This is a genomic window from Gelidibacter japonicus (assembly GCF_010725055.1).
GTDB lineage: Bacteria > Bacteroidota > Bacteroidia > Flavobacteriales > Flavobacteriaceae > Gelidibacter > Gelidibacter japonicus.
This window is the reverse complement of record NZ_BJKB01000011.1, coordinates 35,340-93,010: the sequence shown is the minus strand read 5'-3', so window position 1 is coordinate 93,010 and position 57,671 is coordinate 35,340. Positions and strand designations below refer to the sequence as shown.

The following is a 57,671-nucleotide window of genomic DNA, read 5'->3' as shown; positions in this document are numbered from 1 at the left end:
CTGCAGATAATTGTGCCGCCCTTACCGTGACCCAATCTCCTGCCTCTGGAACCGTGATCAATGGTGCAGGGACAGTCCAAACGATAACACTTTCCACAACGGACGCTACCAATCCCGTAAGCACTACTTTTGATGTGACCCTCGTGGACAATAGCCCACCAACCCTTTCTGCGGTTGGCAATAGAAATGAAAATGTGGACGTAGACTGTAACTTTACGATCCCTGATTACACGGGGCTTACCACCGCTGCAGATAATTGTGCCACCCTTACCGTGACCCAATCTCCTGCCTCTGGAACCGTGATCAATGGTGCAGGGACAGTCCAAACGATAACACTTTCCACAACGGACGCTACCAATCCCGTAAGCACTACTTTTGATGTGACCCTCGTGGATGATCAAGCACCAATTGCCATTTGCCAACCGAGAACCATAATCCTTAATACCAGCGGAAACGCCAGTGTTACTGCTGCTCAAATTGACGGCGGTTCTACTGACAATTGTGGAATAGCTTCCATATCATTAGATAAATATAACTTTACCTGTAGCGATTTAGGAGACAATACAGTCACCTTAACCGTAATTGATACTGCTGGTAATGTGTCCACATGTACATCTATAGTAACGGTGGAAAGTCCTACTGAAGATGCAAGTGTAACTATCGCTTCCAATGATCCTAACGATGAAATTTGTTCGGGTTCAAGTATAACATTTACTGCAACACCAATCAATGGAGGAACAACGCAGTACTACGAGTGGTTTATAAACGGGATTAGCGAAGGCACAACGGTTGCCCCTACATTTACACCAAATACAACGCCGACGTCAAATTTTGAAATCTATGTAAGAAGAACAACTGATATTACAGGGTGCGGTCCTATACAAAGTCCCACCTTAAATATCACCGTAATCCCTCCGCCAGTTATAAGTTTTCCTTCCGAAGTTTGTATTGGTCGTAATACTTACCAGTTAACTCCAAGTTCAGGTGGAACATGGACCAGCAATAATACCAATATCGCGACCATTACGCCTAATAGTGGTGTAATAACTGGACTTGCCCCGGGTAGTGTTACGTTTACATATGTAAGTCCTTCAACTGGTTGTAGCATTACCACGGATCCCATTATTCTTAATCCATTACGAACAATCAATGCACCAGCAACTATGTGCGTCGGTGAAACTTATGGTCTATCCCCTTCAACTGGTGGACGTTGGTTAAGTAGTGATACTCGTATTGCCACTATTATAGAGGAAACAGGTGTTATAACTGCTGTTGGTCCTGGCTCGGTCGTTTTCAGATTTATAGACCGCACCACAGGTTGCACATCGTATTCATCGCAAACCGAAGTACAGGAAATCTCTATTATTAGATCAATAACAGCTTCAAACGACCCTATTTGTGCCGGCGATCCAACAATTTTGACTAGCATTGTGCAAGGCACCGGAAATTACGCTGAAACTCTTGTAAATTATACTTTTGATTCTGGAAACGACTATAGTGAATTGATTGATCATAGTACGACGCCAGGCATAAATTCAAGTTTTTCTTCTCCTAGTGATGAGAACAATATTCCATTTAACACAGCTGTTGGTACGCCTGGAGGGTTTTTCACAAATAATCCAGCAGAAGGAAGATCCCTCAGACAAATAGATGATTGGAGAGACGGTGGCATCTATGGGGGTACTGATGACAGCGGGGATTGGCTCTTAAATGTAGATGGACCTGCTCTGGTAAATTATCAAAACTTAAGAGTTTCATTTCAATATCGTCGAGGCTCTAGGTTTGGGGAACATAAATACATCATAGTCGATTATCGTGTAGGAAATTCAGGTCCGTGGACCAGCAACACCGTATACGTCCAAAAGGGGAACGCCTATTTTACCAATAATTGGATTTATGCAACTTTCTCACTGCCACCTTCTTTTGATAATGTTTCATCAATTCAGTTCAGACTGAGCGTGGACGATGGTTCGACTTTTAATCCCTGTACAATAGGTTCAGATGGTTGTCCGGACGGAGCTACCGCTATTGCAGAACCACATATTTATATCGATAATCTACAAGTTCAAGGCTCTGCCTTTGACGACTCTGTTGTGCATTCATGGTCGGCAAACACTGGTACAGCGGCCGGCTTGCCTACAAGTGCCACAATACCTTCAATAAATAATGATATCATAACGGTAAATCCGGAGGTTACCACTGAATATACCCTAACCGTCACCAATAGCAATGGCTGCGAAACCACTGAAACAGTGACTGTGAATGTCCATCCTTCCCCAGAAATTATAATCAATGCAGATTATTGCCCAGAAGACGACCCTTCCACTCCAGATCGAGATGAAAGTAATATGGTGCAATTGATAGCTTCTGCCAACCAGTCTATCACAAGTTGGGAATGGAACACAGGCGAGACAGGAAACACCATCTATGTGGATACCGCAGGACAATATCAGGTTATAGGTACAACTGAAAACGGATGTAGCCAAGCAGTAACTATTCAAGTAGCTCAAGAGCTCGTAGTTAACGGTGACTTTTCTTTGGGCAATTCGGATTTCGATTCGGACTACACCTATTATGCCAACTTGCAAAATGTGAACGGATACGCAATAACCACAGATGGAAATACCGTTAGTCCTGATTTTTATGGTCCAGACCATACCGACGGAACGGGGAATTTTATGGCTGTTAATAGTAATGGAAGTTCGAATGTGGTTTGGCGTCAAACAGTCAATGTTGAAGCAGGGGTTGAGTATTTTTTCAGTGCCTGGGCAAGAAGCTTAAATGCTTCAGGTCCATTTGGAAAATTGGCTTTTAGAGTTAACGGTATCCAGATGGGTGCGCAACTAGACCTAGACGCTTACCCAACCAATGATTGGAGTCGTTTTAATGGTACGTGGACTTCCACAGTTGACGGCGCTATTCTGATCGAAATTATTAATAATGAACCTTCGCCTGTTGAAAATAATTTTGGGATCGATGACATTTCTTTTGCAACCTTATCTACGTTTATAAATTTAACCTCTCATATTGGAAGTATAGATCAAACAGTTTGTGAAAACATGCCTATAGAAACAATTACCTATGAAGTTGGAGGTGGTTTAACAGGTCCTACCATTACAGGTTTACCAGCAGGATTGGATACAACATTTGATGGTTTAGTGTTTACAATCAGTGGAATACCAACTGAAAGCGGAACTTTTAATTATACCATTGATATCAATGCAAGTTGTGGCAATAAAACAGCTTCAGGAGTCATTGTTGTTAATCCGGCACCTGTTGTAACCATCACTACGCCGTCCCAAACAATTTGCCAGTCAGAAGGCACCATCACATTAAGTGCAACCTTAAGTGGTAGTGCAACTGGAGGTACTTGGACAACGAACGGTACAGGAAATTTTACACCAAGTGCGACTGATCCGAATGCCACCTATAACTTTGGTTCAGCGGAAACAGGAGATATCACTTTAACATTTACCTCAAACAATCCTGATGGTCCGTGTGAAGCAACTGTTGAGACATTGGACATTGAAATCACTCCTTATATTATAGCAACTGTTGGAGAAAATCAAACGACGGCAAATTGTGATATCAATACAGTTACTTTAACAGGCAACAATGTCATTGGTCAATGGACGGCTTCGCCTAATACGGGATATTTTTCTGACCCTTCTGTCTATAATTCAACATTTACAGGAGAAAGTGGAGAAACTTACACGCTTACATGGACCGCTACTAATACTGGTGTATGTACAGATAACACAACGGCTACAATGACAGTAACAATTCCTGATTGTGGTACAAACCTCGTATTTAACGGTGTCAATGAATATATCAATTTTGGAGATCATTATAATTTAAGTGGTCCGTTCAGTATTGAAGCTTGGATAAAACCTGCCAACGTTACAGGAACGAAGACTATCATTTCCAAACGAAATGGAACTGCGCTGACCGATGGCTATGACTTGAGTTTGATAGGCAATCGTCTTTATTTCCGTTACAACAATGCCAATCCAGCAATCGATGCTACTCAAGCTATGAATCCTAACCAATGGTACCATGTTGCAGTTACTTATGATGGCGCAAATTATATCTTATATATTGATGGTTTCCAATTGCGCAACCGTGCAGGTTCAGCCCCTTCAATAAATAATAACAAAGCGCTTATTGGCGCTATGGACAGAACTAATAATTTACCAATCAATTATTTTAATGGAGGTATTGATGAAGTCCGTATTTGGAATACTGCTTTAACCGAAACGCAAATCCGTGAGATGATGAACCAAGAAATTGAAGCTCATGGCACTAATGTTAGGGGAATCGTTATTCCTATGGATATTGCTGGTTTACAATGGAGTGATTTGAGAGGTTATTATCAGATGAATACAGGTCCACAAACAAGTGTAGCTTCAGGTATTATTCAGAATATTACAAGTATTCCTGTTCCGGGCACATTAAATGGAATGACCTCTGATCAGGAAGAAACAGCACCAATCCCATATCGATCAATCGCAGATAGTAACTGGGACAGTCCGACAACGTGGTCAGCTGAATCAGTACAACAAATACCAAATTCGATAATAAATAATATTCGTCCTGGTCTATACCAAACGTGGAATATTGTAAGAACTGCTAATAATATTACCGCAGAAAACAAGAACTTCACAGTATTAGGACTTTTTATTGACGCCAACAAGTTGGCTATTCAAAATTCAGATCCATTTAATGGACATAGCTTGGAAGTGACAAAATATCTAAACATTGCTGACGACGCCATTTTAGATCTTGTTGGCGAATCGCAATTACTACAAGGAGAAGGGAGTATTCTTGGACCTGGAACAGGCGTTTTAGAGCGCGACCAACAAGGTACGGGCAATATGTTTAACTACAACTATTGGGGAAGTCCGGTAACAAACGCCGAAACCGCAGGAGAAAGAACTTATTCTTTGTCTGGAATTTTATTTGACGGCAACGATCCTGTTCAATGGACCGGTGGATTAAATGGTAGCCAAACCTCACCCTTAACCTTGAGCACCCGTTGGTTGTACACTTTTGAAAACCGTGATTTTGATGACTATAATGGTTGGAACCGTATTACCCAAAACACTGCTATTAAGGTGGGTCTTGGGTTTTTGATGAAAGGGACAGGTCCTCAAGGTTCCTTTGATCAGAACTATACGTTTAGAGGGCGACCAAATAATGGAGACATTACAATAACGATTAATCCATCAGAGTTAACAACTCTGTTGGGTAATCCATATCCGTCGGCCATTGATGCTTCTGAATTTATTAAAGAAAATGAGACTTCACTTAAGGAAGGAACACTGATTTTCTGGGAACAGGCTCCATCAAATAATTCTCATTATTTGGCAGCATATCAAGGCCGCTATTCCTATTTGAACATGCTTGGCGGCCTATCGGCGGCAACTCCACCTGGTATAGCGAACAGTGGTGATGCCACGAAGGAACCCAAAAATGCAGTTCCTGTTGGTCAAGGTTTTTTTGTAACTGGGAGCAATGATGGCGGAGATGTCATCTTTAAAAATTCACATCGGATATTTGTTACTGAAACAAGTGGTGGGTCAGTGTTCCTCAGAAATTCTGAAGACTCAACGAAAATTTTAAAGACTCAGGGAGAAGCCCCTTTATATGAAGATAATATCCAACGTGTACGTTTCGCGTTCACCACTCCAGAAAATGCAACAAGACATTTACTCTTGGGCTTCACACCCGATAATGACGCCACTGATGGTATTGATTATGGTTATGATGCTTCCAATAGTGATGATTTCCCAAGTGATCTTTCTTTTGCCATTGAAGGTAGAAAGTTTGTAATCCAAGGGGTGGGTTCATTTGACATCAACAAAAAATATCCATTGGACATGACTCTGGGGATCACCGGTAATGTGGAGCTTGCTTTGACAGGTTTAGAGAATTTTGAGGAGACAATTGATGTCTATGTGCATGATGCATTACTGGATACCTATACCAGAATCAACACGGTTGGTTTCCAAGCCAATTTGGAGGCGGGCAACTATAGCGGACGTTTCTCCATCGTGTTCCAACCTGATTCTACCTTGTCCACCATTGATCAGGATTTTAAGGATATTAGCGTGAAGTATCTGCAAAAGACGGATGAAATCTATGTGAAAACTCCGGCAAGTATTGAAGTCCACCAAGTGTACTTAGTTAATATGGCTGGACAGGCCGTCAGATCATGGAACATGACCAATATGAATTTTGCACAAGAGTTTAAGATTCCGGTGAAGAACATTTCTGAAGGCAATTATGTCCTCAAAGTAGAAACCAATACCAACAGTTATAACAAAAAAGTAATTATTAAATTTTAATCCAAAGGTTTAACCAATCAATGCAAATCGTCTATTCTTTAATAAAGGGTAGACGATTTTTTTTATGGAACGCAGATGACGCGGATATTTGCGGATTTGCACTGATTTTTTTTAGACACGTCCCGATATCGGGATCACGGATTATTCGGAACCAAACCTCTCAGTCCCGATAGCCATCGGGAGCAAAACCCGAGAGGTTTAAAAAAAAAACAAACAACTTTGCGCCTCGGTGTAACTCCGTGAAACAACTCTACTTATCCTTCAATAATCTCACCAAAGTCCCCAAGTCCACCGATTGCTGATCCCCAGTATCCATGTTTTTTAGCGTATAGGTGTCCGACTCCAATTCTGATGCCCCTACCAAAACCACATTCGGAATGTTACGCTTATTGGCATAATTAAACTGCCTTACGGTTTTTTTGCTATCAGGAAATAATTCGGCATTGATGCCATTTTTTCTAAGCTCTTTTATGGCTTTCATACTGGCCATAGCTTCTGCCTCGCCAAAATTGATGAATAGGGCCTTTACCGTATTGGTAATTGTTTCTGGAAACAAGTTCAAGGTTTCCAATACTAAATAAATACGGTCCAAACCAAAACTGATACCTACGCCACTTACATCTTTCAATCCAAAAATACCGGTAAGATCGTCATAGCGTCCGCCACCGCCAATGGAACCCATATCAACACCTTTTGGAGCCGATACTTCCAAAATGGCACCAGTGTAGTAGTTGAGTCCCCGAGCCAAAGTGACGTCCAACTGTAAGTTTGCCGATTGCAATTTCAATTCAGAAATAGCTTTGTCTATAAACTCCAGTTCTTCAATCCCTTTTTTGCCTTCTTCAGATGTTGATAAGATGGATTTTAATTGAGCAATCTGCGATTCAAAACTTCCCGACAAGGTGAACAAAGGTTGCAACTTGTCAATTCCAGACTCAGGAATCCCTTTGCCCAACATTTCTTCCTTGACTTTCTCCTCGCCAATTTTATCTAATTTATCGAGGGCCACAGTAAAGTCGATCAGCTTATCTTGCGCGCCAATCACCTCCGCTATTCCCGCCAAAATTTTACGATTGTTGATTTTAATGGTCACGCCTTCCAATTTCAAGGCTGTAAAGACGGCATCGTACAATTGGACAAATTCTACTTCTTGCCAAAGTGACTGTGACCCGACCACATCAGCATCACACTGGAAAAACTCTCTAAATCGGCCTTTCTGAGGACGGTCTGCCCTCCACACTGGTTGGATTTGGTAACGTTTAAAAGGAAATTCGATATCGTTTTGGTGTTGCACCACGTACCTGGCAAACGGAACGGTAAGATCGTAACGTAGTGCCTTTTCTGAGATAGAAGGTGTTATTTTAGTGGAGTCCTTGGCCTCATAAGCCTCCGGATCTGCCTTACTCAAAAAGTCTCCTGAATTCAGAATCTTAAAAATCAATCGGTCGCCTTCTTCGCCATATTTGCCCATCAGGGTTTCTGAATTTTCAAAACTTGGGGTTTCAATGGGTTGGAATCCGAAACGTTCAAAATTTTGACGGATGATGCTAATTATATAATTGCGCTTTGCAACCTCTTCAGGATTGAAATCGCGTGTGCCTTTTGGGATGCTTGGTTTTTTTGCCATGTCAATTTCCCGCGAAAGCGGGAATCTCTTTTATTCCTCGCGAAAGCGGGGGTCTTGTTAAAATTATTTTCGTAATTCCTGTCCTTCAACTTGTGTTATAGGGTACTTTCAATGAAAATATATTTTCAGTGAAAGTAATGCTCAAGATAAACTCCAGCGGGAATCTCTTATTTAATATTACTATTCCTGCAAAAATATTATAATTTGAAGAATATAAAACCAAAACCCCGTAGTAAATGACATTCTTGAAATTGTCTCCCGCAGATCGCGCAGATTTTCGTGGAGAGTTTTGGAATTTAGGGTTAAAATCCTCAAAAATTCCTTAATCTTGTGATTGTCTTAGACGTCAACTCTGGCAGGGTAGGTCATCCAGGATCACGTGGTTGTTACCTGCAAGACCCTGCGGCATCCGTACTGGCGAGAGGCGGGTCTGTGGGAAACGAAAAAAATCCACTGCTTATTTCAAAATTATAGTAACTTTATTCATTGTTTGTAGTCTTATAGTCATTCAACCATACAGAACAACCAGCATTTATGTTTTCATTATTTAGAGAGAATATTAGAATAGCCCTTAATTCCATTCGTACTCAATTGTTGCGCACCATATTGACTATTCTGATCATTGCCATCGGTATCACGGCTTTGGTAGGAATTTTGAGTGCAGTATCGGCCTTGGAAAATACTATTTCTAGTGACTTCTCTTCTATGGGTGCCAATACGTTTAATTTTCAACGTTACGAATTTACCACCCAGCGTCAAAGTGGAAAAGAGGTCCAGAAAATCAATCCCATTATTTCCTACAGAAATGTGAAGGATTTTGAAGATAAATACAACTATCCGTTTACTCAAGTCGGTATCTCGTTTGTTGGCACCCAATCTGCCGAGGTGAAGTACGAAAATAAAAAAACAGATCCTGAAGTCATGGTTTTGGGCGTTAACCAACACTATATCCAAAACTCTGGATTGGAAGTGAGCGAAGGTCGCGAATTCAATTATTTTGACATCGAAAACAGCACCAACTTTTGTGTGATAGGAAGCGATTTGGCGAAATCTATTTTAAGCGATGTCAATCCAATTGGCCAAACCATTAGCGTTAGAGGGGCTAAGTTTAAAGTGATTGGGGTTTTAAAGGCAAAAGGCTCGAGTTTTGGGAATAATCAGGATTTACGGATGATGATTCCCATCCAAAAAGCAAGAACCCTATTTACAGGACCAAATATCAATTACAGTTTGAGTGTTAAAACCGACAAAAAGGATATGTTGGAAGGCGCACAGGATGATGCCATTTTGACCTTTAGAAATATTAGAAACCTAAACCCTATTGAAGAGAATGACTTTGGAATAGAACGTAGTGACGATCTGATCAACCGCATCGGTTCCATTACTGGTTATCTATATGTGGCTGCATGGGTGATTAGCTTGATCACGATTTTAGGATCGTCAATTGCGTTAATGAACATTTTGTTTGTGTCGGTGACGGAACGGACGCGGGAGATTGGAGTACGGAAAGCTTTGGGTGCCAAGAGGAAAACCATTGCCACACAGTTCTTTATGGAAGCGATCATCATTGGGCAGTTGGGAGGTGTTTTAGGAATCATATTGGGCGTCCTTATTGGGTATGGGGTTTCCGCCGCTGCAGATTTCCAGTTCTCAACCCCATGGCTTGCCATGTTTAGTGCCTTTACTATAGCTTTTATTGTCGCAGTGGTTGCTGGATTGTTGCCGGCTGTGAAAGCCGCTAAATTGGATCCGGTTGAATCGCTGCGATATGAATAAGATAGAAAGCGTTGTTGAAATTGCTGTTGGAACCAGCTTTAGAATAGGACGGAAACTCTTAATTTGGTAATTGAATATCTTAAAGACTGAATTTATAAAACAAAAAACAGATATAATAAGAAGTGGGAAGTAAAAATAAACTCAAAAGATTTAAGGAAAATGAAACCTTTTCAAATGTTTATCAGCCAACACGAGCAGAATTGGTCGATAGCAATTTTGATTTGAAAGGGCGCTGGAATGCTGAAGTTTTTAAAAATGATCATCCTTTGGTGTTAGAGCTGGGTTGTGGAAAAGGAGAATATACGCTTGGATTGGCAGAAAGATACCCTAATAAAAACTTTATTGGTATTGATATAAAAGGTGCGCGATTTTGGAGAGGTGCAAAAACTGCCGTGGAAGATGGAGTTCCGAATGTCGCTTTTTTGCGGACTCAGATAGAACTCATTGACTACGCCTTTGGTAAAGAAGAGGTTGATGAAATCTGGATCACGTTCCCGGATCCTCAAATCAAATATAAACGTACCAAACACCGTATGACAAATGCTGTTTTTTTGGAGCGCTATAAATCCATCCTTAAACCTGAGGGTGTGGTCCATTTGAAAACGGATAGTGAATTTATGCATGGTTACACCTTGGGTTTATTGCATGGGGCGGGTCATGACGTGCTGTATGCCAACCATAATGTATACAAACAAGAAGGGAGTCCTGCTGAAGTGACAGAAATTCAGACCTATTATGAGGGTCAGTATTTGGAGAAAAACAAAGCAATTACCTATATTAGATTTAAAATTAAATAATCTTGAACATTACGGTCATATTTTTACTCGGAATGATCATTGCCCTAATTGGTGTCATTCCACCTGGGTTATTGAATATGACAGCGGCTAAAATAAGCCTAAAGGAAGGACATGTAAGAGGTATTATGTTTTCCATTGGTGTTTGCGTCATTGTGTTTTTGCAAACCTATATTGCGGCCATGTTTGCCAGGTATTTGACCAATCATCCAGATATCGTTGTAGTGTTGCAGCGTGTAGCATTTGTTATATTTGTACTGATAACTATTTATTATCTCCTTATCGCAAAAGCGACCTCAAAGACAGAAATTGATCCACAATCAAGAAGTAAGCACAGTCGGTTTTTTCATGGGATGTTTTTATCGGCCATCAATGTGTTCCCGATTCCTTATCAGGCTTATATGACCGTTACCCTGGCTTCATTTGGATGGTTGGAGTTTAACCGACCGATGATTATTTCATACGTTGGTGGTGCCGTAACGGGTACTTTTGTGATGTTGTATATGTATATTTTCTTTTTTGATAAGATCAAGAACAAACGACTCACCTCCCAAAAAAACATGAATTATATTATTGGTACGATAACAGGCGTAATTGCCATTGTCACATTATTCAATATTATAATGGATTTATGAAACCAGAAACTCTCAATTTCTTTGAAAAGGTATACGAAGTGGCCAAACAGATTCCTTATGGACGCGTGACGAGCTATGGAGCCATTGCCAACTTTTTGGGAGCTTCTCGAAGTGCGAGAATGGTTGGCTATGCACTAATTGGCTCAGTATCTAAAGACGTCCCAGCACACCGTGTTGTCAATAGAAACGGTTTGCTCACAGGAAAGCATCATTTTGAAGGTACCAACCTCATGCAGCAGCTCTTGGAAAGTGAGGGTATTATTGTAAAAGATAATCAAGTGCAGAATTTTGATGAAGTATTCTGGGAGCCGAGTAAAGAACTATAACTCTCAGTTACTACATACAAAGTCAAAACGATTGCACTTCCATTGATTTCACGTCATTTCCCTTCAGATTTTTGTAACAGGGCAGATGAGCCCATCTGAATTAATGTTGGCCCAGTATTATAGGTCTTTCAATTTCTTTGGTTGTGCATGATATTGCTGTAATGTTATGTTCGATAGCAATTTTTTGGCTTTGCACCTTCCAATTACAATAGGTTTTGTGTTTTTTGGGCTATTATCGATTATGGTGCATTGTCATTTCCTGATTTTTGAAAAAAATTACAAATAATGACATGAAAAAACCTTGATTGATCTGTTCAATCCTGTCATTAAAATCTTCATGCTTCCAGTTTCCTTCTTCCATCTATATTAATTATATTTGCACTTTAGAATGGTTCTTAATAAAATCAAGCAGAGCATAAAAAGATGGATTCGTATGATCATCTTTTTTCTTTGTCTTTTAGCATCTTATAACAATGAAATTACATAAACAAGACATCCTTAAAGCGCTCGAGAGCATTTCTGTTCCCGGCGAAGGCAAGAATATGATAGAAAGTGGTGCAGTGAAAAACGTGGTCACATTTGCTGACGAAGTCATTGTGGATATCACTATTTCTAATCCGACACTTCAGGCAAAAAAGAAGACGGAGGTGGAAATCATGAAGATCATCCATGATAAAGTTTACGAAAAAGCAAAAGTCACCGTCAATATAAAAGTGGATGCCCCACCAAAATCGTCTGCCAATAGTATCAAGGGAAAAGCCATTCCTGGGATTCAAAATATTATAGCGGTAGCTTCTGGAAAGGGTGGTGTTGGGAAGTCGACAGTTACGGCAAATATAGCGGTCACCTTGGCCAAAATGGGTTTTAAAGTTGGCATTTTGGATGCTGATATTTATGGGCCATCAATTCCGATCATGTTTGATGTGGAAATGGAAAAACCTATTGCTGTTAATATTGACGGCAAATCAAAAATGAAACCCATAGAGAATTATGGTGTTAAGATATTGTCCATTGGATTCTTTACCCAGCCAAACCAAGCTGTGGTCTGGCGTGGACCGATGGCGGCAAAGGCGTTAAATCAAATGATTTTTGATGCACATTGGGGCGAATTGGATTTTATGCTTATCGATTTACCTCCAGGAACGGGAGATATCCATTTAAGCATTATGCAGTCGCTGCCTATCACAGGTGCAGTTATTGTAAGCACTCCGCAAAATGTTGCTTTGGCCGATGCCAAGAAAGGAGTGTCCATGTTTCAACAAGAAAGCATTAATGTTCCGGTGTTAGGAATTATTGAAAATATGGCCTATTTTACGCCTGCTGAATTGCCTGAAAACAAGTACTATATTTTTGGAAAAGAAGGCGCCAGACATTTGTCCCAAGATTTGGACGTTCCATTTTTAGGTGAGATTCCATTGGTGCAAAGCATTCGCGAGGCTGGAGATGTGGGGCGTCCGGCTGCTCTTCAAACAGCAACACCTTTGGAGAAGGCCTTCGAAAAATTAACGCAAAACGTAGTGGAAGAAGTGGTGAGACGTAATGAGGATTTACCGCCTACTGAAGCTATTAAAATTACAACGATGGCTGGATGTTCAGCAGTTAAAAATAAATAATGATACCGTCTTATGGTATTATCAACACTCTTAAACAAGTAATATGACAACTGAAGAACTTAGATTAAATGTTGAGAAAGCACTTGATGAAATCCGTCCATTTTTGCAAAGTGATGGCGGAGATATTGCTTTATTGTCCATTGAAAATGACAATTTGGTAAGAGTACAGTTGGAAGGCGCCTGTGTAGGATGTTCGGTCAATCAAATGACTTTAAAGTCGGGAGTTGAAATGACCATTAAGAAATATGCACCACAAATTGAGCATGTCATCAATGTTGATGGCAAATAAAATAAATAGGAGATGGGAATTCTGATGGCTGTCGATTCGGTTTTGCCGGTTGTTTTCCAATAAAACTATGTGTTTGAAGTCTCAGAACCCTAATTTTCTTGCAAATGACAAATGTCATAAAAATAAAGTTTTTTTATTTGGAAATTTGCGAAACTAAATGAAGTTTAATTAAATGAAATACCACTTTGGTCTGTTGACAGACAGGTTAGTGGCCACTATATGATTAAAACAGATATACTTATCATTGGCGCAGGACCGACAGGACTTTTTGCCGTGTTCGAAGCCGGATTATTAAAAATGAAATGCCATCTTATTGACGCTTTGCCACAACCTGGCGGTCAATGTACAGAGCTTTACCCTAAAAAACCCATCTACGATATTCCAGGTTTTCCTGAAATATTGGCAGGCGATCTGACCAAAAATCTTTTGGAACAGTGTAAGCAATTTGAACCAGGATTTACATTGGGCGAGCGGGCAGATACCATTGAAAAACAAGAGGACGGTAGTTTTATTGTCACCACTAATAAAGGCACTAAACATCAGGCGCCAGTAGTTGCCATTGCTGGTGGTTTAGGTAGTTTTGAACCGCGTAAACCTTTGATTGCTAATATCTCTTACTTTGAAGATAAGGGCGTGGAGTACTTTATAAAGGATCCAGAAATTTATAGAAATAAACGAGTGGTCATTTCCGGTGGAGGTGACTCTGCGTTGGATTGGACTATTTACCTTGCCGATATTGCTTCAGAGGTTACTTTGATCCATAGACGAAATGAATTTAGGGGCGCTTTGGATTCTGTGGACAAAGTTCAAGAATTAAAAAATGCCGGAAAAATCAACCTGGTGACACCTGCTGAAGTTATCAATATTGTTGGTGACCATAAAGTTGAGGCAGTTGTAGTTGCCCAGGCTTTAAATATCGAAAAGGAATTTGAGATTGAGTGCGACCATTTTATCCCGTTGTTTGGATTATCGCCTAAACTCGGACCAATAGCAAAATGGGGACTCGAAATTGAGAAAAACGCCATAGTCGTGAATAATGCCTTGGACTATCAAACCAATATCCCGGGTATTTTTGCCATAGGCGACGTAAATACCTATCCTGGAAAGTTGAAGCTTATTCTCTGTGGTTTCCATGAAGCAACCTTGATGTGCCAAGCGGCTTATCAAATAATCAATCCTGGAAAGCGCTATGTTTTGAAATATACAACGGTCAGTGGTGTTGATGGCTTTGATGGTACACGCAAGGAAGCGCCAAAACAAGTTGTGAAGGCAATTGAATAAGTTGACAGTACGCAGTCGGCAGTATGCAATAAACCGAAGCTGCTCTTGGATGAACAGAATATCCTGCATGGTTTCAAAAACCTCCTGCAAGGTTTTTAAAACCTTGTAGGTCTAAAATATAAAAGCACCCGAATTAAAGATTACTTCATGGAACAAGATGTAAAAATCACAATAACAGATAGAGAAGGAGTCTCCCATGAGGTCATGGCACCAACAGATATGGCTATGAACCTCATGGAGGTGGTTAGAAGCTATGAGCTTGCCCCAGAAGGTACCATTGGTACCTGTGGTGGTATGGCCATGTGTGCTTCTTGTCAGTGTTATGTTATAAATGGTATTCAGCTTCCAGAAATGCAAGATGAAGAGGAGGCTATGCTATCTGAAGCGTTTTATGTGAAAGAAAACTCACGATTGAGCTGTCAAATTCCTATTACTCTTGAATTGGAGGGCTTAGAGGTGGAGTTGGCACCAGAGTCTTAATTAACGGGAGACTTCACAATTCCGATAGCTATCAGGATAAAACCTGTGGGGTCTTTCTCTTTTTAAATCGTTTTATATTCTGCTAATTTCTTTGGGCCTTCCAATAGGACTCTCACAATTTGCAACACCCCGTCATCATTTGAGGCAATTAGCCATTTGATCAGGGAGATTTCTCCGTTTTCAATTTCCAATCCGGTGATGCATCTCGGATGGACGCAGCTTCCGTCGTTGAAAAATGCAATATCGCCTGGTTCAGGAAACCGTGGTCGGTGCGTATGCCCCGCAATGGTAATGAGATTGTTGTTTGCCATGATCCAATTCTTTGTCCGACTTTCAACCTTAATCAGTTCTGTATAGTTTTTAGCTGGTGTCGTTGGATCGGCAATGCCCATAACATTTAAGGGTTTCCATAGCACTCTGACCAAGAGTCGACTCCATTTCCAAAAGGTATAATTCCACCAATCGGCTTGATGTCCGTGGACCAAGAAAATTTCCTGTTTGGTTTCAGTATGATTTAATCGGATGCCTTCATGGTATTCAATTCCCGGAAAGAGATCGACATCAGCTCCCAAGCGTTTATCGAAATAAGTAAAGAGGTTTTTTTTGACATAATCGGAGTTTTTGTAGGCCATGTCATGATTGCCCCAAATCATGTGAAGTCTATTCTCATCAAAAAATGACTTCATTAGGAGATAGACGTTTTTATGGGCTTCCAGAATGGGTTCTATGGATAAATTCTCCCATAGTTCATCGCCATCACCAAGTTCACAATAATGGAAACCTTTGGCATAATAATGTTTTAGGGCATGAAAATAAATATTGCGGTTGTTTGCGAAATCGTCAGCAAAGCTATTGTCTCCTCGATGGCAATCACTAAATAAAACAAATTTGCTGTGGTCATCAAAAGGGATGACTTTTGCGTTTTGGTAAGCACGATCGAACCTTTTTTTTGAGGACATTTGAATATTTTACTTAAATGTACAAAAAAATGCTTCTGGTTAGGGAAGCATTTTTTTTGTTTTGAAAAGCAATAGAGCTCAATATGTAAGCACTATTACAAGATAAAGTGGGTTGAACCTAAAGGATTCCGGTCTGCGCAGGAATTTTATTTAAAAGCGTTCAAGCCAGTGATGTCCAATCCTGTGATCAGTAGGTGAATGTCGTGGGTACCTTCGTAGGTGATGACACTCTCAAGGTTCATGGAGTGGCGCATGATGCTGTATTCGCCAGTAATACCCATACCTCCAAGCATCTGACGAGCTTCACGGGCGATAGTGATCGCCATGTCCACATTATTCCGTTTGGCCATGGATATTTGTGCTGAGGTAGCCGTTCCGTTTTCTCTCATGACCCCAAGTCGCCATGCCAAAAGTTGCGCTTTGGTAATTTCAGTAATCATTTCGGCCAATTTCTTTTGTTGTAATTGGAATTGTCCAATTGGTTTTCCAAACTGTATACGTTCTTTGCTATAACGTAAGGCGGTGTCGTAACAATCCATAGCGGCACCAATGGCACCCCAAGCAATTCCGTAACGTGCCGAATCCAAGCAACCGAGTGCTGCGCCAAGTCCAGATTTGTTAGGTAAGAGGTTTTCTTTAGGCACTTTAACATTGTCAAAAATGAGCTCTCCCGTAGCCGAAGCTCTCAATGACCATTTGTTATGGGTTTCAGGGGTTGAAAACCCTTCCATTCCGCGTTCTACGATCAATCCGTGGATACGGCCTTCTTCGTTTTTAGCCCAAACTACGGCCACTTGACAAAAAGGAGCGTTAGAAATCCACATCTTGGCACCATTTAAAAGATAATGATCGCCTTTGTCTTTATAATTTGTGGTCATACCTCCTGGATCACTGCCATGATCAGGTTCTGTAAGACCGAAACTTCCCATCCACTCGCCACTGGCAAGTTTTGGAAGATATTTTTTACGTTGTTCTTCGTTGCCGTATTTCCAGATGGGATACATGACTAGCGAGGATTGTACAGAGGCTGTACTTCTGACGCCAGAATCGCCACGCTCAATTTCCTGCATGATCAATCCGTAAGAGATTTGATCAAGACCTGCACCCCCATACTCTACAGGGATGTATGGTCCAAAGGCGCCAATTTCCGCAAGTCCGTTGATGATATGTGTAGGGAATTCTGCTCTCTGGGCATAGTCTTCAATGATCGGGGAAACTTCACGTTTTACCCATTCTCTTGCGGCATCACGTACCAAACGATGTTCGTCATTTAGCAACTCATCAATGTTATAATAATCTGGGGCTTGAAACAAATCTGGCTTCATTCTTTTGGATTTTAATTATTGAAACACAAAAGTAACGAAAACGTTATCAGGGAACAATTTAAAACTACATTTTGAGATAGAAATCTTTGGTCAGGGCAATATAGTCGTCAGTGTACTGATGCCGTGATGTCTCGATGATAAGTTGTATGGGCTTGACTGTGGTTTCCTGAAAAGAGAACTGTAGAAGGCTTCGCTTAATTTCTGACTGAGGTGAGCCTTTGACTCTTAAAATCCGGTTAGGATAAAGATGCTCTTTTGAAGCTAGCACGATAAATTCTTTTTCTTCCGAAAACGGAATGACCACAGAAAAACTTCCATGTGGCGAAAGCAATTTTGAAACACTTTCAATAAGCTGTCTGAACGGCATTGCATCAACAAATCGCGCCAAATCACGTTGCTCATTGTTGCTTTTGTAGGTGTTTAGATAAAATGGCGGATTCGATATAATCAAGTCGTATTTCTCCGATTCTGACTCGTCATTAGAATGGTCTTCAACAAACTCCTCTAAAGAAGCATGATAACAGAAAAGTCGATCTCCCCAAGGTGAGGCCTCAAAATTCTCAACACATTGTTCGAAGGCATCATCATCAATTTCAATGGCATCAATAATTTCGGCAGACATCGCGACTTGACCGCTGCGTTGGGCTATCATTAAGGCCAAAATGCCAGTGCCTGCGCCAATATCCAAAATAGAATATGGATTTGAATCTAACGAGGTCCATGCACCAAGTAATACCGAGTCCGTTCCAATTTTCATGGCGCATCGGTCTTGATTAATTGTGAATTGTTTGAAGTTAAATCGGTTTTTCATAAGAGTGAAAGTCTTTCTCTTTGGAAAGGATTTAGGATGGGATTAAAGGTAAAGATCAATCAATCCTTCCGGCGTGTCAACAATAATCAGTTTCTTCTTTTTATCTACTTTCTTGATAAATGCATCATTCATCGGAATCAGGATTTCAATCCCGTCACGATCAATCTCAAAAAGTGCTTGAGCTGTGGAATCATTCACTGCTTTTACAATGCCAACCTTACCAAAATTGACATCTTCAACCGTAAATCCGATGATCTCATGAAAATAAAATTTATCATCGTCAAGTTTAGGCAGAAACTCCAAAGGCAGATATAGATCGCATTTTATGAGTGCATCGGCATCTTCCTCGGTGTCGACGTCCTCGAATTTTACCCGCAACAATTCCGACTTATGAAATTGGGACGATTCAATAAAGAACGGTACCAAATTATTGCGTAGGTCAATAAAAACGGATTCCAAATCTTCATAAATCTCTGGTTCGTCAGTATCCAATTTAATTAATAATTCACCTTTAAAACTGTATTTTTTTACAATCTTACCAAGATAGAAGCAGTCTTTTTTTAGCATTGGTCCTTTATTTATTTAATCTAAAATTTAATAGATCCTACATAACAGAAAAAATGTGTCCAATTTATGTAAGATCTCGCCAAAGGTAAGTTTTATCATAATAATATGAGGCTCACTAAGGCAAGAGAATGTACAAAACTATTTATAGGATCCCAATATATGGTGGGATTTGTTCCATAATGTATTCTTTTCATGCCTACCAGCGGATTGTAATACCCGAAGTCCTCGATTTAAAGAATGCTTTTTTCAAAAAAAAAACTCCGATAGGTCATATCGGAGTTTAAAAGTATAAAAAATAAATTCTTTATTCTTCTGTTTTTGTTTCTGCATCTTCAGCAGGAGCTTCTTCGGTAGTTGCTTCAACTTCCGCAACTTCTTCAGCAGGAGCATTTGCAGCAGCCTCAGCAGCTTCAGCGTCGGCGATAAGCTTCGCAGCTTCAGCTTCACGCTTAGCATTTACTTCCTTTTCAGCTTCAATAGCTTTTGCTTTAGCATCAGCACCAGCTTTTGCTAAACCTTCTTTTTTGGCGTCAATTTTACCTGCTTTTTCTTCTAACCAAGCGGCGAATTTCTCTTCTGCCTGCTCTTCCGTTAAAGCACCTTTTCTAACACCACCTGCAAGATGATTTTTCAACATGGCCCCTTTGTAAGACAAAATTCCTCTTGCCGTATCCGTAGGTTGTGCACCATTTTGAAGCCAACTCACAGCCAAATCAACATCTAATTCAATAGTTGCAGGATTGGTTGTTGGATCGTAAGCACCGATTTTCTCTAAGTATTTACCATCTCTTTTTGATCGTGCATCAGCTGCAACAATCCAGAAATAAGGTTTCCCTTTTTTTCCACGTCTTTGTAATCTGATTTTAACTGACATAAATAATTAATTAGTGAGGTTCGCGACCCCTATTATTAATAAGTGCCTGCCCGATATAAACAATTTATATCATTAAGGCGGGCGCAAAGATACTATAAATATTTTTTTATTGCCCTAATTTTTATAATAAATAAAGCTATGTTAAATTCGCTGGACAGTCTAAGCTATAAATAGTTACCAAATTTTTTTACAATTCAAAAGTGTTTTCGTCCCTGTGATTGGAGTGGGGCGTTATATTTCTGTATTTGAATAGGTTGCGATTGGTTGTTCAGGCGAATTTCTGGGATTACTGTCCAAAAGGAAATACGATCGGTTGTCATGGATGGCTGTTTAAATATGCAAAACTTTTAAATACCTTCTCCTTTATACTATTCAAAAGCTTATTTTTTGTTTATTTAGGCTCTAATAAGTTGTTTAAATTTGGTGATATGAGGAAAGTTGTCCTGCTTTTAATTGCAATTATGACGTTATTTGGGTGTGGTGATGAAGTGCAATTCAATACGCCTGCGCTTCAAGCAAATAAAAACTATCAACTGTGGCGCGCAACATATTTTGATGCGGTGCTTGCGGAAAATGGCAGGTTGACCATCAATGCCGGAAACAAAATTGAAAAATTGGACTTTATGTTGCCTTCGCTTCAGGAAAGGACCTATAGTTTGTCTGGAATAAGCGAATCAAAAGTTGTTTTCATAGATCATGAAAATAGGTCATACTCAACGGCTAATCCGCAAAATCCTGGAGACAATCTTGATTCGGAAAATGGGCAAGTGATCATCACCGAATTTGATGGAAGCACAATCACCGGAACGTTTAGATTTATGGCGTATTCAGCGGATAGTTTGCATTCTGTAGGATTCAATGAGGGTGTATTTTATAAAATTCCAGTACGATAGCTTAAACCGACATGGCGCAAGAAACACGGTGGAACCAAACGGAACGCGGATGAATCTGATTTTGGATGATTTTCGCTGATTTTTAAGCACAGATTGTATAGAACTACACAGGCCAGCATTTTGGAATTTTCAATCTTGTAATTGGTGCTTTTGCAACAGGTTAATTCTCACTGATTGTCATACACGGTTGACGCAGATCCCACAGATCGTCTTTTTGGATTTCTGAATTTTATATTTGGTGCTTCCCTAATTGTGTTAATCCTCTAATACCTTGCGTTTTTGCCTGCTTTGCAGTTAGAAGCAGGGTGGCAGCTTTTTTGAATTTGACGGTATTGCTGATAGAGCTTTAGTTGACTTCTATATTTGAATCTTTGTTGGCAACTGTTTATAACTTTCTCTTTAAAAAAGCGTTATTTATATGTAATTTTAAAAACTTTTATTTCAGAGAAAGAATCCAGCAATTTCAGCAATTTTAAGCTCAAACATTCAGGAATCCGTGGTCAAAATCACGGTCTAATAGAAATGTTTCAAACTTGGTTTGAAAATCGATCTTATTATTGTGGATTTGAAGGAAAGTCATTATAATAACCATAACATTTTTCCCTTTGGGGAAATTAAAAGGGGATTTTTTTATGTATTTAATATTCGATACCGAAACTACAGGATTGCCAAAACGATGGGATGCCCCCATCAGCGATACGGATAATTGGCCACGATGCATCCAAATTGCTTGGCAATTGCATGATGGTATGGGCAATTGCATTGAGCATCAAGACTATTTGGTACAGCCTGACGGTTTCAATATTCCTTATGACGCAGAAAAGATCCATGGGATATCTACTGATTTAGCCCAGCAACAAGGAGTTCCGTTGGCAGAAGTATTGGCAAAGTTCAATGCGGCTTTGGCAAAAACCAAATTTGTGGTGGGGCAGAATGTCGGCTTCGACCTGAATATTATGGGGGCTGAGTTCCATCGTGAGGGCGTGGCCAATAATTTGCAGGAGCTTCCGGTTTTGGATACCTGTACCGAGCATACGGCAAACTTATGTCAGCTTCCGGGAGGGCGTTATGGTAGATTTAAATTGCCAACCTTAACCGAGTTGCACGAATTCCTCTTTAACACGCCATTTGCGGAAGCACACAACGCTACCGCTGACGTTGAAGCCACCACGCGTTGTTTTTTGGAGTTGATAAGACGTGAGGAATATACACAGGAGCAATTGGATGTGCCTGCAGATTACTTTGAAAGTTTTAAAGAGGCAAATCCTGCCACCATTCAACTGATTGGCTTAAAGCATATCAACCTGAAGGCTGAAAGTGCGAAAATCAAAAAACAGATTGAGGCGCTTCAAGAATCGGACGAGCCTACAAAAAAGGAGATTGCCCAAAATATTGAAGAGCTTAAGGAGGTTGAATTTGTGCATTTGCACAACCACTCACAATTCTCTGTGTTGCAATCTACCATCAGCATCCCTCAGTTGGTGTCGGCAGCAGCGGAACATAACATGCCTGCCGTGGCCTTGACGGACCATGCCAATATGATGGGGGCCTTTCACTTTATAAGAGCTGTAGGCAATCATAATAGAACCGTTGAAGCTAAAAACAAAGCCGCTGAAGAGCGCGGCGAAACACCTACCGAAAAAATAATCAAACCCATCCTTGGCTGTGAGTTTTTTGTGTGTGAAGACCATACAGATAAATCACGAAAGGATAATGGGTATCAGATTGTCATTTTGGCCAAGAATAAAAACGGTTACCATAACCTGTCAAAATTATCATCACATGCCTTTGTGGATGGTTTTTATTATGTGCCACGGATTGATAAGAAGTTGATCCAACAGTACAAGGAAGATTTGATTGTATTAACGGGGAACCTCTATGGGGAAGTCCCAAGTAAAGTCTTGAACATTGGTGAAAACCAAGCGGAAGAAGCCTTGCTTTGGTGGAAGGAAGAATTTGGTGACGATCTTTATATCGAATTGATGCGTCATAATCAAGAAGATGAAAATCGTGTAAATCCGGTGTTGATTGATTTCGCCAGAAAACATGATATCAAGTTGGTGGCGACCAACAATACCTATTATTGCAAGAAGGAAGACGCCAATGCGCACGATATTTTGTTGTGTGTAAAAGATGGTGAGAAACAGGCCACCCCTATAGGACGGGGCCGAGGGTATCGCTACGGATTGCCAAACCAGGAATATTATTTTAAATCTTCCGAAGAGATGAAAAAGCTCTTTAAGGATATTCCTGAAGCCATTTCCAATATTCAGGAAGTCGTGGACAAGGTTGAGGCTTTTGAGTTGGCAAGGGATGTATTGTTGCCCGCCTTCGCAATTCCTGACGAATTCAAGCATGAAGAAGATCTTGTAGATAATGGGAAGCGTGGAGAGAATGCCTATTTGCGCCATATCACTTATGAAGGTGCCAAAAAAAGGTATCCGGAACTTACGGACGAGATCAAGGAACGAATCGACTTTGAGTTGAGTGTTATTGAAAATACGGGATATCCTGGCTATTTCCTGATTGTTGAAGATTTTATCCGGGAAGCGAGAAATATGGATGTTTCAGTAGGCCCAGGACGTGGCTCAGCGGCAGGTTCTGTGGTGGCATATTGCCTCAAGATTACCAATATTGATCCGCTTAAATATAACCTGCTTTTTGAGCGTTTTTTAAATCCGGATCGCATCAGTATGCCAGATATTGATATCGATTTTGATGATGAAGGCCGGAGTAAAGTCATGGATTATGTTATCAAAAAATACGGAAGCAACCAGGTGGCCCAAATTATTACCTATGGTACCATGGCGGCCAAATCGTCTATTAGAGATACGGCAAGAGTTTTGGATCTACCACTTTTTGATGCGGATAGGATTTCCAAACTCATCCCGACCATGTCCAAGTTGGGCAAAATTTTTGGTTATGACGAAAAGCAACTCAGTAAGGCCTTCAGATCTGAAGACTTGGAAAAAGTAAACGAACTTCTCAACATTGCCGAAGGTGGGGGCTTGGAATCAGAAACCGTTAATTTGGCACGAATTCTTGAAGGCTCCGTCAGAAACACTGGAATTCACGCTTGTGGGGTGATTATTACCCCTGATGATATTACCAAATTTGTTCCGGTGGCTACGGCAAAGGATTCTGATTTGTATGTGACCCAGTTTGATAACTCTGTTGTAGAAGATGCGGGATTGCTGAAAATGGATTTCTTGGGATTAAAAACCTTGACTTTAATCAAGGATACGGTGAAAATCGTGAAAGCAAAACACGATATATTACTTGATCCCGATAGTTTTCCTTTAGATGATGAACTCACTTATGAGTTGTTCCAAAAAGGTGAAACCGTTGGGGTGTTTCAGTATGAGTCGCCAGGAATGCAAAAACACCTGAAGGAATTAAAGCCAACTGTTTTTGAAGATTTGATTGCCATGAATGCCCTTTACAGACCGGGGCCAATGGAGTACATCCCGAGTTTTACCAGACGTAAGCATGGCGAAGAGGAAATAGACTACGACCTTCCTGCGATGGAAGAGTATCTAAAGGAAACCTACGGCATTACCGTTTACCAGGAGCAGGTGATGTTGCTATCCCAAAAACTAGCCGATTTTACGAAGGGTGAAGCCGATGTTCTGCGAAAGGCCATGGGTAAAAAGCAGATTGCGGTTTTGGATAAAATGAAACCAAAATTCATTTCCCAAGCGGAAGCAAATGGCCACGATGCCAAAAAGTTGGAGAAAATCTGGAAGGACTGGGAAGCCTTTGCGAGTTATGCGTTTAATAAGTCGCATTCAACCTGTTATGCGTGGATAGCCTATCAAACCGCCTATTTAAAAGCGCATTATCCGGCAGAATATATGGCCGCAGTGTTGAGTAACAATATGAACGACATCAAGCAGGTGACGTTCTTTATGGAAGAATGCAAGCGCATGAAATTGAAAGTGCTTGGGCCTGATGTCAATGAATCTTTCTATAAGTTTTCTGTAAACAAAGACTATGCAGTTCGATTTGGAATGGGTGCCATTAAGGGCGTCGGGCGAGGTGCGGTGATGACCATTGTGGAAAATCGTAAAAAGGATGGGCAATATAAATCTATTTTTGACTTTGCAAAACGTGTGGATTTAAGGGCAACCAATAAAAAAGCATTTGAGAATCTGGCCTTGGCAGGTGGATTTGATTGCTTTACAGATACACATAGGGCACAATATTTTCAGGATGAGGGTGATGGCATTACCTTTTTGGAAAAAGCAATCCGGTATGGCAGTAAGCACCAGGAAAATGAAAATTCGGCCCAAGTGAGTCTGTTTGGTGATGCGAGTGATGTGCAAATCGCAGAGCCTTTAGTGCCTCCATGTGAAGAATGGGGGACTATGGAAAAATTGGCCCAGGAGCGGGAAGTTGTTGGGATTTATATTTCAGGACATCCGCTTGACGATTTTAAGATAGAAATGAAAACCTTTTGTAATGCCACCTTGGCGCATTTTGCAAATTTGGAACCTTTTGTAAATAGAGAAATGACCTTTGGTGGCGTCGTGACCAATGTGGAACATCGTGTAAGCAAACAAGGTAAAGGGTGGGCGATGTTTACCATGGAGGATTATACCGATAGTTTTGAATTTCGAATTTTTGGAGAAGAGTATCTCAGATTTAGACACTTTTTAGTGAGAAGCTCATTCGTCTATGTCAGGGTCTATGTCAAAGAGGGCTGGATCAATAAAGAGACTGGCAAAAAAAGTGAACCAAGGTTGCAGTTTAGTAATTTTCAATTATTGCACGATGTGATGGACACTTACGCAAAAAAACTATCCATTCAACTTGAGATAAGAGATTTGAAAGAAAGTAAAATTAGGGCGCTCGAAGATATTTTGAGAATGCATGAAGGTAACCAAGCCCTGAATTTCTTGGTTTATGATACCGAAGAGAAGATGAAATTGCACATGCCAAGTAGGAAACAGAAAGTAAAAATCTCTCAAGAGCTACTTGATGAATTGAGCGGTCAGGATGTTTTTTTTAAGTTGAACTAAGCAATGCCTGCGAAGGCAGGCATCTCATAATATGAAGATGCGTCTTGATATAAATCAACATTGATGTCATCATAATGATTAAGTTCAAGGGTTATTGGATGAAGAGGATAGGTTGGTCATAATTGTACAAATTTATGCATCAGAATGTAACGGCATGCTGTTTATATGGTTAGTGAGTTCCACGAGGTCGCCACATAAAAGGCCCTCCTGACGTCGGGCAGGTTTAACTGAAAGGCTTGATTCATGCGCCGAAGGAGTTGTGATAACCATCGCAAATCCAGTTATAAGCAAAACAAATGTTAAGCGTATAAGGATTGGCAAATATTTTGATTAATTTTGTTCCTTTAAAATAAATAAAACAATTAAAGCATAGAAAATATGGCATTAGAAATAACAGATGCAAACTTTGAAGAAACGGTTTTGAAAAGTGATAAGCCGGTAGTCGTAGATTTTTGGGCCGCTTGGTGTGGACCTTGTAGAATGGTTGGACCAATCATTGATCAAATTAGCGAAGAGTACGAAGGTAAGGCTGTAGTTGGTAAAGTGGATGTTGATGCAAATCAAGAGTTTGCTGCCAAATATGGTGTGCGCAACATTCCGACGGTATTAGTATTCCAAAACGGAGAAGTCGTTGGAAGACAGGTTGGTGTGGCTCCTAAAAACGCCTATACCGATGCTATTGATGCGCTTCTATAGTCGTTAAACACAGAAAAGCAACTGCCGTCATAATCGATTCAAAGTAAAATAATTATGATGTGATGTGCTATCTGTCATCAAAAAAGCATAATATTAGGATAATATGATAAAAGGTTTGCTGTAATGGTAAACCTTTTTTTATTTTAGATAAAAATTTAAAAATATAAAATGAGCAATAAATTAAAAATACAAGATCTTATCGATAGTAAATTGATAGAAGAACGTAAAGTGTTCCTTTGGGGGCAGGTAGATGATAAATCTGCAAAACACGTGGTTGAACGTTTGATGTATTTGGACGCTTTGGAGACCAAAGACATACATTTTTACATCAATAGTCCTGGAGGCTATGTCACTTCTGGGTTTGCAATTTATGATTGCATGAAATCATTAAAAAGTGAGGTGTCAACCATCTGTACAGGATTTGCAGCATCTATGGGTTCTATTCTATTGTCGGCAGGAGCAAAAGGAAAGCGTTTTATTCAGCCACACGCCCGAGTCATGATTCACCAACCAAGCGGTGGAGCTCGTGGACCGGCGAGTGACATTGAAATTACAGCTCAGGAAATATTGAAGACCAAAGAGTTGAGCGCAAGGTTGCTGGCCGAAAATTGTGGACAGACTCTTGAAAAAGTGATGAAGGACTTCAACCGCGACCATTGGATGGGTGCAGAGGAATCTGTGGCTTATGGGATTGTGGATAAAATTGTAGAATAAGTACAAAGTATTAAGTACAAAGAATTAAGTACAAAGTATTAAGTACAAAGTATTAAGTATTAATTATTAATTATTAAGAATAAAGAATAAAGAATTAAGAATCAAGATTGATGGCTCTTTAAATAAATGGGTTTTAATTATAAATAATAACAATCTTGATTCTTGATTTTAAAAGCGAAGCGGTCTAAAACCCAAATTGATGAACTTACAAACAGAACTCAATAAAACTGGGGGATTTAAAAACCTCGAACTCCTCGCCAAACAAGTGGTTGAGGGATTTATTGCTGGGATGCACAAGAGTCCGTTTCACGGGTTTTCGGCTGAATTTGCCGAACATAAGATTTACAATCAAGGCGAGAGCACAAAACATATTGATTGGAAATTATACGCCAAAACCGATAAGTTGTTCACCAAGCGCTATGATGAGGAAACCAATTTGCGCTGTCATTTGATTATTGACAACAGTAGCTCCATGCATTATCCGGAAATGACCGAGTTCTCAATCAGCAATCTGAATAAGATAGCCTTTTCAGCATTGGCTTCAGCCAGTTTAATGCATATTCTCAAAAAACAGCGAGATGCTGTGGGGATGAGTATTTACAGTGATGCCTACGACTATTACGCGCCAGAAAAAGGCAGTGAACGACACCATCAAATGTTGTTGGGTGAGTTGAATAAGACGGTAGTGTCAAAGCCAATTAACAAACAGACGGAAACCTATACCTATCTTCATCAAATTGCAGAGAAGATTCATAGGAGATCGTTGATTTTCTTTTTTACCGATATGTTCCAGACCAGCACGGATCAAGAGAAATTATTCGAGGCCTTACGGCATTTAAAACATAAAAAGCACGAAGTGGTCTTATTTCATGTCTTTGATAAGGATAAGGAATTGACTTTTGACTTTGAAAATACCCCAAAACGCTTTATTGATGTAGAGACGGGAGAGTACATCAATCTTTATCCTGAAACCATAAAAGAGGCCTACGAAGATGCAGTAGGCTCCTATTTTGATGAACTTAGGCTTAAATGCGGCCAATATCAAATAAAATATGTAGAGGCGGACATTACAAAAGATTTCGATAAAATCCTGACAACCTATATGGTAGAGCGCGGAAAATTTAAGTAAGTAATAATTTTGCAAAAAATGATCCAAAATGTTTGCGATATTGAAAATGCAGTGTATATTTGCACCCGCCTGAGCGATGAAAACGATAAGTTTAATCGGGCAGGCTCGCATTAGCGCAACGGTCTGGTAGTTCAGCTGGTTAGAATGCCGCCCTGTCACGGCGGAGGTCGCGGGTTCGAGTCCCGTCCAGACCGCAGAAGAGGAAATCAAAAACCTTCAAAACCCTGTAAATCTTATGATTTACAGGGTTTTATGTTTTTGAGACAATCATAGGATTTGGTTCTATTTGATTCTGAAAGGTCACAAATCGTCAACATATTTTTTAATCGTCAACATTGTGGTTAAAAAGCTGTATATTGATTTCCGAAGTCTAGTTGATTTGACTTTCGTCTAAATAATGTTTAATCATTAAAGACGACAACTATGAGAGCTTCTTCAACATTTTCCATCTTGTTTTGGGTGTACGCCAAACGTGCAATTAATAATAAAGCAAATATCTACGTCCGAATTACTCTTGATGGTCAACGAGTGAACATCAGTTTAAAACGAAAAGTTGATATCACTTCTTGGGATGAAAAGCTTCAACGAGCTACCGGAAGGGGTAAAGATGCCCGAATTCTAAATCAGTATCTAAATGAGGTGCAGACTAAAATTCAAAGAATATATGAGCAATTTAAATCGGAAGACAGAGGTCTTAACCCCCAGATGATTAAAGCACGCTTTTTAGGTGAAGATAAAAACAATCTCTCCTTTCAGGGCCTAATTATTTATTATAACGAAAAAATGCAGCACAAGTTGCATAGAAATACGATGGCCCAGTATAAGACCAGTCAACGTTATATGTCAGAATTCATTTCTATGGAATTCAATATGAATGATATCCCTTTGGCAAAACTCAAATATAGTTTCATTGTTGGTTTTGAAAGTTTTCTCCGTTCTTATATTCCTAGAAGTGGGCAGGCTAAAATGGGAAATAATACCGCGATGAAACATATAAAACGTTTACGGAGGATGGTCACACTTGCTTACCGAATGGAATGGATCGACAGAGATCCATTTGTCAATTTTAAAATGAAGATCGAGAAGAAGGAACGAGGTTTCCTTACAATGACAGAATTACAAGCTGTTGAGGATTTAACTTCTGCAATTGAACGACTGGTCGTTGTTCGAGATTTATTTGTTTTCAGTTGCTACACGGGTATATCCTATAGCGATATCATAGAATTGACAAGCAAAAATATCGTAAGCGGTATAGATGGCAATCCTTGGATAATGGCAACGAGAACAAAGACGGGCACTCCGTTTAAAATTCCCTTACTGCCAAAGGCTGGACATTTGATTGGCAAATACAGTGAGCACGTAAGGACTTGTGACACTGATCACCTTTTACCCAAACTTTCAAATCAGAAATTAAACAGCTATCTGAAGGAAATAGCAGATCTCTGTGGTATCAAAAAAAATCTTACCTTCCATATGGCACGTCACACTTTTGCAACGACGGTTACCTTAAGTAATGGAGTTCCAATTGAGACAGTTTCTAAATTATTGGGTCACACGAAATTGTCAACAACTCAAATCTATGCGAGGGTTGTCGAGAGAAAAGTTAGTGATGATATGACGCTTCTCAAATCAAAGATTGGCTAATGAAATTTAAAAGCATTTGTAAACTGTTGAAATCTTCAATTGGGAATTTAACAATTTACATTTTGATTCCACTACCTTTACTGACTAAAATATTGTGTATGGTTCTAAAAGTAAAATGGGAAGATTTTAAAAGTGAAGTTGAAGACTTCAAGTCTAACCTGCTTAATTCATAAACCATAAATATAGGACAAAAAGAACACGAATATTTCGTTGAAAGGGTTCTGTTTTTGGTTTGGAGCATTACACTCAATCGAAATGTCAATAATTTATCAGAAACAGTTGTTTTTGGGCATAGGTTTCCTGCCCAGCTTTTGATTAAAAGCTGTTTTTTAATGGTTTTCAGTATGTGGATGAGCGTACAATGTTGATTGTTAAATAGCTATATCCTGAGAATGCCGAACATCAATAACAGGTTTTGGAAGAGTTGCTTTTCAGGGAATTGCTTGGGAAATTCAATTTTGACCTTGGTCTTGAGTATTTTTACCCTTGTGGCGATCTTGATGATCTTCAATTGAATGGTTTTCATGGTAGACCTGCAAAAATCCGTAGCGGCAAGGGCTTCCTTTTGTAGGGAATGAATCAGCACATAGGCCGCCGAATGCAGGAACAACCGGAATTGATTGGCCTTGAAGCTATTGCACGACATTCTGTCTGACTTTAAATACGTCTTATGGTCCTTGATGCGCAATTCAGCGGCACCCCTGGCGCAATAGGCATTTTCATATAAGGATTTGGTTCTTATGCACCTCATGTTGGTTACCACATAGCGGACATTGGTTCCCTTTTCGCTGACCTCGACTTTTGCCACCACGCGTTGGTGGTATTCCCAGCTACCGGCCCTATAGGAAAAGGAATGGTAGCGTTTTACCGGTTTTCCATAGGTTTTGAACTCCCGTTTTGCACTTTCTATGGTGGTGCAGGCCTTTTTATGGAGAAGCTGGTTGCCGGCAAGCCCGGTCACAAAACCTATTTTCTCTTCATTTTCTGCCCAGTCCATGAATTCTTTGGAACAGAAGTGCCCGTCCCCCCTGAGGATGATAAGCGTATCGGGCCAGCGTTTGCGCAGGTGATCGATCAGCCGCTTTAAAACATTGGACACATCAAGGCTCTTGCTCCTTCTGCCGGGCTTCAGGATAGAGGTGATCAGTCTTCCTGAAAAACCCTCGTAAATATGCAATGGCATAAAACAATAGCCTCCATAATACGTGTTGAACAAGCTCAGTTGTTGGTCCCCATAAGTTTGGGCGTTGGTGTCGTCGCAATCCAGAACAATCGCCTTGGGCGGCTTTTGGTAACTTGAAACGAACTGATCGACAAAGGCCCGGGAAATTCTATACAGTTCTTTATTGGAAATACTGTTCTCAAACCAGCTCATCGTGGGTTGGGCAGAAAGGCTGTCTTCTTTATCACAGCAGACTTTCAGAACTCCGTCACCACGCAGATCGTTGCAGTCATTGGCATCCTCGTAGCCTGCCGCAATCTGCATGACACGTTGATTGATGAGGCTTTTTAGGTCGTGCTTCACATAGCTCTGATGGCGGCCGTCTTCCAAACAGGAGACAATCCTATCCATCAATCCTATGTTTTTATCCACTTCCTTGAGGAAAAGAAGCCCGCCATCGGTGGAGATCTGCTCGGTGGTGAACTGGACTTCGACTCTCTTATTGCCAAAATTGGAAAGGTCAAAAAGAGAAGTCTGATGCACTTTTTGGTGCTTTGCGGTTTTTGTTTTAACTTTGGTCATAATGCAAGGGGTTCGTGACCATAAATATACTGATATTCAAACGGATAGAAGCGTGTTTGCCTTGCATTTTTATTTTTTGTGAATAATTCAGGTTATATGTTTATACATATAATTCATTATAATTGGTATTAATTATATTTAATTGCATATAATGAAAGAGTTGTCAGAATTTGTGAAAATGCGCAGGAAAGCCGTTGATTTAACTCAAGAAGAGTTTGCTGATAGGGCAGGAGTGGCGCTCACAGTCATCCGAAAAATAGAACAGAACAAAACAAATTTGAATCTTGACAAAGTGAATCAAGTTTTAAAAATGTTTGGGCATAAATTGTGCCCGTTAGCTTTAAAGATATAGAAGAAAATGAGACAAGCTAAAATCCTGTACGATAGCATCTTTTGCGGAACGTTTGCAGGTTTGATACCATCAGAAAACGAGTGTTTACAAGCCTACAAATTGATGGCAAAACTGATGATAGAAAATCAAAAAAGGATTTACATTTAATTATACATTTTGAAAGTAAAGGCTCTAGTTTAGCACTGCGTTGCTATTAATTTTTCATAATTGGGCTGGATTTCAGCGAAGCGTTTTAATGCCCCCACGCCCAGTGTCTGTTGTGCAAAGGCGGCAAGGGTGTCCTTGTCCGATTTTATCTTTTCTTTTAGCGCATGCCAATTTAGGTACTGTTGCAGGTATTTAGTGGATACGCCCCAGAACGTACTGCCGATCCACTTTTTTATCCTGTTGTGCGTCGAGTTCACATGCTGCACGTGGAATGCGCCCTTTACCCTTTGGCCCTTGGAAACATTAATGGGGTGGAACTCCACCTGGACGTCCTTGGCAAAGCCTTTGTAGCTGTGGTGGGAATCGCTGCACAGGATCGTGGCCCCCTTTTTTATACGTTTGCCAATGGCATTTGCAATATCCGCCTTCCCGATCCGTCCGAGCGTGGCCACGCTCAGGTCCAGCCCGGACTTCCTGTCCTGGGTCACGATGACCGCGACTTGATCATTGCTTATGCCCCTCCTGGTCGACTTTCCGCCCCTTTTTCTTGGTTTTCTGTCTTTGACCTCCATGCCCTTTTCAGACCTAAGGAAGAAAGCTTCGTCGCTTTCGGTAGTGCCCGTGAAATTATCCCCATCGTCACCGCCCAGTGAAGCCAATATCTTGTGGCGCCAGTCAAAGGCGGTCTTCTTGTTGATGCCCAAGGCCAAGACTATTTTGTCGAGGCTCTTTTCCTGGACCATTAGTCTCAGGTAATCGGAAATCTTGTCCTTCCTTTGCAGGCCGGCCATCCAAGTGCCCGTGTATTCGGTAAAGCTCCTTTGGCAGGACTTGCACTTGTAGCGCTGTGCGCCTTTATCCTTGCCAAAGCGGACATATTTGGCGTGGGAGCAGTGCGGGCATACACCCAACTTGTTGTTGAACTCGTGCCGACGCGATGCAATGGAGGACAGGTCGATGTTCTTGGTGGAATCTTCGATTTCCTTCAATAAGCGCTCGCGTTCCGCAACCGGCAGGGAGAGTAGTTTTTCTTTAAGCTTTTCTATTTCCATAAACTAAATATACAAATAATAGCTGAATTAAACTAGAGCCAAAGTAAATAAAGGAAATATGAATATTAAGAATCAAATTACTAAGTACATGACAAAAATTGCAATAAGTTAATATTTAGTTCATTATACCCTGTCAACAATACTCTCGAGAGGTAATCAAGTCCATATTTACAAACACTCACGGCCCTCCTTCCGTGTTTTTTGATCTTAATGGGTCTGATCTGGGTATCGATAAAATCCCCTATCTTGTAGCACCAGACAAAGGCGATCATAACCAACAACATCAATTTTTCCAGTCGCTCCAAAGCGATCACATGGGTGTCCTCGATGTTGAACCCACTGGATTTCAATCCTCGAAAGAGCGTTTCAACTTGCCAGCGCTTCCCATAGTATTCCAAAGCTTGGTCGGGTCGGTTAAAGGAGACCAAGATGAGGTACTCTATTCTACCATCCTTTATTGTTTTGGTACCCGAGAGATAACACAACTGCCCGTGCATCTTGACAATCCGCTGATAATGTCTCAGCTCACCAACTTTCAGGTTATTAAACAGGTGCCAGGCCTTGACTTGCGTTTGCTGTCTAAGGGAGAAGACCTTAAAATTGTTACGGATCCTGATATGATACCTGATATTTTCCTGATTTAAAAAACCCAACCAATCCTCTCCTACAAACTCCCGGTCGGCTAACAGACAGTCGATACGTTCCCGGCCAAACCACGCTATAAAATCCTTCACCAGTGCAATGCGCTCGCCCGTATTGGAGTTCCCTCGCTTATCCAGCATACGGAACATCAACGGGAAGGCTACATTCTTGTAACAGACACCCAGCATTAATATATTGATGTTGCTCTCTCCAAGTTTCCAGTTAGTGCGGTCCATCACCAAGATAAGAGGTCCTTTCTCGGGTAACAGGGCAACAATCAATTTGGCCACCAACTCCATGGGCAATCTTGCACCGGGCATAAAGCGCTGGATCCGTCTGTAATTACTTGCGGCTTTGACATTCGTGTCGAAACCAGCAGATAACTTGGAATAATTAACAGACTTTATCTTGCACAGGATCGTTATGAAATGACAAACCAGTCGGATCCTGGCCAGGTTCAGAAAGTCCCCGAAATGAGCTTTAAACAGTGTTAATAATTGCGTATCTTCGTTACTGAGACTGGTGTTCTTTTTTAAGGGTATCACGTAGTAGTTTTACCTTTAATATACTGAATATCAGTCTTTTATTATAATTTTTACTTGCTTATTTTATTGATTTTTTAGTAATTTATTTATTTTTTGTCATGTACTAAAAAGTATGGGATGTAGTTATGAATGCAAAAAGGGACATGAAATCATGTTCTTTTTACAAATAAAAGGATTTTTTTCTTTCCTTAAAACATCTTATAATTACAATTGATAAAAAGTGGTAATAAAATGCTATTAAGCCCGAAAAGAAAAAATGCTATTAATCCTTGATAATTTTGAAAGTTTGAACTGAATCACCTGACTTCAATTTTGCAAAATATATTCCTTTTGATAGAGAATGTGATTCAACAACTGCCTTATTAGTGAATAAATTTTCTGTTATTACAATTTTACCTAATATGTCAATAATTTGGACTGAGGAAATTTTGTTACTTTCATTTGAAACAAAGTTCCAAGAACTGTTAGTTGGATTGGGATATACTTTAGCAAATACGTTATTTCTCGCTTCGTTTAATCCGAGTATAGGTGTCTCACTATCATTCAAAAGAACATCATCAATATATATGAATGTATCATCCATTGATCCTAATTGATTTCCTACATCCGTCAAAAACAGTAGTTTAAAAGGAGATATCCCACTCTCTCCAACCTCTATTTTAAATACTAAATCCTCCCATAATCCCGAACCTGAATACTTAGTTATTGGATCTAGAAATGTACTTCCGTCACCAGTTTCAGTAGCATCCACATTGGCACGAATATCAGGAATTACATTACTTAAAACTTTAATGTGGGCATATTTGGTTGTATTGGCAGGAATACTAAAAGGTTTGGGAAATTCTATAAGCTCATACCAATTTCCTGTAGTACTCCCAATCTTGCCACAATTGTCAGAAGTGTTACCAACTTTCAATGGATTAGGAACATTCTGATACGTCGTTCCATATCGATACTGGATAGTTGCGGCGGGAGGTTCAAAATCGCTAAACATTATTGTCTGTCCGTAAGTTAGAGTCGTGATACCCATCATGATGGTTAAAAATGCTAAATTTTGTAAATTTGTTTTCATAATAATATAATTTTAGTGTTAATTTATTTTATAACATATATTACGACACATGTTATTAATTTTTTATAATTACAACAAATACTATGTTTCGCATTTAGTTCATATATGATAGATTTAATTATTCGATTCCAAATGAGTAAGTTATAGTTTCGTGATAAATATTTTCCGGCTTTAATACTGTATTAGGAAAATGAGCATGATTAGGGCTGTCAGGATAATATTGACACTCTAAACAGAGTCCATCAAAAGGTTGGTGCGATCGGTTGTTGTTTCCCGAATATTTGCTTTTTAATTGTTGTCCGGTATAAACCTGAATTCCTGGGTATGTCGTATGGATCTTCAAAGTTCTACCCGATACGCTATCAAACAAAATACATGCTGGTGATTCTTTCTTTACACTTTTATTCAAAATGTAGTATTTATTGTGCTCACCTCCCATTATCATTTTTGCTATTGTCATGTTTGTGATACTTCGTTTGCCAGTCGTAATAATATTTCCATTCGGAATATGATAATTGTCACATTCTAATGTTTGATCTGCTGCAATACTAAGGATGTGGTTATGTACAGTCTCTTTCCCGCCCGTAAGATTAAAATATGCATGATTAGTAAAATTTAGGTGTGTTGGCATATCAGTTGTTGCAAAATACTCGATTCTCAATTCGTTTCTATCGGTCCATTCGTAGGTTATTTTAACTTTGACATTCCCGGGAAAACCTCCGAGACCATCGGGACAAGTTAGGGTGAAGATTAAGGTGTCATCAACAATAGTGAAATCAAAAATTTTTGAATTAAACCCCGCACTTCCGCTATGGTTATTATTCAAACCATCATTTGTTTCCAACTTATAATTTTTATTTCCAATTTTAAATTGCGCATTTGCAATTCTATTTGAGAATGGTCCTATCGAACTTCCGATGTAGCAAGTATCATGCTCATATCCCTCAAACGTTGGGTATCCTAATATGATATTTTCTTTAATCCCGAATTTATCTGGTATTACTATGGATTTTAATGTGGCACCATAATTCGTGAGTTGAATATAGTTATCATGAACGTTAGTAAGTTTAAATTCGTAAATTTTACGATTATCTTTTTTTCCGAAAATGCTTGTTTCAATTCTGTCAAACACCTGATGTTCTTTGCTATAAAATTATGATTTAATAATTATTTTATCTTTAAAGTTAAAATATGACCTTTGATGAAATTGTAAAAAGGCATAACGATTAATCAAATTTAGTTGCATTTTATCATAATTAAATGGATTATTTTTTTATAAACATGGATTTAACTCTTATATTGGGAGATATATTATAAATTTTATTATCTCTTTACAAAATTCATGAAGCAGGAAAAAACATTGGTCGAGGAAGGATTTTTAGGACAACGGATGGTAGTATTGCCCAGGAAAATTATTTCTGTAATCCGGAGAAATCCGCTCATTAATACACTTTATTTTACGGACATTGGATTTTTTCCACGAGCTAGTCATCATTCAGTTGTTAGAGCGAAAGGCAGTAGGGAATTCATTTTAATATATTGCTGTACAGGGGAAGGTGTTATAAAAATCGCAAATCAAAGTAAAGTAGTTAAATCAAATTCTTTTTATATTTTACCCCCAAATACTTCCCACGAGTATTATGCTATAGAAAATAATCCATGGAGTATCTATTGGATACATTTTACTGGCGACATGGCTGTACATTTCTATGCAAAATTTATTTCTGAATACTTTGATAGTCCTGCTCAGTTAGGTTTAAAAGAGCGCAGGATAAACAGTTTTGAGAACTTAATTGATGTCATGGAGAACGGTTTTAGTACTATCAATTTAGAATATGTCAATTTATCCTTATGGCATTTATTAAATACATTTTTGTACAAACATTTATATGCAGAAGATCGAAAAAAATATTCAGAGAATAATACAGTAGAATCGGCTATTACTTATATGAAAGACAATATAAATCTTTCATTAAAAGTAAATGATATTGCTGCCATCTTTAACTATTCTTCATCCCATTTTTTTATATTGTTCAAGAAGCGGACTGGATATTCGCCCATTCATTATTTCAACTATTTAAAGATTCAAAAGGCGTGTCAATACTTGAGTTTTACTACTAAGAGCATTAAAGAAATAAGTTATAGTTTAGGGTTTAATGATCCTTTATATTTTTCTCGGTTGTTCAAAAAAATAATGAGTCTTTCTCCTCTGAAATATCGAAAAAAATATGGGCAATAACTGTTATATTCTGCAAAAGAATAATATTATAATATCGCATTATAATCCATAAATACAAAAAAAATATCCATATCCATACGTTAATAATGTGTTAAGTTTACAACTATATAACGCATTTTAATGAAAAACTTCAATTACACCTTCTTAATGTATATTACTCTTGTCGCCGCACTTGGAGGTTTACTCTTCGGCTATGATTGGGTAGTTATTGGAGGTGCAAAGCCTTTTTATGAGCTTTACTTTGGTATAGCTGATTCCCCGTCCTTTCAAGGTTGGGCAATGAGCAGCGCACTAGTAGGCTGTGTGGCGGGGGCTATGTTTTCTGGAAAATTATCAGACCTATACGGAAGACGCCTACTTCTAATTGTCGCCGCCATACTGTTTAATCTTTCAGCTATTGGTACGGGGTTTTCTGAATCGTTCTCTGTGTTTATATTGTGGCGAATTGTCGGAGGGGTCGGTATTGGCGTGGCTTCAACGATTTCACCTTTATATATTGCTGAAATTGCACCTCAAAAAACTCGTGGCTTTTTTGTATCTATAAATCAATTGACAGTTGTTATTGGCATTTTGGCAGCTCAGATTGCAAATATGTTAATATCACACGAAATTCCAGAGAGTTATTCTTCTGTTGAAATATTAAATTCATGGAATGGACAAGTTGGTTGGAGGTACATGTTTTGGGCAGAATTGATTCCTGCGATTTTGTTTTTTGGTCTTGTATTTTTTATACCAGAGAGCCCAAGATATCTTGCTAAACAGAATAAATATGGTTCTGTTGAAAAAATACTTATGAAAATAGGAGGTGTTCATTACGCCAAAGTCGCCGTTCAAAGGATCAAAGAATCTTTTAGTGATGATTCTTCAAAAACCAAAATAAATCTTCTTTTCAATAAAAAAGGGATGCATATTATTGCTATAGGTGTCGTACTTGCAATTTTACAACAATGGTGCGGAATAAATATTATTTTTAATTATGCCCAAGAAATATTTGTATCGGCTGGTTATGGTATTAATGATTTATTCATGAATATCGTAATTACAGGATCCATTAACCTAGTATTCACTATAGTGGCTATGAGTACTGTCGATAAACTTGGAAGAAAGAAGCTTATGCTGATAGGTTACGGATCATTAACCATGATTTATGCATTGGTAGGTTATTTTTACTATACTAATATCAGTGGCTTTCCATTATTACTCTTGGTAATGATAGCCATAGCTGTATATGCAATGACGATGGCTCCTATTACCTGGGTGATTCTATCTGAAATTTTCCCAAATCGGATTCGGGGGGTTGCAATGTCCATATCTACTTTTGCATTGTGGATGGCGTCGGCATTATTGGTCCAAACCTTTCCTTTGCTCAATGACTATTTTGGAACATCAGGAATTTTTTGGTTATATGGAAGTATCTGTGCGTTAGGTTTTATTTTCATATTTAAATTTCTTCCCGAAACAAAAAACAAAAGTCTTGAAGATATAGAACAACAATTTCTAAGTAAGTGAAATTATAATTAATACTTAAACTGATATGCGAAAAGTAAAAGTTTGGCAAGAAACAATAATATTGCCTACCTATGAAGCTGGAAAGCCAGAGAAGAACCCGGTATTTATTGAAAAAAGAGTTTACCAAGGGAGCACTGGTTCTGTTTATCCTTATCCTGTAATTGAAAAAATCGCGGATGAAAAGGTGGATAAAGAATATTTAGCTGTTTATCTTGAAAACGATTTTTTAAAAATTATGATTTTGCCGGAATTAGGAGGTAGGGTCCAAATGGCCTATGATAAAACAAAGGAGCGTCATTTTGTGTATTATAACCATGTCATTAAACCGGCTTTGGTTGGCCTTACAGGTCCATGGATTTCAGGCGGCATTGAATTTAACTGGCCCCAACATCATCGTCCCACTACCTTTGATGCTGTTGATTTTACCATTGAGGAACATTCCAACGGAAGTGCCACAGTTTGGTGTAGTGAGTTGGAGCGAATGTTCCGCACTAAAGGGATGGCAGGATTTACTTTACATCCGGAAAAGGCATATTTAGAAATAAAAGTTAAAATATATAACAGGACTTCTTTTCCTCAAACGTTTTTGTGGTGGGCTAATCCTGCGGTAAAAGTTAATGACGATTATCAGTCTGTATTTCCACCCGATGTCAATGCGGTATTTGATCATGGAAAGCGTGATGTGTCTTCTTTTCCAATCGCGAAAGGCACTTACTATAAAGTTGATTATTCACCCGGCACTGATATTTCCAATTATAAGAATATCCCAGTACCTACATCATATATGGCTATAAATTCTAAGTATAATTTTGTTGGGGGGTATGAGAATGATTCTAAAGCTGGTTTATTACATGTTGCCAATCATCATATTTCTCCTGGAAAAAAACAATGGACTTGGGGTAATGGAGATTTTGGTCGGGCATGGGATCGTAATTTAACAGATGAGGATGGACCATATATTGAGTTAATGTGTGGCGTCTATACAGACAATCAACCGGATTTTACTTGGTTAATGCCTGGCGAACAAAAAGATTTCGTACAGTATTTCATGCCCTATAGAGACGTTGGCCTAGTCAAGAACGCGACCCATAAAGCTATGGTTAATTTAGAGAGATTAGGAGATGATTTAGTGGTTAAGGTTTATACTACAGGAATATATCCAAATATGGTAATTGTCGTAAAAAAAGAGAATGTTACTTTGCTTGAGGATAGGGTAAATGCTTCACCAGAGAGTTCTTATGAAAATAAAATTAATTTCACTGAACAGACCTTGGAAAATGTTTCTATTTCTGTAAAGGATGGTTATAATAACTTATTAGTTGACTGGAAGTATGAAGGAGATAATGAAAGCGACATTCCCAACTCAGCGCAGGCTGCTATTGAACCCAAGGATATACAGTATAACGAGCAGTTGTTTCTTACCGGACAACATTTAGAGCAATATCGACATGCTACTTATAATCCCATTCCATATTATGAGGAAGCATTAAGGAGAGATCCAAGTGATGTCCGTTGCAATAATGCATTAGGCTTATGGTTAATGCGTAGAGCAAAATTTGCTGAAGCTGAAAATTACTTTAGAAAAGCAATTAGCACCTTAACCAGAAGAAATCCTAATCCTTATGACGGGGAACCATATTTTAATTTGGGTTTAAGTCTTAAATATCAAGAAAACAATGAAGAGGCTTATGACGCTTTTTATAAGTCAACGTGGAACGCCGCATGGCAAAATCAGGCCTACTTTTATTTGGCACAATTGGATGCTAAAAAAGGGGATTATAATCAAGCGTTGGTGCATATTAATAAATCGATTGCAAAAAACACTCAAGACCACAAGGCTTTGCACTTAAAATTGGTTTTGCTGCGATTGCTTAAAGAAAATCAAAACGCGCAACACCTTAATAGCGAATATCTTAATGAAGACCATTTTAATTTCGGTGTGATGTTCGAAAAATACCTTCTTAGCAAGGAGCAAGAAGATTTAAAAGCTATGCAATTACTGCTAAGAGGTAATATTCATAATTATATAGAATATTCTTTAGATTATGCGAATGCTGGTCTCTATGACGAAGCAATTGCTCTAATCATTTTAGGTATTGAGGAAAGAAATGACTATCCCATGGCCTGGTATTATTTGGGATGGTTTTATGAAAAAACGAACAATACTTCTAATGCTTTAGAGGCTTATAAAACAGCAAGTAGTGTCAGCTCTAATTATTGTTTTCCGAACCAAATAGAAGCCGTGGCAGGATTGAAGGCAGCTTTAAAATTAAATCCATCAGATGCTAAAGCACATTACTACTTAGGAAATTTTTGGTATGCGGCTAAACAATATGATGTGGCTATCTTTCATTGGGAAGCATCTATTGATTTAGATGGAACATTTCCAACTGTATATCGTAATTTATCGCTTGGTTATTATAATAAATTGAGAAAAAATCAAGAGGCTTTGGAGTGTTTGGAGAAAGCCTTTGCTTTAGATCCAAGTGATTCCCGAATCCTTATGGAACTGGATCAATTGTATAAGCGTTTGAATAAAGATTTAGAATTTAGACTCTCGTTTTTGGAAAATCATTTGGATTTGGTTATTGAACGCGATGATGTTTATTTGGAACGTGTCACTCTATATAATTTATTGGGTGAATCGGAAAAAGCCTACATGTTATTGATGGATCGACATTTTCATCCTTGGGAGGGTGCTGAAGGAAAAGTTCCGCAACAGTATGTTGTAAGTCTTATAAACCTCGCAAAAGATTTTATAACTCAGAAAAAATATGATCAGGCGATTGAATGCTTAATGCGAACAGATAAATTTCCGGATAATTTTGGTGAGGGAAAACTACATGGAGCGCAAGAAAATGATATTAATTATTGGTTAGGATTGGCTTATGAAAAAAAAGGTTTGACGACCAAATCAAAAAATTATTTTACAAAAGCAAGTGAGGGATTAAGTGAACCTGCCGCCGCGATTTTTTATAATGATCAACAACCGGATACTATTTTTTACCAAGGGCTAGCCTTATTGGAATTACAAAATTTAAAACAAGCAAATAGCCGTTTTGAAAAAATGATTGAGTACGGGAAACGTCATTTGAATGATCATGTTACTATTGATTATTTTGCTGTATCTCTTCCTGATTTAATGATTTGGGAAGATGATTTAGACATGCGTAATACTATTCACTGTTTATATATGCAAGGCCTGGGTTATTTGGGTTTAAACAGGTATTCGGAAGCCGAAACCGCTTTTTTAAAGGTTATGGATAAAGACAAAAGCCACTTAGGGGTAACATTGCATTTGCAAATGCTTAAGGAAAAGCAATTTAATGAAGTATAGAGGTTGTAAAATAGTTTTGTTTGACTATTTCTATAGCGATAATTTAGAACCTTATCTATGGATTATAGAGTAATAGTAGCAACTAATAAATTGGTGTTTAGAAGTTGTAAATAAAAGAATATGACCACTGGAATTATTAATATGTAATAGCCAAGGATAAATAAAGATAAATACAACTTTTTAATATCTATTAACATAAAACTAAAATTATGAAAAAAAGGATAAGCTACTTTTGCTTGTTAATTGCTATTACTTGTCTTGGAAATGTTTATTCCCAAACTATTTCTGGAAGGGTTACTGATGACCACAATTTACCACTACCTGGTTCTAGTATAATAATTAAAGGCACAAATAGAGGTACGGTTGCTGATTTTAATGGCACCTACACCTTAGAAAATGTTTCAGCTAACGCTGTGCTTGAGTTTAGCTACATTGGATTTATTACCCAAACAATTATTGTGGGTTCAGAAACCAAAATTGATATTAGTTTACAACCAGATTTAAATGAGTTAGACGAAATCGTGATAGTGGGTGCAGTGGTTAAAAGAAGTGATCTAACAGGAGCTGTGGGAAACGTTTCAGGAGAAAAACTTCGCGAAACACCGTCGTCCAACGTATTGACATCTTTACAGGGACGTCTTTCAGGAGTTCACATTCAGCAAAATCCGACACCTGGAGGAAGTTCTTCTATTCAAGTTCGCGGGAATAATTCGATTAAATTTGGCAATAATCCAATTTTTGTAGTGGATGGCTTAATTATGGATAATGCTTTGGAGGCAATAAATCCTAATGATGTGGCGAGTATCGATGTCTTGAAGGACGCATCTGCTACCGCCATATATGGATCTAAAGCTTCTAATGGCGTAATAGTTATAACTACAAAAAAGGGACTTAGAGGAACTTCCGGGACAATAGAATTTGATACGTGGACTGGTATTTCTGAATTCAGTAAAACGCTTCCTCTTCTGAATGCTAATCAGCTTTTTGATCTTAGGGTCGATGCTTTTGCCAATGCCTATATGAATGCTAATCCAGGAGCCGATCGTAATGCTTATGTCAACCAGATAACCACGGAAGGTTCCAATGTATTTGCTCAGTATGAGTTAGACGCCCACAGAAATGGGAAAAGCTACAATTGGTTGGATCAAGTTACTCGTAAAGGAATTCAAAGCAATCACAACTTGAGTTTTTCAGGCGGTGGAGATAAAGGCACTTATTATTTAAGTTTCAATTATACAGACCAAACCGGTTTACTCAAAAATTCATCTTTTAAAAGGTATAATGCAAAGATAAATTTAAGTCAAGATGTAAAATCCTGGCTTCAGATTGGGACTAACACAACATTTTCGAGAAACAAATCGACTTATATTGAAGGTAGTGCCTTTACGAATGCTCTTAATGCTAATCCTTTTTTGGAAATTGACTCTACTGCACCATATCTGAAATATGCGGACGTAGTTAATACCAACAGCTACAACCCGATTTTGAGTTTGACCATTGATAACAGAAGTACTAAAAACCACATTACCAGTAGTAACTTTATAAACATTAAACTTATGGACGGATTAGATTTAAGGACAACTGCTTCTATAGATGCCATAGATCAGGCGAATTTCGAATATATGCCATCCACCACTGGGCAATCTTTAAGAAATTCGAAGGATGGTCAAGCACATCATTACCGTTATGCTCAGTTTAATTATCAATTGGATAATACCATAAATTTTAGAACGACTTTAAATGGGATTCATGACCTGAACGTTTTGACTGGTTTTTCATTATCTCGGAATACAAATAATAACACGGATGTGTATGGTGTTGGATTTGAATCCGATGATTTAACCTATCACTATCTGCAGGGAAATGAGCAAAGAGAAAACGTATATCTTGGTTCAGATTTTAATATAAACACTCTCGCGTCTTTTATAGGTAGGGTTGTTTATACTTTCGATAGAAAGTATTCAGTCACCGCCACAACCCGTTTTGACGGATCTTCTAAATTCGGGCCAAAGAATAAGTGGGCCATTTTCCCATCGGTATCTGCGAGTTGGGATGTGGCAAAAGAAGAGTTTCTTGAAGACGCTGTTAATATCAATCAACTTAAACTACGCGCTGGTTACGGTATTGTTGGAAACCAGAACATTCCAAGTTATGGAAATCTATCTTTATATCGTCCATCCGTTTCTAACGGGACTTCTACTTATCAACCTTATGGATATTTTGCAAATCCTGACCTGCGCTGGGAAAAGCAAAAACAATTAAATGTTGGTATTGATATGTCGTTATTCAAAAACAATTTAGGTCTAACGGTGGACTATTTTAATATAGTAAATTCAGACTTGTTAATGGAAAAACTACTCTCTCCAATTGCTGGATTTGGGTTTCAGAAGATCATTTATAATGTTGGAGAAACTACTAACAAAGGTATTGAAATTGCGGTCAATACAAATATTGTTAACCGGGAGGATTTTACATGGGACATATCTGCTAACATTTCATCTTCGGTCAATAAAGTTACTAAGCTTTTCGATGGATTAGAAGCTATATATAATTATGGAGGAGCAACCGGAACGGACGTCCAAAGAACGGGTAACTTGTTTGTGGGTGAATCGATCAACTCCATTTATGTATATCAATTTGATAAAATAGCCCAAACCTCTGATGCGGATGCCATCAATGCTATCGATTTTGGGGGACGAAGCGTAAGCCCAGGAGATATTTTACCGGTCGATCGTGATAATAACGGTAAAATTGATAATGATGATAAGTATGTTGTTGGAAAAACTGATCCTGATTTTTATGGGGGTTTTAATACGAGCTTAAATTATAAAGGAATAGGTCTCACAGCAGTGTTTGCATATTCTATTGGAGGCAAAAAGATAAGTCCGATTTATGAAAGTTATATGAATTCTTATGGTATGAGTGCAGGTCATATAGATTTGCTTGATCGTTGGACCCCATCAAATACAAACTCAGACATACCAAGAGCCTTTAACGGCGGAAGTAGGTATGGATTGTATGAAACAGATAATGCTATACAAGATGCCTCTTTTCTGAGATTAAATGCATTAACGTTATCCTTCGATATTCCAAGTATGATTTCTAATAATTTGAATTTTAAAAAATTGCGCTTATATGTCACCGGCTCTAATTTGTTTACAATAACAAAATATAAAGGTTACGATCCTGAAGGTGGAGATTTCTATCCTACTTCGAGAATGTTTGTAATGGGAGCTCAAATTTCCATGTAAATAATATAAAGAGATAAAAGAAAAGATTATGAAAACAAAAATTTTAGCCATATTAACATTGATCGTTTTGTTAGTCTCATGTTCGGATTATTTGGATCTAAACCCTGAGACCGCATTAACAGATGAACAAATATTCGGTTCCCTAGAAAAAATGGAACCACTTGTATTAGGTGCGTTTAGCTCATGGAGAAATATTCAAAAGGACCGTGGGGGACTAATCACTCAGTTAGGTACTGATGAAACTCAACAGGGCACATATCAAGTAACTACTGTTCCCGAACAAGCAGGCCTCGATTACTATAACGGATACTTGTCGAAAGAGAATAGTGTCATTAATGCACAATGGAATTCTCGTTTTCAAATTATTGGTCCTGCGGCACAAGCAATTTATTTTCTCGGAATCAATAATGAAGAAGATGAAAACCGTCGGAAAATCCTATTAGGTGAGGCGAGTTTTATTAGAGCAACTTTAATGTTTGAACTTTCCATCTATTGGGGTGAAATTCCAATCGTGGACTATGGTCGTGTAGCAGAACTCGGATCCGGTCGAAAGTCACTAAAAGATGTATATACTTATATCACAAACGACCTTCTTGTAGCCGAGGCTAATCTTCCAGTCACCCAAGAAAACCCATCACTACCCACAAAAGGGGCTGCTCAGGCCATGCTCGGAAAAGTTTATATGTATGCACCTGAGACCTCTGAATTCCGTGACTATAATATAGCAAAAGAATGGTTTGGTAAAGTTATAAATTCTGGAACTTACAGTCTTTTACCATCTTATTCCAGTGTTTTTAGTCCTAATAATGCAAATTCTCAGGAATCGATTTATGAGTTTCAATTTAATAATACTTATCCAGACAATAATCAACTCCAATGGCAGACAGGATCTAGAGCTGTAGCTAACGTTGATCAATATGCTTATTTTGGTGGCTATGATTTACTTCTTCCAACGAAATATTGCTATACTGATGTAGTTGATGGTGGTCTATGGGAGCCAGGAGATTTACGTAAAAATGCCAGTATTCGTTATGACTTTACCTATAAAGGCTCAATTCCTCCAATACCGGCAGGGGCTGGGGGAGATGAACTTGATCCCCATATAAGAAAGTATGAAGACATACGCACTCAAGGTTCAATATCATTTTGGTATTCAGGGAAAAATAAAACATATTTGAGATATTCAGATGTACTATTATGTTATGCCGAATGCCTTAATGAATTAGGCAGTACTAATGAAGCAGAGACTTATGTCAACCTGGTTAGAAATAGGGCCTTTGGGGGCACTATGCCCGGAGACATGGCATGGAATGGTTTATCGCAGTCCGATTTCAGAAGGAATATATTGGATGAACGTATGCGCGAACTGGCATTTGAAGGCTGGAGAAGGATGGACCTTATACGCACCGGGAAATTAGTGGAGTTGGTAAAGGTTCGGAATAAATGGGCAAACGAAAACGGTACAATTGCGAATTTTCACAATAGATACCCAATTCCTTTAACTGAAATCCTAATCAATCCAGATATTGATGATGGGGATCAAAATGAAGGCTATTAAAAAGACTAATAAAAAGCATTTTTGCGTGTATTGTTTTTAAAAATTCCTTCTGAAAATGACATCTATGGTTCTATCAGTTTTAAATAATCCTTAATATCAGCCTCTTAAAATACTATATGATATGCTATTATTAATATGTAATAAACCAAATATAATGGGAAAATTTAAACCATATATTCTCGTAATTTTCTTGTCGCTCATAATTAATTTGACACCCATGATGGCCCAAGAAATTATTTTAATAAAAACGAAGAACACTACCTTGGCATTACAAGTAAATACGAGCAACGAGTTAAGTACAATATATTTTGGTGCTTCACTAGATAATGATAATGAGTATGGATTCATTCCGCCTGAATATAGCCAAGGAACAGATTATTCTGGAGTTTATAATGCCACATATACATCTTCTGGGTCCAAAAACCTTTTGGAGCCGGCAATTGCTGTAACACATGCCGATGGGAATACTTCATTAGATTTACATTATGTAAGCAAGACTATAACCTCGATTGGTGAAGGGATCACACAGACAGATATTTTATTAAGAGATCCGGTTTATCCTTTCGAAGTGCATTTATTTTATGTCACTTATTTTGAAAATGACATCATAGAACAATGGACAACAATTAAGCATTCGGAAAAAGGTGAGGTTATATTGAATAAATTTTCTTCAGCCAACTTGTATCTCAAAGGTTCTAAAGAATATTGGTTAAACCAATATCATGGAGATTGGGCACAAGAGATGCAGTCAGAGGAAACAAGATTGACCCATGGGATTAAAGTACTTGATTCTAAATTAGGAACCAGAGCTAATTTATTTCAGCCACCTGTTTTTATGGTGTCATTGGAGACACCTGCTACCGAAAATGAAGGTTTCGTATTGTTTGCTGGCTTAGAATGGTCGGGTAATTTTCGAACTGATTTAGAATTAGATCCGTTAAATAATTTAAGAATTATTTCAGGGATTAATAATGATGCATCCAATTATAGGTTGGCAAAGAATGTCATATTTAAAACCCCAAAGTTTTGGTTCACTTTATCGTCTCAGGGAAAAGGTTTTGCCAGTAGAAATTTGCATAATTGGGCAACAAAGTATAAAATATTGGACGGAGAAGGATCACGTTATACACTTTTAAATAACTGGGAGTCAACTTATTTCGATTTTGATGAAGCAAAACTTAAAGATTTGATTGTTGACAGTAGGAGGCTTGGCGTAGATCTTTTTTTACTTGATGATGGGTGGTTTGGGAATGATTATCCAAGAAATAATGACGATGCAGCATTGGGAGATTGGGATGTTAATAAAAAGAAGCTTCCCAATGGTATTGCCACGTTAGTGGAAACGGCGACAAATAACAATGTGGGATTTGGAATTTGGATAGAGCCCGAAATGGTAAGTCCTGAAAGTAATTTATATCAAAAGCATCCAGATTGGGTCATCAAACAACCTGATCGAGAAGAACATTATTTTAGAAACCAACTTGTTTTGGATTTATCTAATCCAAAAGTCCAGGATTTTGTATACGGAGTTGTGGATGATTTATTCATTGAAAATCCTGATTTAGCCTATATAAAATGGGATTGTAATGCGGTCATTTATAATTCGTACTCAAAGCACTTGGGTGCAAACCAGTCTCATCTGTATATTGATTATGTTAATGGACTCTATAAAGTATTGGAACGAGTTCGTGCGAAATATCCGAAAACACCGATGATGCTTTGTGCTGGTGGAGGTGGGAGAGTTGATTATGCCGTTCTTAAATATTTTACTGAATTTTGGCCAAGTGATAATACTGATCCCATAGAGCGCATTTTTATGCAATGGGAATACTCATATTTTTATCCCGCAATAGCCACCGTAAATCATGTCACCAATTGGGGTAAGCAACCAATAAAGTTTAAAACCGACGTTGCCATGATGGGTAAATTGGGATTTGACATTGTTGTAGAAGATTTAAATGAGGAAGACCTCGAATTTTGTCAGAACGCCATAAAAAATTATTCGGCATTAAGTAATTCCATTCTGCATGGAGCACTATACAGATTACAGAGTCCGTTGAAAAATGATGTTGCATCATTGATATTTGTAAACAAGAATGGAAATGAAGCTGTAATGTTTAATTATTTAGTGAATAACCGTTATGGGAGCGGGTCGCGAAATCCAATTATAATAAAAGGTTTAGATAAGGATGCACATTATCTAGTTGAAGAGATAAATGTCTATCCAAATAAAGAGCCAGTAGTTATTTCAAAAGCTTACAGTGGAGATTTTTTGATGAAGATAGGAATTAACCCTCATGTCAATTTAAATAACACTAGCGTCGTTTTAAAATTAACAAGAATATAAATTCGTAACTATTTTCTAATTATTTCAGTAATAAAATGAGAGATGTTATTTTTTTTCAAATACAAATCTTTTACTCGGAACGAGTAAAACCAATCGATAAATAATATAGTTAATAAATAATATAATCACCAAAATAGATCATTATGAAATTAATAATATCCGAAGATAGATTATTTTTAAATCTATTTTGTGCACTTATTTTAACCATGTGTCCAATTATAAGTATGGCACAAACTTATGAGTTTGAATCTGGGATACTTACAAACAATGCTTATGCCGATTATTGTGCATCTTGTTCAGGAAATAGTATGGTAAGTTATGTTGGAGTTGACAGTGATGCCACAATACCAGTCAATGTGTCAACTGCTGGCTGGTATAATCTAGAATTATTTTATTGTACTGCGGAAGAAAGAACAATTCGCTTAAAAACAGGGTCAAGTGCTACAATAGCTATTCCTTGTGAACCGAGTGGAGGGTGGGATGTACCTGCTTCAATTGTTATACAAGTCTATTTAAATGCTGGAGTTACAAACCTTTTATGGGAAAACGCAAATAATTTTGCACCAAATCTTGACAAGTTCGAATTAACTCCCGTTGGTTCTTCCAATCAACAATCATTTACTTTTGGTTCAAACAATTCCTTGGTTTACAATTTGACAAATAAAACATATGATGTTGTATTTGATGGGAAAGTCGTCATTAAAAATGCTTCGGCTTATGCATCCAGCGATCAACAGTATATAAGTACAAATTTTGCAGCGAGTTCTTATTCGTCAGAACTTTTTACTGACAATATTGGTACTGGCACCAAGCATATTTTTACATTAACCGGTAATTTTACTTTAGGGATGCAACAAGTTTTTTACACCTATACGGATAAAGAGTATTTGGTCACCGAAGTAATTCTCACAGGTGCCGGGTCTAATAGTTATAAAATGTCTCCATTAACTAGTAATCAAGTAACTCCAAACTTTGGTGGAGGCGATACTCGGGCCTTGTTTGTACCATATGATAATGATGAATGGGTCCGCTATAATGCCAACGTGTTAGGATATTCCGATTTTACTTCATCCGAGGTTACAAGTATATATAATAACACGAATCGCAAAGGTTTAGTGATTGGATCTTTAGACCGGTCCAAATGGAAGACTGGTGTCAAGGTGTATGGAGGAGATGAAGGGTCAACTTATCTTTCTGTCATCGCTGGCTGGACGGATGACAATATTACTCATGATGGTCGTGGACATGGTTGGGTTAGCGTCGGAGAGACGAGTTGTTCATCTCCAAAAGTTATAATAAGTCAAGATGATGATTGGCGGACTGGACTTGAAAAATTTGGAAAGGCTTCTGCCGAAATACAACCAAAATACATTTATGACTGGACCGCTCCAAAACCTTTTGGTTGGAATAGTTGGGCGGCTTTTGGAACTACTATTAATTATTCAAAATCAACAGCTATAGTCGATTTTTTTCATGATGATTGTCCGGGATTTAGGAGTGAAGACAATACCCTGTTCATAGATCTTGATTCGTATTGGGATAATATGACAGATGTCCAGTTAACGGAATTTGTAACTTATGCGAAAAGCAAAGGATTTAAGGCAGGAATTTATTGGGCGCCTCTTGTCGATTGGGGAAAGTGGAATCGCCAAGTAGAAGGTAGTTCTTATAATTATGCATCCATTTGGACTAAGATCAATGGTGCTCCGTTTGAAAGATCAGGAGCTTATGCCATCGACCCTACTCATCCGGGAACAAAGGAAAGAATGAAATATTATATTGATCGCTTCAAAGCGGCAGGTTTCGAGATGTTAAAAATTGACTTTTTGACACATGCTAGTCTGGAAGCAGACAGCTTCTATAATCCTAATATTCATACAGGTATGGAAGCTTATCACGACGGAATGCGATTTTTAATAGATGAGATTGGAAGCACAATGTTAGTGGAAGCTGCGATATGTCCTAATTTGTCAACAGGTCCTTATGCCCATATGCGGCGCATTGCTTGTGATACATATCGACAAGGTAACATCCTGGATACTGAATACCAACTTAACAGTGCTACCTATGGCTGGTGGCAAAACCAAATTTATGATTACCTAGATTCGGATAGTGTTGTCTTTGGGAATACGTCGATTGGAGAAAACCGAGCTCGACTCTTAGCAAGTATAGTTATTGGTACAGTAACGGCGGGAGATGACTATTCTACTTCAGGAGTTTGGCATGAAAAATCAAAAGATATGCTTCAAAATCAGGAACTGATGGATGTTGCACGTTATGACGTTGAGTTTATTCCTGCCGAAGGCAATACCGATCTATCGGCATCAAATATATTTTATGGTGTAAAAAATGATATGATTTATATAGCTGTATTTAATTATAGCAATTCAACAGTTACAAATAACATTGATCTGAGTAGATTGGGTTTAGGGTCTGAAAATTATATAGTTAAGGATTTATTCACGGGAATCACTAGTGAAGCTCAAGAAACATTGAGTGTTGAGATAAAGAAAAAGGATGCCACGATATTTAAAATTTATTCAGAATCGTTAGAGCTTCCAGATGTTAATTCTATTCTAAAACAAGGAGCCGTATTTCCAAATCCTTCTTCGACAAACGTTAAAATCAAATTTTCCCAAGCTATAAATGACCATGTTAAATATACAATCTATGATATGAACGGAAAAGTGGTTTTAAATAATACTTTAGAGACTAAAGGCGTTTTGAGTCCAAATATTCCTGTAAGCTCCCTATCGGATGGGATTTATATTATAAGAGTATTAAGATCGAACGGGACGGTACAGAATTTTAAATACATCAAAAAATAAGGAAATAAAATCCAAGTTGGCTTTTAGATTCGTAATTCTGGAAATACCTAAATATGATTAGTGTCATTACGTAGGACAGATTTTAGTGGAATACCTACTAAATTTGGGACTAATTTTTTCAAGCCACTTTTTTAGAAAACCCTCTTAGTCTCATTTCCATTTCTAAAGGGGAGAGATACCCTAAACTAGAATGTAGTCTTTCGTTATTGTACCACGTTATGTATTGATTTATCGATTCGAACAAATGGTCGTGAGTGGTATATTTGAACCTATACAGCCATTCATGTTTTATCGTTTTAAAAAAACTCTCCGCAACAGCATTGTCCCAACAATTACCCTTTCTGCTCATGGATTGTGTTATTTTTTTTTATGCTTATCCGTAAAGACACCTAAAGTTCGTTCCATTGATGCTGAACGCCTGCTATCAGGAGTCTTTCCATTGTCCGTTCTCCAAAGTACCTTCTATTGAACTTATAACAGAACTCGTTAAGGTAATTTTGCAGGAAATCGTCGTCTATCCTATGGTGTACGTCGAGCAGCAGTCTCTTTGCGTTGCTTATTGCTTTGTGTACCCATGGCAGCAATTTGTTGACATTTGCAGTGTTGACCTTGTGGGCGGTATGCTCGACCGTACTGCTGATTTTCTTGTAGGATGAATAGTCGTCGGTCGTCATGTGCGTGCCCTTGTCAACCCCAATTTCTATCTTTTGGTTTATGGTCTCTGACCTCAGGTTATTGATCACTTTCATCTTAAGGTACTTTACCTTCTTGTCCGGTCTGTTCCTTTTTGTGTTGTCCGGATTGTCCTTGGATTCAACCATGACAAGGACGGTGGTCTGTCTCTGGCTCCCCCTGCCACGCTTGTTGGGCTCATCCTTGTCGCGATCACGGTCTACGGTCTCGAAGAAGCCCTCGTCCAGTTCGATGGCCTCAGTCAGCGTATGGGTATCATCGCGCAGCCCCATGACCGAACGTATCTTGTGCATCATCGCCCAGATGGGTTCGTAGCGGTTGTGGCCCAGCTGTCGCTGCATCTCCTTGGCGGAGAAGCTCTTCTTGGTCGCGGTCAGAAGGTGCATGGCGATGAACCAGTACTGGAAGGGCAGCTTGCTCGACTGCAATACCGTTCCCGAGCGTAATGAAGTTCGGAATCTGCACTGCTTGCACTCGTAGCTCCATTTGTCCCCTTTCCAATAATGATCGGTGCAGCCGCATTTCTTACAGATAACGCCCTGCTTGTCCCTGACTGCCTTGAATTTCAGCTTGCAGCTCTCTTCATCGGGATAGTGTTTGTAATAATCTATAATTGACATCTCTTTTTCTGGTTTAGATCCAAAGATAATAATTTAGGTGTTAAAACGGATAAGCATTTTTTTTTATTGAAATTAAAGAGATCGGTCAATTTATTGGAGGCATATTGTACCCCTCTGTCAGAATGAAAGATGAAGCCATTGCGGAGTGCTCTAGTCCGACATGCATCCAACCAGGCCTTCATTACGGTGTTGCCAGCGGTCATATCCTCGCTCAACGCCCAGCCCACAATTTTCCTGTCGGCAAGGTCCATGACCGTGGTCAAGTAGTTCCATTGGTCACCAACACGGATATATGTAATATCTGAGACCCATTTCTTCCCCAGTTGCACAGTGCCAAAGTCTCTGTCAAGTTTATTATCCGCCACAGGGAAGGTGTACTCGGAATCCGTTGTCACCACGAATTTTCTTCTTAGCACGAATCTCAAACGCATTTCCCTCATCAGCAATGCTATATAGGAACGGGAATAGAACAGGTTTGCTCGTTCCAGTTTTTGCTGGATACGATAGCTGCCATAGATTTCCATGCTCTGTCCAAAATGGAATCGAATTCTTTTTTTTAATGTCTCGGTTGCTGTTTCGACCCTTTCCAAATCTTTGTTCCTAAGCCAATGATAATAAGAGTTCTTGCCCACTTTCATGCACTTGCACATCTTCCCGACAGGATAATAATCTTTGTTCCTTAGAATAAAATGATATATTATGTGCCGCTCTTGGAGAAGATGCTCACCGCCTTTTTTAATATATCACGCTCCATCTTGACCTCTCTGAGCTCTTTCTGCAAAGACTTCAGTTCCTGCTCCTGCGGGGAAACCTCTCTTTTCTTGCTGAAATCCCCCGATTTAGCTTCATATTCCCTTTTCCATCGACGTATCATACCGCCGTTCAGACCATAGTCCTCACTAACCTGTTTTGCCATTAATCCAGATTTTAATAAATCTACTATCATAACCTTGAATTCGTTATCATACTGTTTTGCCATAATTCAAATATACTTATTATGGACTCAATAAATTAGTACCATCAAAGATAGACACTCCACTTTTGGATAATTGTTCTAACCGGACATCCAGGCGCTTGTCATTGGTAAGCTCAGTATAGTCAGGAATAAAATACTTCGGTGAGATTTCTGGAGATTTCATTTTTTTGCCAAATATATTAATAAAAACTTGTGTGTACTGGGTAGCTACCGGCAGGCAGGAAAGGAAAACTATATTTTGGCGCCATAAAAAGTAAATATTTATGGCTCACTTTGTTAAATATTTAAGCTGAACATTGCTCTCAAATATCCAATATTCATTTAATTGCTAAACATTATCAGGAAATTAGATTATTAGGCTCTTCAATCCCACTTGGCATTAACTATTAAAAAATTCATAAACTATGATTGGGAGCCTATCTTAATAAAATTATCATCAATAGAAATTTCAAGACATTTTAAAAAATGAAATCTCCTTTTTTTATTTTTCCTTCTTATTTATAAACTGGATTATAAAACCTCCTTTAGGCAACATTGAGTACGACCAATCCGCATCAACTGGATACGTATGGGTTGCAAACTCCATTAATGGATCTTCACCTTCAGTAATTATTTTAAAATCTGAAAAGTTTCCACAATATTTTTTAAGATTCAACTTAAGAGGCATTTGCTTATGGGTACCATTTATTCCAACAATATAAGATAATGAATCCTTTATTCGTAAAAGTACAATTGCTTCGCCTGGCTCGCATACAATACCTTCCGATTTATCCCAGGTAGCGGGCATATCTTTCAATAGGGTTTTTACATCGGTTGGTAATGATTCAAACACTTCTTTAGAATCAGCAAAATGAATAATCCCTGAAGTATAAATCATTGGAGTTGCCAATTCATGAACTGCAGTATTTAAACGAGGATATTTTCGCATGGTAAGCCCAACAGCTGTATAGTCTGAAGGGCCGGCAACATTTCTTGTAAAAGGCAATACGGTGTTCTGCTCTGCCGCTTTATCAGGGTATCTTTCTTCATAAAAATAACTTTCGAGCCCTAAAATGGCTTCGGCTGTTAGAAAATTAGGCCAAGTTCTATGCCAACCTCTTGGAACAGTAACACCATGCAGGTTTACCAATAAATGCTCCTTCGCTGCATCTTCAAAAACACCCTGTAAGGCGTTCATTACTTCCTGCCTATCAGAACACCAAAAGTCTATTTTAACTCCTTTAATACCCATTTTCGCGAATTTCTTTAAACGTGTTTTTCTTTTTTCTGAGTCAAAATAATCTCCCGAAAATCCCCATACCAATGGTTTTATGCCTTTGGACAAAGCTGTATTTATGATGGATTCCAATGAGTCTGCTTTTCCCATCCAGCATCAAATAGCGTGTATTCCCAGTCAAACGAGACGGCTAAATCGGTAAACTTGTTATATATTTCTGCGGACATGTCTTCAGGTTCAGACCACCAGGACCAGGATGCCTTTCCCGCTTCTATCCAGGAGGTATTCTCAATTTTTGAGGCTGGTGCCAAATCTGTAATTAAGCTTGAAAGCAATATATCTCCAGCCTGGTCTCCAACAATAATAACTCTCCAGGGCATTGTCCATGGGAGATTAGATTTTGGGTTCGAGGTCGACCGCAGAAGAGGAAATCAAAAACCTTCAAAACCCTGTAAATCTTATGATTTACAGGGTTTTATGTTTTTGAGACAATCATAGGATTTGGTTCTATTTGATTCTGAAAGGTCACAAATCGTCAACATATTTTTTAATCGTCAACATTGTGGTTAAAAAGCTGTATATTGATTTCCGAAGTCTAGTTGATTTGACTTTCGTCTAAATAATGTTTAATCATTAAAGACGACAACTATGAGAGCTTCTTCAACATTTTCCATCTTGTTTTGGGTGTACGCCAAACGTGCAATTAATAATAAAGCAAATATCTACGTCCGAATTACTCTTGATGGTCAACGAGTGAACATCAGTTTAAAACGAAAAGTTGATATCACTTCTTGGGATGAAAAGCTTCAACGAGCTACCGGAAGGGGTAAAGATGCCCGAATTCTAAATCAGTATCTAAATGAGGTGCAGACTAAAATTCAAAGAATATATGAGCAATTTAAATCGGAAGACAGAGGTCTTAACCCCCAGATGATTAAAGCACGCTTTTTAGGTGAAGATAAAAACAATCTCTCCTTTCAGGGCCTAATTATTTATTATAACGAAAAAATGCAGCACAAGTTGCATAGAAATACGATGGCCCAGTATAAGACCAGTCAACGTTATATGTCAGAATTCATTTCTATGGAATTCAATATGAATGATATCCCTTTGGCAAAACTCAAATATAGTTTCATTGTTGGTTTTGAAAGTTTTCTCCGTTCTTATATTCCTAGAAGTGGGCAGGCTAAAATGGGAAATAATACCGCGATGAAACATATAAAACGTTTACGGAGGATGGTCACACTTGCTTACCGAATGGAATGGATCGACAGAGATCCATTTGTCAATTTTAAAATGAAGATCGAGAAGAAGGAACGAGGTTTCCTTACAATGACAGAATTACAAGCTGTTGAGGATTTAACTTCTGCAATTGAACGACTGGTCGTTGTTCGAGATTTATTTGTTTTCAGTTGCTACACGGGTATATCCTATAGCGATATCATAGAATTGACAAGCAAAAATATCGTAAGCGGTATAGATGGCAATCCTTGGATAATGGCAACGAGAACAAAGACGGGCACTCCGTTTAAAATTCCCTTACTGCCAAAGGCTGGACATTTGATTGGCAAATACAGTGAGCACGTAAGGACTTGTGACACTGATCACCTTTTACCCAAACTTTCAAATCAGAAATTAAACAGCTATCTGAAGGAAATAGCAGATCTCTGTGGTATCAAAAAAAATCTTACCTTCCATATGGCACGTCACACTTTTGCAACGACGGTTACCTTAAGTAATGG

General features: G+C 38.6%; 39 protein-coding genes, 1 tRNA gene and 2 pseudogenes (1 of these 42 only partly in view). 25 read left to right on the top strand and 17 right to left on the bottom strand.

Going from position 1 to position 57,671, the window contains the following annotated elements; genetic code table 11:
• Positions 1-6,347, top strand: partial view of a DUF8693 domain-containing protein gene (locus tag G6N06_RS12320; protein WP_163517049.1) — the 3' portion only. 925 nt of this gene lie to the left of the window's left edge; the window shows 6,347 of its 7,272 coding nt (coding positions 926-7,272); its start codon lies off the left edge, out of view; the stop codon is at positions 6,345-6,347.
• A gap of 250 nt (positions 6,348-6,597) precedes the next feature.
• On the opposite strand, the gene hisS is transcribed toward G6N06_RS12320, so the two are convergent.
• A complete protein-coding gene (gene hisS / locus G6N06_RS12315; protein WP_163517048.1) occupies positions 6,598-7,974 on the bottom strand; it encodes a histidine--tRNA ligase in 1,377 nt (458 codons plus the stop codon).
• Positions 7,975-8,508: 534 nt separating this feature from the next.
• Between hisS and G6N06_RS12310 the strand changes: the two genes are divergently transcribed.
• The 8 genes from G6N06_RS12310 (at position 8,509) to G6N06_RS12275 (ending at position 15,168) form a co-directional block, all read left to right on the top strand.
• Positions 8,509-9,750, top strand: a complete 1,242-nt coding sequence (locus G6N06_RS12310) for an ABC transporter permease (protein WP_163517047.1) — start codon at positions 8,509-8,511, stop codon at positions 9,748-9,750.
• Between the two features lie 122 nt (positions 9,751-9,872).
• Complete coding sequence (gene trmB / locus G6N06_RS12305) at positions 9,873-10,547, top strand: tRNA (guanosine(46)-N7)-methyltransferase TrmB (protein WP_163517046.1); 675 nt, start codon at positions 9,873-9,875, stop codon at positions 10,545-10,547.
• 2 nt (positions 10,548-10,549) lie between these two features.
• Positions 10,550-11,179, top strand: a complete 630-nt coding sequence (locus G6N06_RS12300) for a LysE family transporter (RefSeq protein ID WP_163517045.1) — start codon at positions 10,550-10,552, stop codon at positions 11,177-11,179.
• On the top strand, positions 11,176-11,505 hold the full coding sequence (locus G6N06_RS12295; RefSeq protein WP_163517044.1) for an MGMT family protein: 330 nt from the start codon (positions 11,176-11,178) through the stop codon (positions 11,503-11,505). Before G6N06_RS12300 ends, G6N06_RS12295 begins: the two co-directional genes overlap by 4 nt.
• 473 nt (positions 11,506-11,978) lie before the next feature.
• Positions 11,979-13,118 (top strand): Mrp/NBP35 family ATP-binding protein, encoded by a 1,140-nt coding sequence (locus tag G6N06_RS12290; RefSeq protein WP_163517043.1) that lies wholly within the window; start codon positions 11,979-11,981, stop codon positions 13,116-13,118.
• A gap of 43 nt (positions 13,119-13,161) precedes the next feature.
• Positions 13,162-13,407 (top strand): NifU family protein, encoded by a 246-nt coding sequence (locus tag G6N06_RS12285; protein WP_163517042.1) that lies wholly within the window; start codon positions 13,162-13,164, stop codon positions 13,405-13,407.
• A 219-nt stretch (positions 13,408-13,626) separates the two neighbouring features.
• Complete coding sequence (locus G6N06_RS12280; RefSeq protein ID WP_163517041.1) at positions 13,627-14,688, top strand: NAD(P)/FAD-dependent oxidoreductase; 1,062 nt, start codon at positions 13,627-13,629, stop codon at positions 14,686-14,688.
• A gap of 147 nt (positions 14,689-14,835) precedes the next feature.
• Entirely contained in the window at positions 14,836-15,168 is a 333-nt protein-coding gene (locus G6N06_RS12275) for a 2Fe-2S iron-sulfur cluster-binding protein (RefSeq protein WP_163517040.1), read from the top strand.
• Positions 15,169-15,230: 62 nt separating this feature from the next.
• Here G6N06_RS12275 and G6N06_RS12270 read toward each other — a convergent pair whose 3' ends face one another.
• From G6N06_RS12270 to G6N06_RS12250, 5 genes are all read right to left on the bottom strand, one after another.
• Entirely contained in the window at positions 15,231-16,127 is an 897-nt protein-coding gene (locus tag G6N06_RS12270) for a metallophosphoesterase (protein ID WP_163517039.1), read from the bottom strand.
• Between the two features lie 146 nt (positions 16,128-16,273).
• A complete protein-coding gene (locus G6N06_RS12265) occupies positions 16,274-17,452 on the bottom strand; it encodes an acyl-CoA dehydrogenase family protein (protein ID WP_163517038.1) in 1,179 nt (392 codons plus the stop codon).
• Positions 17,453-17,516: 64 nt separating this feature from the next.
• Positions 17,517-18,263, bottom strand: a complete 747-nt coding sequence (locus tag G6N06_RS12260; protein ID WP_163517037.1) for a tRNA1(Val) (adenine(37)-N6)-methyltransferase — start codon at positions 18,261-18,263, stop codon at positions 17,517-17,519.
• A 42-nt stretch (positions 18,264-18,305) separates the two neighbouring features.
• Complete coding sequence (gene rimM / locus G6N06_RS12255) at positions 18,306-18,830, bottom strand: ribosome maturation factor RimM (protein WP_163517036.1); 525 nt, start codon at positions 18,828-18,830, stop codon at positions 18,306-18,308.
• Positions 18,831-19,134: 304 nt separating this feature from the next.
• Complete coding sequence (locus G6N06_RS12250) at positions 19,135-19,704, bottom strand: 30S ribosomal protein S16 (protein WP_163517035.1); 570 nt, start codon at positions 19,702-19,704, stop codon at positions 19,135-19,137.
• A gap of 428 nt (positions 19,705-20,132) precedes the next feature.
• Between G6N06_RS12250 and G6N06_RS12245 the strand changes: the two genes are divergently transcribed.
• The 7 genes from G6N06_RS12245 to G6N06_RS12215 all read left to right on the top strand — a co-directional run bounded on the left by G6N06_RS12245 (position 20,133) and on the right by G6N06_RS12215 (position 29,801).
• Positions 20,133-20,597, top strand: a complete 465-nt coding sequence (locus G6N06_RS12245; RefSeq protein WP_163517034.1) for a DUF6252 domain-containing protein — start codon at positions 20,133-20,135, stop codon at positions 20,595-20,597.
• A gap of 632 nt (positions 20,598-21,229) precedes the next feature.
• Positions 21,230-25,618 (top strand): DNA polymerase III subunit alpha, encoded by a 4,389-nt coding sequence (dnaE, locus tag G6N06_RS12240; RefSeq protein WP_163517033.1) that lies wholly within the window; start codon positions 21,230-21,232, stop codon positions 25,616-25,618.
• 378 nt (positions 25,619-25,996) lie between these two features.
• Entirely contained in the window at positions 25,997-26,314 is a 318-nt protein-coding gene (gene trxA, locus G6N06_RS12235; RefSeq protein WP_163517032.1) for a thioredoxin, read from the top strand.
• 168 nt (positions 26,315-26,482) lie between these two features.
• Positions 26,483-27,028: a ClpP family protease gene (locus G6N06_RS12230; protein WP_163517031.1), complete on the top strand. Its 546-nt coding sequence runs from the start codon at positions 26,483-26,485 to the stop codon at positions 27,026-27,028.
• 199 nt (positions 27,029-27,227) lie between these two features.
• The gene (locus G6N06_RS12225) at positions 27,228-28,157 is read left to right on the top strand and encodes a DUF58 domain-containing protein (protein ID WP_163517030.1); all 930 of its coding nucleotides are present in this window, start codon (positions 27,228-27,230) and stop codon (positions 28,155-28,157) included.
• Positions 28,158-28,277: 120 nt separating this feature from the next.
• Positions 28,278-28,351: transfer RNA gene (locus G6N06_RS12220), tRNA-Asp, on the top strand.
• 229 nt (positions 28,352-28,580) lie between these two features.
• Complete coding sequence (locus G6N06_RS12215; RefSeq protein ID WP_163517029.1) at positions 28,581-29,801, top strand: site-specific integrase; 1,221 nt, start codon at positions 28,581-28,583, stop codon at positions 29,799-29,801.
• Positions 29,802-30,180: 379 nt separating this feature from the next.
• Here G6N06_RS12215 and G6N06_RS12210 read toward each other — a convergent pair whose 3' ends face one another.
• On the bottom strand, positions 30,181-31,545 hold the full coding sequence (locus G6N06_RS12210; RefSeq protein ID WP_163517028.1) for an IS1380 family transposase: 1,365 nt from the start codon (positions 31,543-31,545) through the stop codon (positions 30,181-30,183).
• Positions 31,546-31,696: 151 nt separating this feature from the next.
• Here G6N06_RS12210 and G6N06_RS12205 point away from each other — a divergent pair, with 151 nt between their 5' ends.
• Positions 31,697-31,897 (top strand): helix-turn-helix domain-containing protein, encoded by a 201-nt coding sequence (locus G6N06_RS12205; RefSeq protein WP_163517027.1) that lies wholly within the window; start codon positions 31,697-31,699, stop codon positions 31,895-31,897.
• A gap of 176 nt (positions 31,898-32,073) precedes the next feature.
• Here the strand turns inward: G6N06_RS12205 and G6N06_RS12200 are convergent, their stop codons facing one another.
• The 4 genes from G6N06_RS12200 to G6N06_RS12185 form a co-directional block, all read right to left on the bottom strand.
• Positions 32,074-33,096 carry an IS1595 family transposase gene (locus G6N06_RS12200; protein ID WP_163517026.1) on the bottom strand — a complete coding sequence of 341 codons (1,023 nt, stop codon included), beginning with the start codon at positions 33,094-33,096 and terminating at the stop codon, positions 32,074-32,076.
• A gap of 80 nt (positions 33,097-33,176) precedes the next feature.
• Entirely contained in the window at positions 33,177-34,283 is a 1,107-nt protein-coding gene (locus G6N06_RS12195; protein ID WP_371865863.1) for an IS4 family transposase, read from the bottom strand.
• Positions 34,284-34,545: 262 nt separating this feature from the next.
• A complete protein-coding gene (locus tag G6N06_RS12190; RefSeq protein WP_163517025.1) occupies positions 34,546-35,355 on the bottom strand; it encodes a T9SS type A sorting domain-containing protein in 810 nt (269 codons plus the stop codon).
• 118 nt (positions 35,356-35,473) lie between these two features.
• Positions 35,474-36,487, bottom strand: coding sequence for an aldose epimerase family protein (locus G6N06_RS12185; protein ID WP_163517024.1), 1,014 nt, complete (start codon positions 36,485-36,487; stop codon positions 35,474-35,476).
• Positions 36,488-36,697: 210 nt separating this feature from the next.
• On the opposite strand from G6N06_RS12185, the gene G6N06_RS12180 reads away from it, so the two are divergent.
• The 7 genes from G6N06_RS12180 to G6N06_RS12150 all read left to right on the top strand — a co-directional run bounded on the left by G6N06_RS12180 (position 36,698) and on the right by G6N06_RS12150 (position 52,424).
• Complete coding sequence (locus tag G6N06_RS12180; RefSeq protein ID WP_163517023.1) at positions 36,698-37,594, top strand: AraC family transcriptional regulator; 897 nt, start codon at positions 36,698-36,700, stop codon at positions 37,592-37,594.
• Positions 37,595-37,714: 120 nt separating this feature from the next.
• The gene (locus G6N06_RS12175) at positions 37,715-39,103 is read left to right on the top strand and encodes a sugar porter family MFS transporter (protein ID WP_163517022.1); all 1,389 of its coding nucleotides are present in this window, start codon (positions 37,715-37,717) and stop codon (positions 39,101-39,103) included.
• 25 nt (positions 39,104-39,128) lie between these two features.
• Positions 39,129-42,440 carry a tetratricopeptide repeat protein gene (locus G6N06_RS12170; RefSeq protein WP_163517021.1) on the top strand — a complete coding sequence of 1,104 codons (3,312 nt, stop codon included), beginning with the start codon at positions 39,129-39,131 and terminating at the stop codon, positions 42,438-42,440.
• Between the two features lie 209 nt (positions 42,441-42,649).
• Positions 42,650-45,691, top strand: coding sequence for a SusC/RagA family TonB-linked outer membrane protein (locus G6N06_RS12165; RefSeq protein WP_163517020.1), 3,042 nt, complete (start codon positions 42,650-42,652; stop codon positions 45,689-45,691).
• Positions 45,692-45,719: 28 nt separating this feature from the next.
• On the top strand, positions 45,720-47,249 hold the full coding sequence (locus tag G6N06_RS12160; RefSeq protein WP_163517019.1) for a RagB/SusD family nutrient uptake outer membrane protein: 1,530 nt from the start codon (positions 45,720-45,722) through the stop codon (positions 47,247-47,249).
• A gap of 154 nt (positions 47,250-47,403) precedes the next feature.
• On the top strand, positions 47,404-49,596 hold the full coding sequence (locus G6N06_RS12155) for an alpha-galactosidase (protein ID WP_163517018.1): 2,193 nt from the start codon (positions 47,404-47,406) through the stop codon (positions 49,594-49,596).
• Positions 49,597-49,739: 143 nt separating this feature from the next.
• Positions 49,740-52,424: a T9SS type A sorting domain-containing protein gene (locus tag G6N06_RS12150; protein ID WP_163517017.1), complete on the top strand. Its 2,685-nt coding sequence runs from the start codon at positions 49,740-49,742 to the stop codon at positions 52,422-52,424.
• A gap of 118 nt (positions 52,425-52,542) precedes the next feature.
• Here G6N06_RS12150 and G6N06_RS12145 read toward each other — a convergent pair.
• The 6 genes and pseudogenes from G6N06_RS12145 to G6N06_RS19915 form a co-directional block, all read right to left on the bottom strand.
• Positions 52,543-52,788: pseudogene (locus G6N06_RS12145) on the bottom strand (transposase); the annotation flags it as partial.
• A gap of 25 nt (positions 52,789-52,813) precedes the next feature.
• The gene (locus G6N06_RS12140) at positions 52,814-53,737 is read right to left on the bottom strand and encodes an IS1595 family transposase (protein ID WP_163517016.1); all 924 of its coding nucleotides are present in this window, start codon (positions 53,735-53,737) and stop codon (positions 52,814-52,816) included.
• 59 nt (positions 53,738-53,796) lie between these two features.
• Positions 53,797-54,716, bottom strand: a pseudogene (locus G6N06_RS12135) (IS3 family transposase); the annotation flags it as partial.
• A gap of 16 nt (positions 54,717-54,732) precedes the next feature.
• Positions 54,733-54,876: a hypothetical protein gene (locus G6N06_RS12125; RefSeq protein WP_163517014.1), complete on the bottom strand. Its 144-nt coding sequence runs from the start codon at positions 54,874-54,876 to the stop codon at positions 54,733-54,735.
• Positions 54,877-55,194: 318 nt separating this feature from the next.
• Positions 55,195-56,079, bottom strand: a complete 885-nt coding sequence (locus G6N06_RS12120; protein WP_240338056.1) for a glycoside hydrolase family 97 catalytic domain-containing protein — start codon at positions 56,077-56,079, stop codon at positions 55,195-55,197.
• Positions 56,046-56,309: a hypothetical protein gene (locus G6N06_RS19915; protein ID WP_240338055.1), complete on the bottom strand. Its 264-nt coding sequence runs from the start codon at positions 56,307-56,309 to the stop codon at positions 56,046-56,048. Before G6N06_RS19915 ends, G6N06_RS12120 begins: the two co-directional genes overlap by 34 nt.
• A 268-nt stretch (positions 56,310-56,577) precedes the next feature.
• On the opposite strand from G6N06_RS19915, the gene G6N06_RS12115 reads away from it, so the two are divergent.
• Positions 56,578-57,671: site-specific integrase (locus G6N06_RS12115; RefSeq protein WP_163517115.1), on the top strand; the 1,094-nt coding region annotated here is incomplete at its 3' end.

Excerpts from the sequence above, each read along its gene's own strand:
- G6N06_RS12275 (WP_163517040.1), top strand. The coding sequence starts at position 14,836 with ATGGAACAAGATGTAAAAATCACAATAACAGATAGAGAAGGAGTCTCC.
- G6N06_RS12120 (WP_240338056.1), bottom strand. The coding sequence starts at position 56,079 with ATGGGAAAAGCAGACTCATTGGAATCCATCATAAATACAGCTTTGTCC.
- G6N06_RS12250 (WP_163517035.1), bottom strand. The coding sequence starts at position 19,704 with ATGTCAGTTAAAATCAGATTACAAAGACGTGGAAAAAAAGGGAAACCT.
- G6N06_RS12260 (WP_163517037.1), bottom strand. The coding sequence starts at position 18,263 with ATGAAAAACCGATTTAACTTCAAACAATTCACAATTAATCAAGACCGA.
- G6N06_RS12160 (WP_163517019.1), top strand. The coding sequence starts at position 45,720 with ATGAAAACAAAAATTTTAGCCATATTAACATTGATCGTTTTGTTAGTC.
- hisS (WP_163517048.1), bottom strand. The coding sequence starts at position 7,974 with ATGGCAAAAAAACCAAGCATCCCAAAAGGCACACGCGATTTCAATCCT.
- G6N06_RS12200 (WP_163517026.1), bottom strand. The coding sequence starts at position 33,096 with ATGGAAATAGAAAAGCTTAAAGAAAAACTACTCTCCCTGCCGGTTGCG.
- G6N06_RS12180 (WP_163517023.1), top strand. The coding sequence starts at position 36,698 with ATGAAGCAGGAAAAAACATTGGTCGAGGAAGGATTTTTAGGACAACGG.
- G6N06_RS12230 (WP_163517031.1), top strand. The coding sequence starts at position 26,483 with ATGAGCAATAAATTAAAAATACAAGATCTTATCGATAGTAAATTGATA.
- G6N06_RS12280 (WP_163517041.1), top strand. The coding sequence starts at position 13,627 with ATGATTAAAACAGATATACTTATCATTGGCGCAGGACCGACAGGACTT.
- G6N06_RS12165 (WP_163517020.1), top strand. The coding sequence starts at position 42,650 with ATGAAAAAAAGGATAAGCTACTTTTGCTTGTTAATTGCTATTACTTGT.
- G6N06_RS12205 (WP_163517027.1), top strand. The coding sequence starts at position 31,697 with ATGAAAGAGTTGTCAGAATTTGTGAAAATGCGCAGGAAAGCCGTTGAT.
- G6N06_RS12265 (WP_163517038.1), bottom strand. The coding sequence starts at position 17,452 with ATGAAGCCAGATTTGTTTCAAGCCCCAGATTATTATAACATTGATGAG.
- G6N06_RS12290 (WP_163517043.1), top strand. The coding sequence starts at position 11,979 with ATGAAATTACATAAACAAGACATCCTTAAAGCGCTCGAGAGCATTTCT.
- G6N06_RS12310 (WP_163517047.1), top strand. The coding sequence starts at position 8,509 with ATGTTTTCATTATTTAGAGAGAATATTAGAATAGCCCTTAATTCCATT.
- G6N06_RS12175 (WP_163517022.1), top strand. The coding sequence starts at position 37,715 with ATGAAAAACTTCAATTACACCTTCTTAATGTATATTACTCTTGTCGCC.
- G6N06_RS12295 (WP_163517044.1), top strand. The coding sequence starts at position 11,176 with ATGAAACCAGAAACTCTCAATTTCTTTGAAAAGGTATACGAAGTGGCC.
- rimM (WP_163517036.1), bottom strand. The coding sequence starts at position 18,830 with ATGCTAAAAAAAGACTGCTTCTATCTTGGTAAGATTGTAAAAAAATAC.
- trxA (WP_163517032.1), top strand. The coding sequence starts at position 25,997 with ATGGCATTAGAAATAACAGATGCAAACTTTGAAGAAACGGTTTTGAAA.
- G6N06_RS12210 (WP_163517028.1), bottom strand. The coding sequence starts at position 31,545 with ATGACCAAAGTTAAAACAAAAACCGCAAAGCACCAAAAAGTGCATCAG.
- G6N06_RS12125 (WP_163517014.1), bottom strand. The coding sequence starts at position 54,876 with ATGAAATCTCCAGAAATCTCACCGAAGTATTTTATTCCTGACTATACT.
- G6N06_RS12155 (WP_163517018.1), top strand. The coding sequence starts at position 47,404 with ATGGGAAAATTTAAACCATATATTCTCGTAATTTTCTTGTCGCTCATA.
- G6N06_RS12215 (WP_163517029.1), top strand. The coding sequence starts at position 28,581 with ATGAGAGCTTCTTCAACATTTTCCATCTTGTTTTGGGTGTACGCCAAA.
- G6N06_RS12140 (WP_163517016.1), bottom strand. The coding sequence starts at position 53,737 with ATGTCAATTATAGATTATTACAAACACTATCCCGATGAAGAGAGCTGC.
- G6N06_RS12245 (WP_163517034.1), top strand. The coding sequence starts at position 20,133 with ATGAGGAAAGTTGTCCTGCTTTTAATTGCAATTATGACGTTATTTGGG.
- G6N06_RS19915 (WP_240338055.1), bottom strand. The coding sequence starts at position 56,309 with ATGCCCTGGAGAGTTATTATTGTTGGAGACCAGGCTGGAGATATATTG.
- G6N06_RS12190 (WP_163517025.1), bottom strand. The coding sequence starts at position 35,355 with ATGAAAACAAATTTACAAAATTTAGCATTTTTAACCATCATGATGGGT.
- dnaE (WP_163517033.1), top strand. The coding sequence starts at position 21,230 with ATGTATTTAATATTCGATACCGAAACTACAGGATTGCCAAAACGATGG.
- G6N06_RS12285 (WP_163517042.1), top strand. The coding sequence starts at position 13,162 with ATGACAACTGAAGAACTTAGATTAAATGTTGAGAAAGCACTTGATGAA.
- G6N06_RS12150 (WP_163517017.1), top strand. The coding sequence starts at position 49,740 with ATGAAATTAATAATATCCGAAGATAGATTATTTTTAAATCTATTTTGT.
- G6N06_RS12270 (WP_163517039.1), bottom strand. The coding sequence starts at position 16,127 with ATGTCCTCAAAAAAAAGGTTCGATCGTGCTTACCAAAACGCAAAAGTC.
- G6N06_RS12170 (WP_163517021.1), top strand. The coding sequence starts at position 39,129 with ATGCGAAAAGTAAAAGTTTGGCAAGAAACAATAATATTGCCTACCTAT.
- G6N06_RS12225 (WP_163517030.1), top strand. The coding sequence starts at position 27,228 with ATGAACTTACAAACAGAACTCAATAAAACTGGGGGATTTAAAAACCTC.